At 71.7% G+C, this 46,198-nt stretch carries 38 protein-coding genes; 15 read left to right on the top strand and 23 right to left on the bottom strand.

The features are described 5' to 3' along the window. Positions 1 to 465 precede the first annotated feature (465 nt). Positions 466 to 3,855: an AfsR/SARP family transcriptional regulator gene (locus ACWDSL_RS25140; RefSeq protein WP_450488979.1), complete on the top strand. Its 3,390-nt coding sequence runs from the start codon at positions 466 to 468 to the stop codon at positions 3,853 to 3,855. Positions 3,856 to 3,907: 52 nt separating this feature from the next. Here the strand turns inward: ACWDSL_RS25140 and ACWDSL_RS25135 are convergent, their stop codons facing one another. The 5 genes from ACWDSL_RS25135 to ACWDSL_RS25115 all read right to left on the bottom strand — a co-directional run bounded on the left by ACWDSL_RS25135 (position 3,908) and on the right by ACWDSL_RS25115 (position 9,353). Beyond that, positions 3,908 to 4,801, bottom strand: a complete 894-nt coding sequence (locus ACWDSL_RS25135; RefSeq protein WP_450488977.1) for a siderophore-interacting protein — start codon at positions 4,799 to 4,801, stop codon at positions 3,908 to 3,910. 167 nt (positions 4,802 to 4,968) lie between these two features. After that, on the bottom strand, positions 4,969 to 5,601 hold the full coding sequence (locus tag ACWDSL_RS25130; RefSeq protein ID WP_450488975.1) for a TetR/AcrR family transcriptional regulator: 633 nt from the start codon (positions 5,599 to 5,601) through the stop codon (positions 4,969 to 4,971). 10 nt (positions 5,602 to 5,611) lie between these two features. After that, the gene (locus ACWDSL_RS25125; RefSeq protein WP_450488973.1) at positions 5,612 to 7,771 is read right to left on the bottom strand and encodes a xanthine dehydrogenase family protein molybdopterin-binding subunit; all 2,160 of its coding nucleotides are present in this window, start codon (positions 7,769 to 7,771) and stop codon (positions 5,612 to 5,614) included. Continuing rightward, positions 7,768 to 8,769: an FAD binding domain-containing protein gene (locus ACWDSL_RS25120; protein WP_450488971.1), complete on the bottom strand. Its 1,002-nt coding sequence runs from the start codon at positions 8,767 to 8,769 to the stop codon at positions 7,768 to 7,770. Before ACWDSL_RS25120 ends, ACWDSL_RS25125 begins: the two co-directional genes overlap by 4 nt. Beyond that, positions 8,766 to 9,353: a (2Fe-2S)-binding protein gene (locus tag ACWDSL_RS25115; RefSeq protein ID WP_450488969.1), complete on the bottom strand. Its 588-nt coding sequence runs from the start codon at positions 9,351 to 9,353 to the stop codon at positions 8,766 to 8,768. Before ACWDSL_RS25115 ends, ACWDSL_RS25120 begins: the two co-directional genes overlap by 4 nt. Before the next feature lie 76 nt (positions 9,354 to 9,429). On the opposite strand from ACWDSL_RS25115, the gene ACWDSL_RS25110 reads away from it, so the two are divergent. Next, positions 9,430 to 10,608 carry an XdhC family protein gene (locus ACWDSL_RS25110; protein ID WP_450488983.1) on the top strand — a complete coding sequence of 393 codons (1,179 nt, stop codon included), beginning with the start codon at positions 9,430 to 9,432 and terminating at the stop codon, positions 10,606 to 10,608. Between the two features lie 101 nt (positions 10,609 to 10,709). Beyond that, positions 10,710 to 12,191: an MFS transporter gene (locus tag ACWDSL_RS25105; protein WP_450488967.1), complete on the top strand. Its 1,482-nt coding sequence runs from the start codon at positions 10,710 to 10,712 to the stop codon at positions 12,189 to 12,191. Positions 12,192 to 12,264: 73 nt separating this feature from the next. On the opposite strand, the gene ACWDSL_RS25100 is transcribed toward ACWDSL_RS25105, so the two are convergent. Further along, positions 12,265 to 13,188: a geranyl diphosphate 2-C-methyltransferase gene (locus ACWDSL_RS25100; RefSeq protein WP_450488965.1), complete on the bottom strand. Its 924-nt coding sequence runs from the start codon at positions 13,186 to 13,188 to the stop codon at positions 12,265 to 12,267. 5 nt (positions 13,189 to 13,193) lie between these two features. Then, positions 13,194 to 14,384, bottom strand: coding sequence for a family 2 encapsulin nanocompartment cargo protein terpene cyclase (locus tag ACWDSL_RS25095; RefSeq protein WP_450488963.1), 1,191 nt, complete (start codon positions 14,382 to 14,384; stop codon positions 13,194 to 13,196). Between the two features lie 330 nt (positions 14,385 to 14,714). Between ACWDSL_RS25095 and ACWDSL_RS25090 the strand changes: the two genes are divergently transcribed. After that, positions 14,715 to 16,748 (top strand): NAD-binding protein, encoded by a 2,034-nt coding sequence (locus ACWDSL_RS25090; protein ID WP_450488961.1) that lies wholly within the window; start codon positions 14,715 to 14,717, stop codon positions 16,746 to 16,748. 319 nt (positions 16,749 to 17,067) lie between these two features. Here ACWDSL_RS25090 and ACWDSL_RS25085 read toward each other — a convergent pair whose 3' ends face one another. Together ACWDSL_RS25085 and ACWDSL_RS25080 are read right to left on the bottom strand one after the other, a co-directional pair. Next, positions 17,068 to 17,334, bottom strand: a complete 267-nt coding sequence (locus ACWDSL_RS25085) for a hypothetical protein (protein ID WP_450488959.1) — start codon at positions 17,332 to 17,334, stop codon at positions 17,068 to 17,070. A gap of 92 nt (positions 17,335 to 17,426) precedes the next feature. Beyond that, the gene (locus ACWDSL_RS25080) at positions 17,427 to 17,936 is read right to left on the bottom strand and encodes a hypothetical protein (protein ID WP_450488957.1); all 510 of its coding nucleotides are present in this window, start codon (positions 17,934 to 17,936) and stop codon (positions 17,427 to 17,429) included. Between the two features lie 210 nt (positions 17,937 to 18,146). Here ACWDSL_RS25080 and ACWDSL_RS25075 point away from each other — a divergent pair, with 210 nt between their 5' ends. From ACWDSL_RS25075 to ACWDSL_RS25040, 8 genes are all read left to right on the top strand, one after another. Further along, entirely contained in the window at positions 18,147 to 19,244 is a 1,098-nt protein-coding gene (locus ACWDSL_RS25075; protein WP_450488955.1) for a LacI family DNA-binding transcriptional regulator, read from the top strand. Positions 19,245 to 19,345: 101 nt separating this feature from the next. Further along, complete coding sequence (locus ACWDSL_RS25070) at positions 19,346 to 20,704, top strand: ABC transporter substrate-binding protein (RefSeq protein WP_450488953.1); 1,359 nt, start codon at positions 19,346 to 19,348, stop codon at positions 20,702 to 20,704. A gap of 109 nt (positions 20,705 to 20,813) precedes the next feature. After that, positions 20,814 to 21,764 (top strand): carbohydrate ABC transporter permease, encoded by a 951-nt coding sequence (locus tag ACWDSL_RS25065; RefSeq protein ID WP_450488951.1) that lies wholly within the window; start codon positions 20,814 to 20,816, stop codon positions 21,762 to 21,764. Continuing rightward, on the top strand, positions 21,761 to 22,684 hold the full coding sequence (locus ACWDSL_RS25060) for a carbohydrate ABC transporter permease (RefSeq protein ID WP_450488949.1): 924 nt from the start codon (positions 21,761 to 21,763) through the stop codon (positions 22,682 to 22,684). The genes ACWDSL_RS25065 and ACWDSL_RS25060 overlap by 4 nt, the downstream gene beginning before the upstream one ends. Positions 22,685 to 22,719: 35 nt before the next feature. Then, on the top strand, positions 22,720 to 23,700 hold the full coding sequence (locus ACWDSL_RS25055; protein ID WP_450488981.1) for a hydroxyacid dehydrogenase: 981 nt from the start codon (positions 22,720 to 22,722) through the stop codon (positions 23,698 to 23,700). A gap of 162 nt (positions 23,701 to 23,862) precedes the next feature. Beyond that, a complete protein-coding gene (locus ACWDSL_RS25050; protein WP_450488947.1) occupies positions 23,863 to 25,857 on the top strand; it encodes a DUF2264 domain-containing protein in 1,995 nt (664 codons plus the stop codon). After that, positions 25,854 to 26,660, top strand: a complete 807-nt coding sequence (locus tag ACWDSL_RS25045) for a sugar phosphate isomerase/epimerase family protein (protein WP_450488945.1) — start codon at positions 25,854 to 25,856, stop codon at positions 26,658 to 26,660. The genes ACWDSL_RS25050 and ACWDSL_RS25045 overlap by 4 nt, the downstream gene beginning before the upstream one ends. Positions 26,661 to 26,784: 124 nt before the next feature. Beyond that, positions 26,785 to 28,749: an amino acid transporter gene (locus ACWDSL_RS25040; RefSeq protein ID WP_450488943.1), complete on the top strand. Its 1,965-nt coding sequence runs from the start codon at positions 26,785 to 26,787 to the stop codon at positions 28,747 to 28,749. Positions 28,750 to 28,770: 21 nt separating this feature from the next. Here ACWDSL_RS25040 and ACWDSL_RS25035 read toward each other — a convergent pair whose 3' ends face one another. Beyond that, positions 28,771 to 29,274 carry a metallophosphoesterase family protein gene (locus ACWDSL_RS25035; RefSeq protein ID WP_450488941.1) on the bottom strand — a complete coding sequence of 168 codons (504 nt, stop codon included), beginning with the start codon at positions 29,272 to 29,274 and terminating at the stop codon, positions 28,771 to 28,773. 116 nt (positions 29,275 to 29,390) lie between these two features. Between ACWDSL_RS25035 and ACWDSL_RS25030 the strand changes: the two genes are divergently transcribed. Further along, positions 29,391 to 29,936: a tyrosine-type recombinase/integrase gene (locus ACWDSL_RS25030; RefSeq protein ID WP_450488939.1), complete on the top strand. Its 546-nt coding sequence runs from the start codon at positions 29,391 to 29,393 to the stop codon at positions 29,934 to 29,936. Between the two features lie 55 nt (positions 29,937 to 29,991). On the opposite strand, the gene ACWDSL_RS25025 is transcribed toward ACWDSL_RS25030, so the two are convergent. The 13 genes from ACWDSL_RS25025 to ACWDSL_RS24965 all read right to left on the bottom strand — a co-directional run bounded on the left by ACWDSL_RS25025 (position 29,992) and on the right by ACWDSL_RS24965 (position 41,931). Continuing rightward, positions 29,992 to 31,008, bottom strand: coding sequence for an NADase-type glycan-binding domain-containing protein (locus tag ACWDSL_RS25025; protein ID WP_450488937.1), 1,017 nt, complete (start codon positions 31,006 to 31,008; stop codon positions 29,992 to 29,994). After that, a complete protein-coding gene (locus tag ACWDSL_RS25020) occupies positions 31,005 to 31,565 on the bottom strand; it encodes a phage tail protein (RefSeq protein ID WP_450488935.1) in 561 nt (186 codons plus the stop codon). The genes ACWDSL_RS25025 and ACWDSL_RS25020 overlap by 4 nt, the downstream gene beginning before the upstream one ends. Further along, entirely contained in the window at positions 31,566 to 33,536 is a 1,971-nt protein-coding gene (locus ACWDSL_RS25015; protein ID WP_450488933.1) for a putative baseplate assembly protein, read from the bottom strand. After that, positions 33,533 to 33,940 (bottom strand): GPW/gp25 family protein, encoded by a 408-nt coding sequence (locus tag ACWDSL_RS25010; RefSeq protein WP_450488931.1) that lies wholly within the window; start codon positions 33,938 to 33,940, stop codon positions 33,533 to 33,535. The genes ACWDSL_RS25015 and ACWDSL_RS25010 overlap by 4 nt, the downstream gene beginning before the upstream one ends. 6 nt (positions 33,941 to 33,946) lie before the next feature. Then, the gene (locus ACWDSL_RS25005; RefSeq protein WP_089508235.1) at positions 33,947 to 34,222 is read right to left on the bottom strand and encodes a PAAR domain-containing protein; all 276 of its coding nucleotides are present in this window, start codon (positions 34,220 to 34,222) and stop codon (positions 33,947 to 33,949) included. Positions 34,223 to 34,288: 66 nt separating this feature from the next. Continuing rightward, on the bottom strand, positions 34,289 to 36,253 hold the full coding sequence (locus ACWDSL_RS25000) for a VgrG-related protein (protein ID WP_450488929.1): 1,965 nt from the start codon (positions 36,251 to 36,253) through the stop codon (positions 34,289 to 34,291). A 7-nt stretch (positions 36,254 to 36,260) separates the two neighbouring features. Further along, entirely contained in the window at positions 36,261 to 37,079 is an 819-nt protein-coding gene (locus tag ACWDSL_RS24995; RefSeq protein WP_450488927.1) for a CIS tube protein, read from the bottom strand. Next, positions 37,076 to 37,513: a phage tail protein gene (locus ACWDSL_RS24990; RefSeq protein WP_450488925.1), complete on the bottom strand. Its 438-nt coding sequence runs from the start codon at positions 37,511 to 37,513 to the stop codon at positions 37,076 to 37,078. The genes ACWDSL_RS24995 and ACWDSL_RS24990 overlap by 4 nt, the downstream gene beginning before the upstream one ends. A 40-nt stretch (positions 37,514 to 37,553) precedes the next feature. Beyond that, a complete protein-coding gene (locus ACWDSL_RS24985; protein ID WP_450488923.1) occupies positions 37,554 to 39,266 on the bottom strand; it encodes a hypothetical protein in 1,713 nt (570 codons plus the stop codon). Positions 39,267 to 39,272: 6 nt separating this feature from the next. Then, positions 39,273 to 39,416 carry a DUF6760 family protein gene (locus tag ACWDSL_RS24980; RefSeq protein ID WP_089508240.1) on the bottom strand — a complete coding sequence of 48 codons (144 nt, stop codon included), beginning with the start codon at positions 39,414 to 39,416 and terminating at the stop codon, positions 39,273 to 39,275. Beyond that, complete coding sequence (locus ACWDSL_RS24975; protein ID WP_450488921.1) at positions 39,413 to 39,877, bottom strand: hypothetical protein; 465 nt, start codon at positions 39,875 to 39,877, stop codon at positions 39,413 to 39,415. Before ACWDSL_RS24975 ends, ACWDSL_RS24980 begins: the two co-directional genes overlap by 4 nt. Then, positions 39,877 to 40,320 carry a phage tail protein gene (locus ACWDSL_RS24970; RefSeq protein WP_014181557.1) on the bottom strand — a complete coding sequence of 148 codons (444 nt, stop codon included), beginning with the start codon at positions 40,318 to 40,320 and terminating at the stop codon, positions 39,877 to 39,879. The genes ACWDSL_RS24975 and ACWDSL_RS24970 overlap by 1 nt, the downstream gene beginning before the upstream one ends. 48 nt (positions 40,321 to 40,368) lie before the next feature. After that, on the bottom strand, positions 40,369 to 41,931 hold the full coding sequence (locus ACWDSL_RS24965; RefSeq protein ID WP_450488918.1) for a phage tail sheath family protein: 1,563 nt from the start codon (positions 41,929 to 41,931) through the stop codon (positions 40,369 to 40,371). Between the two features lie 246 nt (positions 41,932 to 42,177). Between ACWDSL_RS24965 and ACWDSL_RS24960 the strand changes: the two genes are divergently transcribed. Further along, positions 42,178 to 45,489, top strand: a complete 3,312-nt coding sequence (locus ACWDSL_RS24960; RefSeq protein ID WP_450488916.1) for a phage tail protein — start codon at positions 42,178 to 42,180, stop codon at positions 45,487 to 45,489. Positions 45,490 to 45,491: 2 nt separating this feature from the next. Further along, on the top strand, positions 45,492 to 45,878 hold the full coding sequence (locus tag ACWDSL_RS24955) for a hypothetical protein (RefSeq protein WP_450488915.1): 387 nt from the start codon (positions 45,492 to 45,494) through the stop codon (positions 45,876 to 45,878). The last annotated feature ends 320 nt before the right edge of the window (positions 45,879 to 46,198 follow it).

Here is a 46,198-nt window from a genome sequence, read left to right as displayed (position 1 = left end):
GCGGTACCCGCCGGGGTGGTCAGGTTCGGTTCGGTACGGGTGGTGAGAAGGAAGTCCGCGGCGCCGGCCTTGGCGCCCTGGATGAACTTCTCGAGTGCCCGGGTGCTGGTGGGGGCAGGGGTGGTGAGGGGGCGTGTGGCGGGGGTGCGGTGGCCGGTGTGTGCGGGGCCCGGGCCAGGGGTCGGGGGCCCGGGGTCGTCGCCTCGTGGCCCGCGCGCTGCGGGCGGGGCGCCGTGCGTCTGGACGGCGGGGCTGGCGCCCCCGGGGCGTGGGGCCGTCGGCGCTCCCCCGGGCGCCGGTGGTCGGGCCCCGGAAGGGCGGGCGGTGCCCGGCGTCCTGCGGTAGGCATCTTGCCGGGGCCGGCATGTGGTGGCCGGGCACGGTGGGCAGGGGCAGGGGCAGGGGCAGGGGCAGGGGGCACGGCGCGGGGGACGGCCCCGGCGGCGGTGCGGGGACAATGGGCGGGTGAGCTACCGCTACCGCGTCCTCGGCGCCACCCAGGCCGTCCGTCCGGACGGCACCGAGGTGCCGCTCGGCGGCGCCCGGCTGCGTGCGCTGCTGGGCGCGCTGGCCGTAGGCGGCGGCCGTCCGGCGTCCATTGGGCAGCTGGCCGCCCAGGTCTGGGGCGAGGACGAAGCGCCGCCCGCCGACGAAGTGGCGGCGGTGCAGGCGCTGGTGGGGCGGTTGCGCCGGGCGCTGGGCAAGGAGGCGGTGGCCTCGGTGCCAGGAGGCTACCGCCTGGTGGCCGAGCCGGACGACATCGATCTGTTCCGCTTCGAGCGGCTGGCGGCGGAGGGCTCCGCCGCGATCGGCGCGGGCGACCCGCGCCTCGCCGCCGCGCTGCTCGACGAGGCGCTGACGCTGTGGCGCGGCCCGCTGCTCGCGGATCTGCCGGGCGCCGCGAGCGGAGCGTCCCCCGCCTCGCGCGGCGGCCCCGCCGCCGTACGCGCCGAACGCCGCCACGCCCAAGCGCGCCGTGACCGCCTGGCGGCCGAGGTGGCGCTGGGCCGGGCAGAGGGCGCCCTGGCGGAACTGGCGGCGCTGGCGGACCAGGAGCCACTGGACGAACCGCTGCAGGCGCTGTGGATCCGCGCACTGCGCGCCACCGGCCGCCGTGCCGAGGCCCTGCAGGCGTACGAGGAAGTCCGCCTCCGGCTCGCCGATCGCCTCGGCGCGGATCCGAGCGGCGAACTGCGCGCCCTGCACGCCGAACTCCTGGCCGAGGACGCGCCCCCGTCGCCTCCGGAAGGTTCGGCGTGGCCTGCCGGGAGCGGCGCCCCTGAGCTTGACGGGCGCCCCGGGCGCGGCAGGCAACACGGGCCGGGGAACCTGCGGCCCCGGCTCACCACCTTTGTCGGGCGCGAGACTGAACTGAGCGGCCTGGTCGACGAGTTGCGCTCCCGGCGGCTGGTCACCCTGATGGGCCCCGGCGGTGTCGGGAAGACCCGGCTGGCCCTGGAGGCCGCCGAGGCGGCGGACGGGGCGTGGCCGGGCGGGGTGTGGGTGGCCGAGCTGGCGCCCGTACGGGGCGGGGAGGCCGTGGCGGAGGCGGTGCTGACCGCCCTCGGGGCGCGCGATACGGCGCTGGGCGGGTCCGGTGCCCGGGAGCTTCGGGCGGCCGAGGGAGCCGCGCTCGGCCCCCTCGCCGAGCTGCTGGAACACTGCGCCCGGCGCCGGATGCTGCTCGTCCTGGACAACTGCGAGCATGTGGTCGGCGCCGCGGCCGAGCTGGTCCAGGCTCTGCTCACCGACTGCCCCGACGTGACCGTACTGGCCACCAGCCGGGAGCCGCTGGGCATGCCGGGCGAGTGGGTACGGCCCGTCGAGCCGCTGCCGCCCGAGGTGGCGCTGCGGCTGTTCGCCGAGCGCGGCGCCGCCGTACGCCCCGGGTTCGGTACGGAGGACGACCGGCCGGCGTGTGAGGAGATCTGCCGTCGGCTCGACGGCCTGCCGCTGGCCATCGAGCTGGCCGCGGCCCGGCTACGGGCGCTGACCCCGCGCCAGATCGCCGACCGCCTGGACAGCCGCTTCCGGCTGCTGACCGGCGGCCACCGGACCGCACTGCCCCGGCAGCGGACGCTGCGGGCGGTGGTGGACTGGTCCTGGGACCTGCTGGACGAGGGTGAGCGGACCGTGCTCCGGCGGCTGGCCGTCTTCGCGGGCGGCTGCGCGCTGGAGGAGGCCGAGGCCGTCTGCGCCGAGCCCACCCGCGCCGGGGGCGCCACCCCCGCTACCCTCGACATCCTGAGTTCTCTTGTCGACAAGTCGCTCGTGCTCGCCGTCCCCGAGGGCCCGGACGGAATGCGTTACCGGCTGCTGGAGACCGTCACCGAGTACGCCGCGCAGCGGCTGGCCGAGTCAGGGGAGCGGGAGGCCGTCGAGCGGCGGCATCTCACCGTCTACCGCGAACTGGTCCGCACCGGCGACCCCCTGCTGCGCGGCCCGGAGCAGGCGCGGTGGCTCGAGCGGTTCGAGGCGGAGCACGACAACGTACGGGCCGCGCTGCGGCGCGCCGTGGAGCTGGGGGAGGAGCAGGAGGGGCTGTGCCTGGCGCTGTCCATGAGCTGGTTCTGGCAGCTGCGCAACCACTACGGGGACGCCCGCGCGTGGGCGTCCGCCGTTGCCGCGCTCGGCCCCGACCCGTTCCTCGCGCCCGTACGGCCCGCCGTGCCGCTGCCCGACCCCTGCACCGCCCAGGCGCCGCCCTGGTCCGAGGAGCAGCTGTGGGAGGCCAGGCGCGGGGTGCGGCTGATGGTCTTCGCGAGCGGCGGAGGGGGCGCCGCCCCGGCGGACGGGGAGGGTGCCCAGGAGTATCTGCGCGGGATCGTCGACGCGTACCGGCCGGGGTTGCCGCAGACCTGCCGCCAGCCGGGCTTCCTCTGGTTCTCCGCCAGGCTGCTCACCGGTCAGTCGGCGAGCCTCGGCGAGACCTTGGACGACGCGGTGCGGGACTGCCGGGAGTTCGGATACGTCTGGGAGCTCGGCCTCGTCCTGCTGCTCCGGGCGAGGCTGCGGTACGGCCACCCGGGCGGCCCGGAGCGATCGGAGGGCGACGCCGACCAGGCGCTGGCCCAGTTCGAGCGGGCCGGCGATCCGTGGGGGATCGCGGAGTCGCTGTCCGTACGTGGCGAGGCGTACGAGTGGCGGGGCCGGTACGAGGAGGCCGCCGCCGACTTCGCGCGGGCCATCGGGATCGCCGCGCGGGGCGGCGCCAAGACCCAGGTCCCGGCGCTCAAGGCCAGGCTGGCGTCCGTACGTCTTGAGACCGCCCGGGACGCGGGGGAGGAGGCCGAGGCCGAGCGGGTGCTGCGGCAGGCGGTGGTGGAGTCGGGCCAGTACGCGGGGGAGGCCCTGGACACGGCGCGGCTGATCCTGGTCCAGCGCCTCGGCCGCACGGGCCGTACCTCCGCCGCGCGGGATCAGCTCGACCAGCTGGAGCAGGCTTTTCCGGCCGCCACCCCGGCGTTTCTCACCGGCATGGTGGCGGGCCTGCACGGCTGGCTGGACTGTCTGGACGGCGCGTACGAGCACGCCCAGGGGCACCTCCGGCGGGCCGTGCGCTCCCTGGAGACCATGGCGTATCTGGTCGCGCCACATCTGGTCGCCGAGCAGTTCATCAGCGCCGCCTGGGCGAAGGCGCACCTGGGCGCGGCGGAGGACGGGGCGCGGCTGCTGGGCGCGTACGACCGCGGGCCCGTGATGGAGGGCTTCTGCTTCCGCTCCTTCTCGGCCGCGGCCGAGGTACGGCAGCGGGCCGAGACGGAGCTGCGCCGGGCGCTGGACGCGACGGCGTACGAGCGGGCCTACGCCGAGGGCGGCGGCCTCCCGGTGGAGGAGGCCGCCACGCTCGTGTGATCGAGCCCAGCCCCGAGTCTGAGCCCGAATCTGAAGGATCTGCCCCGGGGCGTCAGCCGTTCGGCTCCGACTGTGCGTCCGCCAGCCGCTCCCGCGCCTCGGCCAGGTCCTCCTCCGTCGGGGCGTCGTCCTGGGTGAGCTTGAGCCGCCAGTAGCCGGTGAAGTCGACCGACCGCCGGTCGATGCCGCGCTCGTCGAGCAGATGCCGGCGCAGGCTCCGTACCGCTCCCGCCTCACCGGCCAGCCACGCGAACACCGAGCCTGGCGGGAAGTCGGCCGAGCGCACCGCGTCGAGCAGCAGCCCGCGGGATCCGGCGGGGCGTCCGCCGCGGTGCAGCCAGTGCACCTCCAGCTCCACCTCGGCCGCGGTCGTGAAGCGCTGTTCCTCCGCCGCGTCGGCCACCTCGATGTACGCCACCGCGCGGGCGCCCTCGGGCAGCGCCTCGATCAGCGTGCTCATCGCGGGCAGCGCGGACTCGTCACCGGCCAGCAGCGTCCAGTCGGCCGCGCCGAGCGGCACGGGGCGGGCGAAGGCCGCCGACGGGCCGAACATGCCTAGGGTGTCGCCGGCACTGGCCGTCCGCGCCCAGCGCGTCGCCGGGCCCTCCTCCTCACCCTCGTCTCCGTGCAGGACGAAGTCGATGTCCAGCGCTCGGCGCCGCGGGTGGTACGCCCGGATGGTGTAGCTGCGCATCCACGGCCGCTCGTCCTCGGGGATCGCCTGGTATGCCTGGTACCAGCGCATCACATCGCCGTCCGCGCCGGGCTCCGGGAGGCGGGGCGCCGACTGGCTGGCCCTGGGGAAGTACAACTTGACCTGCTGATCGGGCGCGTCGCAGACGAAGTCGGCGAGGTCGTCCCCGCCGAAGGTCACGCGCGCCATGCGCGGGGTGATCCGCTGGACCTCGGTGACCTGGATGAACCGGACCGGCAACGACTGCTGCACCGCATCTCCTGAAGGCTGTAGGGCTGACGGCTGTAGGGCCTTTACCAGGGCGGCACACCCGGTGCGCCGCCCATGCCCTCGACCGTCCCAGCCGCTCCCTACAACCGGTCTACAGCTCGTCTACAGACCCCCGCAGACCCCCGTAACGCCCGTCCCCGTAACCCCCGTCATGAAGGGGCCGTGTCCGGGAGCCCGTACCCGTCCACCAGCGCGCGCCCCGCCCGCGTGGCGCGGGCGGCCACCTCCGCCGCCACCGCACCGGGGTCGCCGAACATCCCGTCCAGCAGCAGGGCGACATAGCCGCGCGCCATCACCGAGAGCGCTTCGAGCAGTTCGACCGCGGTTTTCGCCCCCTGCCCCGGCGGCACCACCTCGAACGCGCTCGGCAGCAGCAGGTCGATGAACTCCCGGGTGCTGTTGCGCAGTTCCGGGTGATGGGCGCGCAGACCGGGGGCGAAGAGCAGCTCGAAGGCGCCCCGGTGGACGGCGGCGGCGCGCACATAGCTGCCGGCGACCATGGCCAGGCGCTCATGGGGCGAGGAGGCCGTGGCCATGGCTTGGAGATGGATGGCCCGCAGCCGGTGCGACACCTCCAGGGCGGCGGCCGCCAACAGCGCGTCGCGGTCGGCGAAGTGGCGGTAGGGCGCCCCGGGGCTCACCCGGGTGCGGCGCGCGGCCTCCGCCACCGAGAAGCCGCGCACCCCTACCTCGTCTACGATCTCCAGCGTCGCCCGGACCAGCGCGGCGGCCAAGTCGCCGTGGTGGTAGGCGCCGCGTTCCCTGCCCCCGCTGCGTGCCATCCGGCTGACCTTATCGGATATCCGTTCGGTTTTCTCCGGCCCCGTCGCGCATGGCCAGGTCACGCATCGCCCGCAGGGCCTCGCGCGATCGCTCGATACGGATCGGCAGATCACGCACCCGCACCCCGGTGGCGTGGTGGAAGGCGTTCGCGATCGCGGCGGCCGAGCCCACGATGCCCAGCTCGCCGATGCCCTTGCCACCGACCGGGTTGAGCCGGCTGTCGCGCTCGTCCAGCCAGTGCACCTCCAGCTTCGGCACATCGGCGTTGGCGGCGATGTGGTAGCCCGCGAAGTCGTGGTTGGCGAAGTCGCCGAACGCCGGGTCCACCTCGCCGACCTCCAGCAGCGCCATGGAGAGCCCCATCGTCATCGCCCCCAGGAACTGCGAGCGGGCCGTCGTGGGGCTGAGGATCCGCCCGGCCGCGAACACCCCCAGCATCCGGTCGACGCGGATCTCCCCGGTGTCCGCGTCCACCCGCACCTGGGCGAACTGCGCGCCGAAGGTGTGGCGCGAGAGGTCCGCCCGCTCCTGGAGGTCCTCGGTGGTGTCGGCCATCACCTCCAGGCCCCCGTTTGGGACGACACCCGCGTAGCCGCGCATCTCCTCCACCAGCGCGCGGCACGCCTTGTGGACGGCCCAGCCCCACGACGACGTGCCCATCGAGCCGCCCGCGAACGGCGCCACGCCCAGCGAGGCCCGGCCGATCTCCAGCCGCAGCCGCGTCAGGGACACCCCGAGCGCGTCCGCCGCCACCTGCGTGAGCGCGGTGCGCGCCCCCGTGCCGATGTCGACCGCGCCGATCCGGACCACAAAGGTGCCGTCCGGCTCGGCGCGCGCGGTGGCCGTGGAGGGCGCGGTGTAGTCGGGGTGGTGCGAGGCGGCCATGCCGGTGCCGACCAGCCAGCGCCCCTCCCGGCGGACCCCCGGCGCCGGATCGCGCCGCTCCCAGCCGAACCGCTCGGCGCCCTCGCGCAGACACTCGACCAGGCTGCGGCTGCTGAACGGCTTGCCGGTGCCCGGGTCCAGCTCCGGTTCGTTGCGGATGCGCAGCTCGATCGGGTCCATGCCCAGCTCGACGGCCAGCTCGTCGATGGCCGACTCCAGCGCGAACATGCCCGGGGTGTGGCCGGGCGCCCGGAACCAGGCGGGCGTCATGATGTCCAGCGGCGCCACCTTCACGGTGGTGCGGACATCCGGCGCCGCGTACATCATCCGCGTCGAGGACACCGTCTGGTCGGCGAACTCCAGCATCCTCGACCGCGGCTGCACCGACTCGTGGTCGATCGCGGTCAGCCGGCCGTCCCGCTCGGCCCCGAGCCGGATCCGCTGGATCGTCGGCGCCCGGTGGGGGACCAGCGCGAACATCTGCTGCCGGGTCAGCGCGATCTTCACCGGCCGCCGTACGACCTGGGCGGCCAGCACCGCCAGAACGGCCGGCGAGCGCGGAATGCCCTTGGACCCGAAGCCGCCGCCGACGTGTTCGGTGACCACCTCCACCACGTCCAGGTCGAGCCCGAACAGCGCGGCCATCAACTGCGCGGCGTAGCGCGGGCCCTGGTTGGAGTCGTGCAGGGTCAGCCGGCCCTCCTGCCAGGAGGCGATGGTGGCATGCGGCTCCATCGGGCTCGGATGCTCCACCGGGGTGGTGTACGTGGCGTCGGTGCGCACCGGGGCGGCCGCCAGGGCGCGCTCCACATCGCCGCGCTCCTGGAACCCGGGTTCGCCGTCGGTCACCCGCTCGGGGACGTACGCCGCCTCGTCGTCCGCGCGCAGCACCACATCGTGCGGCTCGGGCGCATAGCTCAGCCGCACCGCCGCCGCGGCCTCGCGCGCGGACTCCAGGGAGGTGGCCACCACCGCCGCCACGATCTGGCCGTGGTAGGCGACCTCGGGGGACTGGAGCACGAACAGGTCGGCGCTGACCTCCGCGTCCGCGTTCAGCCGCGGGGCGCTGCCGGAGTCGAGGACCGTCAGCACGCCCGGCAGCGCGAGGGCCGCGGACGCGTCCACCTCCGTCACCCGGCCGCGGGCGATCGTCGACTGCACCGGCCAGACATAGGTGATGTCCGGGGTCGGGAACTCATACGAGTACAGCGCCTCCCCGGTGACCTTCTGGGGGCCGTCCACCCGGGTCAGCGGGGCGCCGATCGTCTGCTCGACGGTGGTCATGCGCGGTCCTTCCTCGCCACCAGGTCGCGGATGGCCGCGACGATCAGATCAATGGTCAGGTCGACCTTGAACGCGTTGTCCGGCAGCGGGCGGGCGGCCGCCAGCTCCGCCCGCGCCGCCTCGCGCAGCGTCTCCACATCCGGGCGCCGCCCCCGCAGCAGCTCCTCCGCCGCCCTGGCCCGCCACGGGCGCGGCGCCACACCGCCGAGCGCTACCGCTACGTCCGCGAGCCGGCCCGCCTCGTCCACACTCACCGCCGCGCCGACGCTGACCAGCGCGAAGGCGTAACTGCGGCGGTCGCGCACCTTGCGGTAGACCATCGCCGCGCCCGGCGGCGGCGCCGGCAGCTCCACGGCGGTGATCAGATCGCCGTGCTCCAGCACGGTCTCCCGCTGCGGCGTGTCGCCGGGCAGCACGTACAGCTCCTCCACCGGGACGGTGCGCACGGCGCCGTCCGTCGAGCGCAGCCGCACCACCGCGTCCAGCGCGACCAGCGCGACCGCCATATCGGACGGGTGGCTTGCCACGCAGTGGTCGGAGGTGCCCAGGATCGCGAGGTCGCGGTGCGCGCCCTCGATCGCGGGACAGCCCGAGCCCGGCTCGCGCTTGTTGCAGGGCTTGGTCACGTCCTGGAAGTAGCCGCAGCGGGTGCGCTGCAGCAGATTCCCCGCCACCGTGGCGACCGTGCGCAGTTGCCCCGACGCGCCCGCCAGCAGGGACTGCGACAGCAGCGGGAAGCGCTCCCGTACGCCCGGGTCGCCGGCCAGCTCGCCGTTGCGCACCGCGGCGCCGATCAGCGCCGAGCCGTCGGCGCGGTGCTCGATCCGGTCGTGGTCCAGCCGGGAGACGTCCACGACCAGGCCGGGCCCGGCGACGCCGAGCTTCATCAGGTCCACCAGATTGGTGCCGCCGCCCAGATACACGGCGTCGGGCCGCTCCGCCACCAGCGCGGCCGCCTCGGCGGGGTCGGCGGCGCGTACGTACGCGAACTCCCTCATCGCGCGCCCCCCTCGGCGCCCGCCGCCTCCAGGACCGCTTCCACGATGCCGCCGTACGCGCCGCAGCGGCACAGATTGCCGCTCATCCGCTCGCGGACCTCCTCGTGGTCCAGCGCGCCGACGCCCGCGGTGGCGGTGGTGGCGGTGGCGATGGCGGTGGCGGCGATGTCTTCGGTCACCTGGCTCGGCCAGCCGCGCCGGGCCTCGTCGAGCGCCCCGATGGCCGAGCAGATCTGACCGGGGGTGCAGTAGCCGCACTGCAGCCCGTCGTGGTTGAGGAAGGCGCGCTGCACCGGGTGCAGCTCCGCGCCGTCCGTAAGGTCCGCCACCCCTTCGATCGAGACGATCTCCCGCCCCTCGGCAGCCACCGCGAACATCAGGCAGCTGTTCACCCGCTCGCCGTCCATCAGGACGGTGCAGGCGCCGCACTGCCCGTGGTCACAGCCCTTCTTCGTACCGGTCAGGCCCAGCCGCTCGCGCAGCACATCGAGCAGGGTGGTCCGGTTGTCCACGGTCAGGGCGTGTGCGGCGCCGTTGATGCGCAAGGTGATATCGCTACTTGGAGACGAATGTGAGAGGGTCATACATCCAATGTATCAATCTCTTACATGAGTTGAGGGTATTTCAGACATGCCAGAGGCGGAGATGCCGCGTGTCGCGATGCCGGGCCCTGGGGGATGGGCCGCCGGGACCCCGGGTGGCGAGGCGCCGAGGGTGGTCGAGGAGGCGTACCGGTGGTGGCGGGCGGGCGAGCCCTTCGCCCGCGCCACCGTCGTGGACACCTGGCGCTCCTCACCCCTGCCGCCGGGCACGAGCATGCTGGTCGGGCCGGACGGCTCCGCCGTCGGCAGCGTCTCGGGCGGCTGTGTCGAGGGCGCGGTCTATGAACTGGCCCAGGAGGTCATCGCCTCGGGCACACCGGTGCTCCAGCGCTACGGGGTGAGCGACGACGACGCCTTCGCGGTCGGGCTGACCTGCGGCGGAGTCATCGACATCCACGTGGAGCGGATCGACCCCACCGGATTTCCCGAGTACGGCGAGGTGGCCGAGGCGATCCGGGCCGGGACGCCGGTGGCCGAGGTGAGCTGCGTGGCTGTCGACGGCCCCGACCCCGAGGGCAGGCTGGGCCGCCGCCTGGTGGTCCGGCCCGACGGCACCACCGGGTCGCTCGGCTCCGAGCGGCTGGACGCGGCGGCCGCCCAGGCCGCGCGCGGCATGCTGGCCGGCGGGCGCACCGGCACCCTGCGCCACGGCTACGACGGCCGGCGCCTCGGCCAGGAGCTCACCCTGTTCGTATCCGCCCACGCCGCACCGCCCAGGCTGCTGGTCTTCGGCGCCGTCGACTTCGCCGCGGCACTGGCCCGTATCGGCGGCTTCCTCGGCTACCGCGTCACCGTCTGCGACGCCCGCCCCGTCTTCGCCACCCGGCGCCGCTTCCCCGAGGCGCACGAGGTCGTGACCGACTGGCCGCACCGCTATCTGCGGGCCGCGGCGGAGGCGGGCCGGCTGGACGAGCGGACCGCGGTCTGCGTCCTCACCCATGACCCCAAGTTCGATGTGCCCCTGCTCGAGGTCGCGCTGCGCCTCCCGCTCGGCTACATCGGCGCCATGGGCTCCCGCCGCACCCACGAGGACCGGCTGCGCCGGTTGCGCGAGCGCGGCCTCGGCGAGGCCCGGCTGGCCCGGCTGGCCTCGCCGATCGGCCTCGACCTGGGCGCCCGTACGCCCGAGGAGACCGCGGTCAGCATCGCCGCCGAGATCGTCGCCGACCGCTGGGGCGGCAGCGGCACCCGCCTGACCTCGCGTACCGGATCCATCCATTCCGCGGCCGATGGCTGACATCCGGCGGCCGGTGGCTGAGACGGCCGTACGGAGCGGGGCGGGCCGGGGCCACAATGGGTCCGTTTCCGGAGATGGATGTAAGGGGAATCGAGTCAGCCGTGGAGACCGCGAGAAACACCGAGGAGGAGACCGGCCCGGCACAGGACGGCCGACCCGCCGGGGCGGGCGGGGACCAGCCGAGCGGGGACGGGCCTGACGGGGACGAGCCGGGCGGGAAGGGGGCGGTCGGCGACGCACCGGCAGGGGACGGGCCGGCAGCGGACGGGCCGGCAGGGGACGGGCCGGCAGGGGACGGGCCAGCGGCGGACGGGTCGGCCGGTAGGGGGTGGCGGCGGTGGGTCATGGATATGCGGCCCCTGCGGCACCGTCCGTTCCGCCGCCTGTGGGCGTCCACCTCCATCACCACGATCGGCAGCCAGCTCACCGCGGTGGCCGTGCCCAAGCAGATCTACGACCTCACCGGCTCCTCGGCCTGGGTCGGCTACGCGAGCTTCGCGGGGCTGCTGCCGCTGGTGGTCTTCGCGCTGTGGGGCGGCGCGGTCGCCGACCGGGTGGACCGGCGGACCCTGATGCTGGTCACGGGGGTCGGCATCGCCGTCATCTCGGTGCTGTTCTGGGCGCAGTCTGCCGCCGGGATCCACTCGGTGGCGCTGCTGATGGTGCTGCTCGCCGTCCAGCAGGGCCTGTTCGGCATCAACTTCCCCGCCCGTAGCGCCTCGATAGCCCGGCTCGTCCCCGCCGAGGAGCTGCCCGCCGCGGGCGCCCTGCAGTCCACCGTCGCGCAGACCGGCATGGTGCTGGGGCCGCTGCTGGCGGGGGCGCTGATCCCGCTCATCGGCCTGTCCACGCTGTATCTGATCGACGCCGTCGCGCTGTGCTTCACCCTGTGGGCCGTATGGCGGCTGCCCGCGCTGCCCCCGCTGGACACGGGCGACGAGGCCGACGACGGGAAGGCGCGCGGCAGGCGGCGGGCCGGCGGGCGGGAGGTGGCAGACGGGTTCCGTTACATCGTGGCGCAGCGGGTGCTGCTGCTGTCCTTCCTCGCGGACATCGTCGCGATGGTCTTCGGCATGCCGCGGGCCCTGTTCCCACAGCTGGCGTCGGGCACCTACGCGCCCTGGGGCGAGGGGTTCGCACTCGGGCTGCTGTTCGCCGCGATACCCATCGGGGCGGTGGCCGGCGGGCTGCTGTCGGGGACCTTCTCCCGGGCCCGCCACCACGGGCTGATGGTCAGCGCCGCCGTGGTGGTCTGGGGGCTGGCCATCACCGGGTTCGGGCTGAGCGGCGGACTGTGGTGGGCGGCGGCCTTCCTGGCCGTGGCGGGGGTCGCCGACATGGTCTCCATGGTCTTCCGCGGGGCGATCCTCCAGTCGGCCGCCACCGACGATATGCGCGGCCGGATGCAGGGCATCTTCACGGTCGTGGTGGCCGGCGGGCCGCGCCTGGCCGACCTGCTGCACGGCACGGCCGGCTCGCTGTTCGGCCCCCGGGTGGCGGTGACCGCGGGCGGTCTGCTGGTCGTCGTCATCATGCTCGCCCTGACCGCCGCCGTTCCTTCCTTCCGGCGCTACACCGCCTGAGGACACGCCCCGGCCGGGCCCGTCAGGGACGGGCCCGGCCCTTTCCGTCGGCAGGCGGCTGGTCGGCAGGCGGTCAGATACGGTCGGCCGCGATCAGGAAGTACTGGAAGGAGCCGTCCTTGTAGGAGTTGATGAACGCCTCCTCAATGCCTGTGACCAGTGAGGACGTGGCCCGTAGCACCCAGTAGGGCAGGGTCGCGGGAGTGAGGTCGACGACGGCCTGCGGTACGAGCCGGTTGTCGGCCATGGCGCGCAGATACTCCCGGCGGGAGTGGATGTTGCACTCGAAGTGCGCGTTGATCTGGGAGACCCACTTCGAGGGCTGGCCGTAACGCGGGTTCCAGCAGCCGGTGATGGTCACGTAGCGGCCGCCGACCGCGAGGATGCGGGAGTGCTCGGCGAAGAGGTCGTGCAGGTCGACGTACATGCTCGACTCGTTGTTCCACGAGGCCGCGGCCTGCCCGGTCTCGAAGGGCGTACCGAGCATATTGCAGACACGGGCGTGGACGTGGTCCTCGATGCCGAGTTCGCGGGCGCGCTGGTTGGCGAAGTCGGCCTGCTTGGCCGAGAGCGTGACGCCCTCGACCTTGCATCCGAAGCGCTGGTGGGCCATGACCATCGAGCCGCCGCGGCCGCATCCGGCGTCCACGAGCGTGTCGTCGCGGTCAATGGGGCCGAGGTGGTCCAGGAGGAGTTCGGCCTGCGCCGACTCCAGGCGGTGGAGCTCGGCGATCAGCCTCTTCTCGTATTCGCCGGTGCCGCCGCCGGCGTCGCCGAGGGCGGCGTGGTCGACGCTTCCGATGCCGTAGTGGTGGTGGTAAAGGCCGTCGACATCGCCGAGCCGCAGGTTCACGGGCCTGGCCTCGTGGTCCCAGTAGCGGGCGATGTCCCCCTGGTAGGGCGTCGCCGGGGCGGGGATGAACACGGAGGTTTCGGCAGAGGTGTCGGCAGGGGTGGCGACGGTGGTGAGATCGGCGCTGGTCACGGATGGATCCATTCTTCTTACCAGAAATCGGGCAGGGTGTAGCGATAGGTGTTGGTCTGGTGCCAGTAGTGGTTGCCGTCGACCCATACGGCCACGCCCCGCACAAAGCGCTGCACGCTGGGGACGGGGCAGGTGGCGGCCAGGGCCGCGGCCTCGGCCTCGAAGTCGTGCATGAGCTCGTTGTGGACCTCGACCGCCTTCAGATAGCCCTCGCGGTCGGAGACGCCCTCACGTTCGGCGATCACCACGGGCAGGTTCAGATGCCGGCCGGGGCTCGCGAGTTCCTTGGTGTACGAGTACAGGTCGTTCACGATGGTGGTGGCGTTCCCGGCGAGCGCGATGACCCGCTGCATGGCGGGCTGGGCGTGCAGGTCCGCGGGGAGTTCGTAGCCGCCGACGGTGTCGGTGATGGTGGGGCAGGGGCGGAAGTTGTTGAACTGGCGCATCGCCAGGTACTCCCACACCTCGGGGACGTGGTCCGTCTGGGCCCAGGCGGCCTCGGCGAGGTACCCCATGTGCAGCCGGGCCATGTCGTGCCGGAACCGGTCGGCCTGGGAGGGGCTGGCCGCTTGGAGGAAGTACTCCATGGCGGAGCGGTACGCGCGTCGGGGCGCGTCCGAATGAAGCGACTCCGCCCACCGCGGTTGGTACTCCTCGGTCGTGTGCAGGGGGTCGAGGGCGGTGTGCGCCAGCAGTAGGCGTCCGCCGAGGCCGATGGGCGAACCTCCGTGGTCCTCGCAGTAGCAGTCGTCCACCGCGTTCTCGGCGACCATCAGGCGCGTGGCGAGCATCAGATGGTCGACGGTGGGGGCGTCCGGATGGCAGGCGACCATGTAGCGCCCCACGGAGAAGCCGTCGAACTGGTCCTCCCAGTCCTCGGGGTACAGATCGACCTCGTCCAACGCCCACGTCTTGATCCTGCGGCTGACCTCCTCCACCCGCACGGGGTCGGGCTCCGCCACCGGGTGGTGGTAGAGGCCCGGGACCGGGTTGCCCTCCGCCGGGGTTGCCGGCGGCTTCAGCGGTGTCGGCGGCGGCGGTGGTTCCTCGCGCCGGGCCAGGTGCAGGCTCGCCGTGCCCAGGCCACTGGGGCCGCGCAGGATCCGCTCCAGGACGGTGCTCGGTGCCTTGAAGTGGTCAGCAGCCGTACCCGGACCGGACTGCCGAGACGGCTCCGGCTGTGTTTCCGGGCTGGTGTCAACAGTCATCGGGCGGACTCTCCTTCGTAAGGACGGTGGCCGACATGCGTGCGCGTCACCGGGGGACGCGTCACCGGAAAAGCGGAAAGGAGGGGGCAAACATCAGGGAATCCGTCCAGATCCCGGGGAACAGTAACGGCCGGTGCGTCCAGCGGGCCGTCAGAAGCCGTCGTTATTAACTCGATGCGATGATCTGACACCGCAGAATGTTTGCCCGGGAAGCCGACGGTATTCGGACACGGCCGCGGGTACCGTGATGATCAACAGACGGCCGTGGCCATGCCAACCCCGTGCGAGCCCGTCCGGAACCGCCGAGCGGCCCAGGAGGCTCTACCCAGCATGCCCACCCTGCCTCAGCAGCCGTCGGCGGATCCGCCCGGCCCGCACATGGTCGTCTGCGGCGACGACGCGCTCGCCCACCGCCTCGCCGCCGAACTCAAGGACGTCTACCTGGAGCGGGTGACCGTCGTCATCCCCGCCACGCCCTCCGCCTGGGAGCCACGGCCGGCGCGGACCGCGGTGCCCGGGGCCGGGCGCGGCCGGGCGCGGGCCGCGGCGCTCTTCGGGCGGATGACGGCGGCCGTGGGCCGCCCGTCGCTGGCCCCGCCGGAGCCCGCCGCCGCGCCTTCGGGTGCGGGCATACGGGTCCTGGAGGCGGTCGAGCCGGACGACGAGGTGCTGACCGAGGCCGGGGTGGAACGGGCCGCCGCGCTCGCGCTGGTCTACGACGACGACGAGACCAACATCCACGCCGCGCTGCGCGCCCGCCGCCTCAACCCCCGGCTGCGGCTGGTGATCCGGCTCTACAACCGCAAGCTCGGCGAGCATCTGCGGGAACTGCTCGACCAGGCCGCGGCGGTCGCCGACCCGGGCCTGGACGCGACGGAGCCGGATGCCTCGACCACCGTCCTGTCGGACGCCGACACCGCCGCGCCCGCGCTCGCGGCCACCGCCGTCGCGGGCACCAGCAAGGTGATCCAGGCCGACGGGGTGCTGCTGCGGGCCACCATCCGCACCCCGCGCGGCCGCGACGCCATCGCCGACCCCGGTCTTGCCACCCTCGCCCTGCTCTCCTCGACCACCAACGACCCAGCGGGCCAGGAGGGTTCGGACAGCAGCGGGGCCGAAGGGCCGCGCATGCTGCCCGACGACCAGACCGCGGCCGCCGCGACCGGGCGCCGTACGGTGGTGCTTGAGGCCGTCTCGCACACCGGATCCGCGCTGCCGCGGCGCCGGCTCGGCGGCCGGGGCGTGCCGCTCGGCTCGCTGTTCTCCCGCCGGCTGCGGCGGACCGTCCTGGGGTTCGCCGCGGCGCTGCTGGCCCTCGCCGTCGCGTCCTGGCAGATCACCGGCGAACACCCGCTGCGCGCCGCCTATCTGACGCTGCTTGACATCCTCGGCACCGGCGACCCCGCGCTCGGCCAGCCGCTCGCCCGGCAGATTCTGCAACTGCTGTCCGGACTGGTCGGCCTGATGCTGCTGCCCGTCCTGGTGGCCGCCACACTGGAAGGGCTCGGCACCTTCCGGACCGCGTCCGCCCTGCGCCGGCCGCCGCGCGGGCTGTCCGGCCATGTCGTACTGCTCGGCCTCGGCAAGGTCGGCACCCGAGTGCTGGCCCGGCTGCGGGAGCTGGACATCCCCGTGGTGTGCGTCGAGGAGGACCCCCAGGCGCGTGGCATTCCGCTGGCCCGCCGGCTGCGGGTGCCCACCATCATCGGGGACGTCACGGAGGAGGGCGTGCTGGAGGCCGCCAAGATCGACCGGGCACACGCACTGCTCGCGGTCACCAGCTCGGACACCACCAATCTGGAGGCCGCGCTGTACGCCCGCTCGCTCGAGCCCGGCCTGCGGGTGGCCATGCGGCTGTACGACGACCGCTTCGCCAGAGCCGTCTACCGCACCCTGCGGGCCGCGCACCCACAGGCGCTGACCCGCAGCCGGAGCGTGTCCACGCTGGCGGCCCCGGCCTTCGCGGGCGCCATGATGGGACGTCAGATCCTCGGCGCGGTCCCCGTCGAGCGGCGGGTGCTGCTCTTCGCCGCGGTGCCGGCCGCCGGCCACCCACAACTGGAGGGCCGCACCGTCGCGCAGGCGTTCCGGCCGGGCGCCTGGCGGGTGGTCGCCCTGGACACCGCGGACGCCGGTGGCCGGCTCCGCGATCTGGCCGTGGCGCCCCCTGCCGACGGCAGCGGGCGGCAGCGGGGCCTGGTGTGGGACCTCCCGCCGGACTACGTCCTGCGGCCCCAGGACCGTGTGGTGCTGGCCGCGACCCGCCAGGGCCTGGGTGAACTCCTCGGTCGCGGACCGGTGTCCGGCCGTACGGACGGCCGTACGGATCCCGCCGCGCGCCCCGCCTCCCCGGGCCCGGCCTGAAACAGGGTCCATGGGGGCTCTGGTTCAGGGTGCCTCTGGGGTCAGGACGGGCCTGCCCAGTCCAGCGTGGGGGCGAGAGACCCCTCCAGGGAAGCACCGTGCGCGCCGCGAGCGCCCGCTGCTCCGGGTCCGCCGCCTCGAACGCCCCGCTGCGCTCGGCGAGTTCACCGTAGGTGATGGTGCGGCCGAATCCGACCGTCTGCTGGAGCGTACGCAGCACGGACTGCTGCGCCCCGGACGTCAGCGCCCAGTCGAGCGGCAGGTCCAACTCCCGCCGCCGCCCGGCGAAGTAATCGGCGAAGCGGGCCCCCTTCCCCGCTCAGTCTCGGGGCGCTTCAACGCGCGGGCTTCCCTCGTCGCTGCTCGCTCCTTCGTCACTGCGCGGCTCCTCAGTCCAGCCCGCGCAGCGCCCCGAGACACGCTCACCGGCCACCGCCGCCGCTCTGCGGTCGCCGGATGCCTCGGATATCAGCGGCCCCGCCGGCAACCCGGCCGCGCCCTGCGGGGTGTAGGCCGCCGCGGCCACGCCCCGGTCGGTCACGCCCACCCGCATCCGCCCGGTGGGAAGCGGCGTCTCCACAGTCACCCACATCACGCTCACCCGGCGACCCTACTGGGCACCACCGACACCCGGCCCGGGTGTCGTACGGGCCGGACGCCGTACGCGAGCGGTCGCCGTCAGGCGCCTCGCAGCTGGTTGTGGTCGCCGGTGCCGTTGACGGAGGACGGCGGGCGGGTGGGGCGCTCCAGGATGCCCCGGGCGTCGCTCGGGATCGCCTCGGGAGCCGGGCCGGGCGGTGCGCCCGTGGCCTCGGCCGCACCCTGGTAGGGCTGGGCGGAGCCGTTGATCTTCTCGATCGCCTGCCGCGCCTGCTCACCGGGGGAGCGGGCCGTCAGGGGCGCGGCCGGGGCCGGGGCGGGTGCGGGGAGCTGCTGGCCGCGGTCGTGGGCCGGCTTGGCGTGGGAAGCGTGAGTGGTGTGCGTGGCGTGGACGGCGGAGGTCGGCCGGCCGCGCAGCCGGTGGCTGACGGCCTCGTCGAGGCTCACCGGGCGTTGCAGCTGGGCGGCCAGCCGGCCGGCCTCCTGGCCGAGCCTGGCGATGTCCTCCCAGGACAGATGGAGCACGAGGCGGAGTTCCGCGTCCCCGCCCGGGAGAGCTTGTACGGGAGGGGTGGCCGGCTCGTTCACGATCGGTTCTCCAAGCGTCGGGCAGCTGTTGGGCCGCTGTCGGGTCGGCGTCGTGCGCCGTGCACCGTGCACCGGCGCACGAAGGGTGGTACGTGGCCCGGCTTCTGCCCGTTCAATACCTCCTTGAACGCATCGTTCTTTTTCCTAGGTGTGATCGAATGATCGCTACTATGGCCGGGTTCTGGGAAAACCGATCACGGACGGTGGGGTATGCGGGAACCGGCGCGGGGCAGGCAGGCGCGGATCGTGGGCATCGTGGAGGCCCGCGGGCTGGCGAAGATCACCGATCTGGCCGATGAGCTGGGGGTCTCCGTCGTCACGGTGCGCCGGGACATCGAGGATCTGGCGCGCCGCGGGGAGGTGCGCCGCGGCCACGGGGTGGCGCGTTCGCTGCGGCCGCTGCCCGAGCCGGGCGGGGGCACCGGCGACGCGATCGGCATGGTCGTCCCCGAGCGCAACACCTATCTGACGGAGGCCGTGCAGGGGGCGCGGGAAGCCGCCGAACAGGCCGGTCTGCGGCTCGCGCTGCACATCGCCGCCGACGAGCCGGGCGCGGGCCGCCGCGCGGTCCGCCAGGCGCTGGACGCCGGGGTGCGCGGTCTGCTGCTCGCGCCGCGCTGGCGTACGGCGGCGGAGGCGGTGGCGGACCACGCGTGGCTGTCGGCCCTGGATGTGCCGGTGGTGCTGGTGGAGCGCCGCCCCGAGCGGGGCAGCGCCATCTACGGCCTCGACTCGGTCCGCGCCGACCATGGGCACGGGGTGCATCTGGCCCTGGACCATCTGCTCTCCCTCGGCCACCGGCGGATCGTGCTGGCGGCGCGCGACGACAGCCCCACCGCACGGGTGATCCGCGCCGAGTTCGCCGCTCAGACCGCGGCCCGCGAGATCGCCGAGGGGTGCCGTACGATCCTCAGCTCGCGCACCGCGGGGCCTGATCCGAGCGTCGCCGACGCGCGGGCCGCCGATCTGGCACACGCGCTGCGCGAGACCGGGGCGACGGCGGCGCTGATCCACAGCGACATGGACGCGCTGGTGCTCCTGCAGCGGCTCCAGGAGGCCGGTATCGAGGTGCCGCGGGACTGCGCGGTGGTGGCGTACAACGACGTGGTCGCCGACATGGGGCATATCGCGCTGACCGCGGTGGCCCCGCCGAAGGCGGAGATCGGGCGCGCCGCGCTGGATGTGCTGCGCCGTCAGTTCGACGCGGCGCGCGAGGGTCGGCGGCCCGGTGCCACCCGTCATCTGGAGCTGCTGCCGGCCCTTGTGGTCCGTGAGTCCACGGCGCCCGCGGCGGCCCGCCAGTTCTGATCGTTTGACCGCTTTAGTTTCTTCTGTTCGATGTATTGACGTCTTTTCAGTCAAGCGATCAGGATTCCCCGTGACTCCACCGTTGAATCAGGGGAGGGTCCATGCCTGGCCATAGACGCCCAGGACGCCTGGCAACCCGACGCCGGGCCACGGCCGGAACGACGGCACTGCTCACTCTGCTCGCCCTCGTACTGGCGGGCAGCGCGGGCTGTTCATCAAGTAGCGGTTCCGGCACCGTCGGTGACGGTCCCGTGCGCCTCACCTTCTGGTCGGCGCTGCGCGGCAGCCAGGAGGTCGTCGACGAGTTCAACCGCACCCACACCAAGATCAAGGTCGATTTCCAGCAGGTTCCCTCGGGGGAGCAGGGCGGCTGGGCCAAGCTCAGCAACGCCGCGCGCGCGGGCAATTCCCCCGATGTGGCCACCATCGAATACCCGCAGCTGCCCAGTTTCACCATCGACGGCGTGCCCCGGGACATCACCAAGCTGTTGCCCGACTCGGTACGCAGCAAGATCCTGCCGCAGGCGCTTGACCTCACCACCTTCGAAGGCCGCACCTACGCCGTACCGGTGGACATCGAGCCGATGGTCTTCCTGTACCGCAAGGACATCTTCACCAAGAACCACATCCCGGTGCCCAAGACCTGGGCGGAGTTCGAGAGTTCGGCCCGCAAGCTCAAGAAGGCCGAGCCGCGGTCCCGTATCGCCAGCCTCTTCACCACCGGCGGCACGCTCTACATGGCCGCGTACGCCTGGCAGGCCGGGGCCCAGTGGTACGACACCGCCGATGACACCTGGCGCATCAACATGGACGACGCCCCCACCCGCAAGGTCGCGCGGTACTGGCAGCGGCTGATGGACCAGGACCTGGTACGCGTGGAGCCCGGGTCCAGCCAGCAGTGGCGGGCCCACCTGCGCAGCGGGGAGACCGTCGGCTATCTGGCGGGCGCCTGGGCCGCGGGTTCCATGATGGCGTCCACCCCCGACGGCAAGGGCAAATGGGCCATCGCGCCGGTTCCACAGTGGGACCCGGCCAAGCCGAAGGTGGCGACCCAGGGCGGCTCGACCTTCATGGTCACCAAGGACAGTAACCATCCCAAGGAGGCCATGGAGTTCATCTCCTGGATGGTCACCAGCCCCGACGCCTTGCGCGCCAAGCTTGCCAGCGGTGTCAGCAGCGCCTTCCCGGTCGTGCCGGAGCTGGTCCCGGTCGCCCGCAAGGAGATGGACACCAGCTACTACTCAGGCCAGGACATCTTCGGCCTCTTCCAGCAGCAGGCCGAGCTGATCTCCCCGACCTGGAAGTGGGGGCCGCGGATGGTCTCGACCACCACCTCGGGCGATGACGGGCTCGCGAAGGCCGGTGTCGGCAGCGGCGACATCCTGAAGGCCCTGCGCGACGCCCAGAACAAGACGATGCCCGATCTGAAGAGCCTCGGCCTGTCGGTCACCACCGGCTGAGCCCGCCGCCCCGCCCCCCGCCGCCCCGTTGTCTCACCTCTGGGCTGCTTTTCCCACCCCTGAGCCGCACCTCACCCTGCCTGAGCCGAGGTAACCCGTGAGCACAGTCATGTCCTCGAAACGGAAGGCACCGCCATCGGCGGCCGCCGCCGACCCGCCCCGCAGAACCGGACGACGCCAGCAGCGGATCGCCGCCACCGTGCTGCTGACCCCCTTCACGGCACTGCTCATCTCCGTGTTCCTGATCCCCGTCGGCTATGCCATCTACCTCAGCCTCTTCTCCGAGGACCACGAGGGCCTCGGCTTCGGCGGTGGGCGCACTGTCTTCACCGGGCTGCGCAGCTATCTGTCGGTGCTGCAGGACCCGAGCTTCCTCTCCGGGTTCGGCACCATCGCCCTCTACTGCGTGATCTTCGTACCCCTCGTGGTCATCAGCTCGCTCGCGCTCGCCCTGCTGCTCGACTCGGGCCTCATCCGGCTGCGGCGGACCGCGCAGATGCTGGTCTATCTGCCGCACGCCGTCCCCGGCATCATCGCGGCCGTCGTCTGGCTGTACCTCTACACCCCGGGGCTCAGCCCGGTCATAAAACTCTTCGCCCAGGCCGACATCACCATCGACTTCCTCGGTCTGCACACCGTGCTGCCGTCGATCGTCAACATCGCCCTGTGGAGCGGACTCGGCTACAACATGATCATCTTCTATGCCGCGCTCCAGGCGCTGCCGCGTGAGGTGATCGAGGCGGCGACCATCGACGGCGCCGGGGGCATCCGAACCGCGCTCCAGGTCAAGGTGCCCATCGTGCGCGGCTCCGTCGTCCTGGTGTGCATGTTCTCCCTGATCGGTGCGCTCCAGCTGTTCACCGAACCCATGCTGATGAACCAGGCCACCCCGATGGTCAACTCCCGTTTCACCCCCAACATGTACATCTACGACGCGGCCTTCCGCCGCAACAACTACGGACTCGCCTCCGCGGCCTCCGTGATCCTCCTGATCGTCACCTGCGTGCTGTCGTACGCCGTGACGCGCTGGTCGGGCCGCCGGGAACGGAGAGAGGGATGACCACGACCACACCCACCACCGCAGCCACCGCCGTGAACGCCGCCGGCGGACCGCCGGCCAGACCGCTCGGCAAGCCCTTCGGCCGCTCCAAGCTGACCAGCCGCGGTATCGCCAACGCGGTGGTCCTGATCGCCGCCCTCTACACCATGCTGCCCGCGCTGTGGCTGGTGCTGGCGTCCACCAAGAACGCCGACGCCCTCTTCGGCAGCGACATCTTCTCCCTCGGCGACTTCTCCTTCGCGCGCAACCTCTCCGACCTGTTCTCCATGGACGGCGGGCTCTACGGCGAGTGGTACGTCAACAGCCTGCTGTACGCGGTCGTCGGCGCCCTGGTCGGCTCGCTCATCAGCGTCTCCGCGGGCTACGCCTTCGACAAGTACGAGTTCCGGCACAAGGAGAAGCTGTTCGGCCTCGTCCTCACCGGTGTCATGGTGCCGCCGACCGTACTGGCCCTCCCGCTCTATCTGGTGGCCTCCAACGTCGGCATGGTCAACACCTTCTGGGCGGTCTTCGTCCCGGTCCTCTTCAACCCCTTCGGCGTCTATCTCGCCCGCCTGCTCAGCAGCGGTTATGTGCCGAACGAGGTGCTGGAGGCGTCCCGGATGGACGGCGCGGGCGAGCTCACGACCTACTTCCGGGTCAGCCTGAGGATGCTCGGCCCCGGCTTCGTCACCGTCTTCCTCTTCCAGCTCACCGCCATCTGGAACAATTTCTTCCTCCCCATGGTGATGCTGTCCGACCAGCACCTGTATCCGCTCAGCCTCGGCCTCTACACCTGGAACAGCGCCGCGACCGTCTCGCCCGAGTACTACCCCCTGGTCGTCATCGGCTCGCTGCTCGCCGTCGTACCGCTGATCGCGGCCTTCGTACTGCTCCAGCGCTACTGGAAGTCCGGCCTCACCGCAGGGAGCGTCAAGTGATCCCACCGCACCCCCGTCCGCGCGCCGTCCTCGCCATGGCCTCCAGGACCGCGCAACAGGTGCTCGACGCCGAGGCGCTGGCCCGGCTGGCCCGGCTGACCGATCTCGACCCGGGGCTCGTCCTCGACGACTTCACCACGCCGGCCGCCCAGCACGCCCTCGCCACCGCCGAGCTCCTGGTCACCGGATGGGGCTGCCCGCCCGTCGACCGCCGGGCGCTTACCGCCGCCCCCCGGCTGCGCGCCATCGTGCACACCGCCGGGACCGTGCGCCACCACATCACCGACGCCTGCTGGGAGCGCGGCATCGCGGTCTCCTCGGCCGCCGCGGCCAACGCCGTACCCGTCGCCGAGTACACCCTCGCCATGATCCTCCTCGCCAACAAACGCGTCCTGGACATCGCCCGCGACTACCGTGCCGAACGCCGCCGGATCGACTGGACCGAGCGATACCCCGGCGCGGGCAACTACCGCCGGACCGTCGGCATCCTCAGCGCCTCCGCCATCGGCCGGCGCGTCATCGAACTGCTGCGCCCGCACGACCTCGACGTGCTGCTGTACGACCCGTACGTCACGGCCGAAGAGGCCCGCGAGCTGGGCGCCCGGCTCGTCCCGCCGGCGGACCTGTTCGCTGCCTGCGACGTGGTCAGCGTGCACACCCCGCTGCTGCCCCAGACCCGCGGCCTGGTCAGCCGCGAGCTGCTGGCGGCCATGCCCACCGGCGGCACGCTGATCAACACCGCCCGCGCCCCGATCGTGGACCAGACCGCGCTGACCGACGAGGTGCGGGCCGGACGGCTGTACGCGGTGCTGGACGTCACCGAACCGGAGGTGCTGCCCGCCGACTCGCCACTGCACGTCTGCGACCACGTGCTGATCACACCGCATATCGCCGGGTCGAAGGGCGGTGAGCTCAGACGCCTCGCCGACCTGGCGATCGGCGAGGTCGAGGCGTACGCCCAGGGGCGGCCGTTCGCCCATCCGGTACGCCCGGAGGTCCTGGACCGCTCGGCGTGACGCGCGAGGCGCGTGACGCGTGACCCGTGAGGCGTGACGCGCGAGGCCGGACACCTGACGCCGGACACCTGACGCCGGGCACCTGTCGTCGGACACCTGAAACGCCTGAGGCCGGACACCGGGCCATCCAGCACAGACGCGAGTAGGAGACCCATCCCCGCCATGCCCACCTCCACCCTCTCCAGCACCCCCACCGCGCCGCTCCCCTTCCCGTTCCCCGCCGACGACCGCGCGCTCAGCCCGTACACCGGGCTGACCCGCGCCCACTGGGAGGCCGCCGCCGACGGGATGCTGCGCGCCGCCCTGCGGTACGCCACCCCCGGCCACGGCCTGATCGACCTGCCAGGACCGCCGTCGAAATCCGGAGTGCGCTCCGACGGCCTCGAAGGATTCGCCCGCACCTTCCTGCTCGCCGCCCTGCGCGTCGCGGGCGCAGGCGGAGCCGACCCGCACAGCTTTCTGCCCCGCTACACCGCGGGCATCGAGCGCGGCACCCTCACCCCCGGCCGGGACGACGCCGAGTCCTGGCCGCTGATCGGCCATCACGGCATCCAGGGCCAGCCGATGGTGGAGTCCGCGTCCGTGGCGCTGGCCCTGCGCATGACCGCGCCATGGACCTGGAAGCGGCTGCCCGCCGCCGCCCGGGACCGTACCGAGGAATGGCTGCGCGGCGCGCTGCGGCACACCCCCGCGCCCAACAACTGGTACCTCTTCCCGCTGACCGTCGCTGGCTTCCTGGAGTCGGTCGGGCGCGGCGACGCCGAGACCGCCCGGGCCATCGAGCGCGGCCTCGACCTGCTGGAGGGCTGGTACCGCGGCCAGGGCTGGTACACCGACGGCGACGGGCGGGCCTTCGACCACTACAACGGCTGGGCCCTGCACATGTATCCGCTGCTGCACGCCCACCTCGCCGCCGACCACGCGCTGCTCGACCACCTCGGCCCGCGGCTGCGCGAGTTCCTGGAGGGGTTCTCGCTGCTCTTCGACGCCGACGGCGCCCCCATCCACCACGGCCGCTCCCTCACGTACCGCTTCGCCGCCGGCGCCGCCGTCGCGCTCGGCGCCCTCACCGACCACACCCCGCTGGCCCCGGGCGCCACCCGGCGCCTGCTCAGCGGGGCGCTGCGGCACTTCCTCGACCGTGGCGCGCTCACCGGGGACGGCGTGCTGAGCCTGGGCTGGTACGGGCCCCATGAGGCCACGCTGCAGCGCTACTCGGGACCGGGCTCCCCCTACTGGGCGTCCAAGGGGTTCATCGCCCTGCTGCTCCCGCCCGACCACCCGGTGTGGACCGCCACGGAGGAACCGGCCCCGTCCCAGGGCCGGGACCGGGCGCTGGCGCTGTCCGCGCCCGGCTTCCTGGTGCAGACCACCGGCCGCGACGGGCTGGTGCGGCTGCACAACCACGGCAGTTTCAAGCTACGCCCCTGGGACGCGGAGCGGCCTCCCGGCGACCCGCTGTACGCCCGCCTCGCCTACTCCACCCGCACCGGCCCGACGAGCGCCGCCAACACCCCCGACAACCACATCGGCCTCGAACTGCGCGGGCTGCGCAGCTTCCGGATCCGGATCACCCCGCTGGCCGCGGGCCCCGACTGGCTGGCCTCCTCGCATATCCCCGTCTTCCCCGACGGCGGCCCCGTGCTGCCCGCCGCGCGCATCGACAGCCTGACCCTGGTCCGCGGCCCGCTGGAGCTGCGGGTGCACCGTACGGTGAACGTCCCCGCGGGTACGGCGGTCCACCACAGCGGCTGGGCCGTCGCCGTCCCGCCGGACACCGCCGCCGAACAGGCGGACGGGGCCGGCCCGGCGGGGGAGACCTGCGTGGCGGGGGCCGAGGTCACCGGCCGGCTGCTGCCGCTGCACGGCTGGCAGAGCTCCACGGTGCGCAGGGCCCCGCAGGGCACCGCGTACGGGCCCTGGGCCCTGGTCCCCGAACTCACCGGCACCGTCGGCGAGGAGGCGTCCGGCACCGTCTTCGTCGCGCTCGCCTCGCTCACCGGCGACCCCGACGCTCCGCCCCTGGCCGGGCTCGCCACGGCCGAGGTGAGCGGAACCACCGTCACGGTCCGCTGGGCGGACGGGAGCGGCACCGTGGTGGACTTCGGCGGCGGCCCGGACGGGGACGCGCCGCGGGTGACGGAGCGGACCGCATGACCGGCGCCCCCGCGGCCGCCACCCGCCTGGGCATCTGCTCCGTCACCTTCCGCCAGCTGGACCCGGACCAGGTGATCGCCGCCGTGGCCGGGGCGGGCCTGGAGTGCGTGGAGTGGGGCGCGGACCGCCATGTGCCCGCCGGGGACGAGCGGGCCGCCCGCCGGGTGCGCGAGGCCACCGAGGAGGCGGGCCTCGCGGTCGCGTCGTACGGCTCGTACTACCGCGCCGGGGTCGGCGAACCGAAGGAGTTCGACGCGGTCCTGCGCTCGGCGGTGCTGCTCGGCGCGGCGCGGATACGGATCTGGGCGGGGACCACCGGCACCCGCGAGACCCCGCCCGAGCGGCGCCGGCAGATCGTCGAGGACACCCGGCGCGCCGCCGCGCTCGCGGCCGACGCCGGGGTGGCGCTCGCGTACGAATTCCACCGGAACACCCTCACCGACGGCGCCGACCACGCGCTCGGGCTGCTCGACGAGGTGGGCATGGACAGCATGGACAGGGTTGACAGCTACTGGCAGCCACCCGTCGATCTGCCCGACGCCGAGGCGCTGTCCGGCCTCGACGCGCTGCTCGACCGGGTGGCCGCGGTGCACGCCTTCTCCTGGTGGCCCGGCACCACCCGGCTGCCGCTGTCGGCCCGCGAGGAGATGTGGCGCGCCGCCTTCGAGCGGCTGCGCGCCCACCGGGCCGCGCAGGCAGGCGTATCAGGGCCGCTGGACGTACTGCTGGAGTTCGTGCCCGGGGACGACGAGGGGATCCTGCCGAGGGAGGCGGCGACGCTGCGGGCCCTTGTGGGTGGGTGAGCCTGCGGGGTGCCCCCGGCCGGGCACGGTGTGCCATGACCGGCTCCGACCCGACCGTTGCGTACGCTGACCTGGCCGTCTGACAAGCGGCCGGTTCGACCCAACGGTTCGACAGGAGTACGTCATGGCCAGCTCCGCCCGTGCGGGCCCCGGCGCCGAGGGAGGGAAGCCGGGGCGCCTGCGCACCTGGATGCTCGAGGGCCTGGCCGATATGGCCAGGCAGCAGCCCGGTCCGTACGCCGAGCTGCAACACCCGGGGCGGCCCTGGTGGAAGGTCATGTGTCTGACCGGTGTGGACTACTTCTCCACCCTGGGCTATCAGCCGGGCATCGCCGCCCTGGCGGCGGGCGCGCTCTCCCCGGTGGCCACGCTGGTGCTCGTACTGGTCACCGTCGCGGGCGCGCTGCCGGTGTACCGGCGGGTGGCCGAGGAGAGCCCGCACGGCCAGGGGTCGATCGCGATGCTGGAGCGGCTGCTGTCGTTCTGGCAGGGCAAGCTGTTCGTCCTGGTCCTGCTGGGGTTCGCGGCGACCGACTTCCTGATCACCATCACCCTCTCGGCGGCGGACGCCACCGCCCACCTGATCGAGAACCCCAACGTCGGCGGCGCCCTGCGCGGCCACGAGGTGGCCGTCACGCTGGTGCTGATCGCCCTGCTCGGGGCCGTGTTCCTCAAGGGCTTCACGGAGGCCATCGGCATCGCGGTGGTGCTGGTCGGCATCTATCTGACGCTGAATCTGGTCGTCGTGGTGGTGGGCCTGCAACGTGTGATCGTCGAACCGCATGTGGTCTCGGACTGGACCACGGCGCTGACCACCGAACACGGCAACCCGCTGCTGATGATCGGGATCGCGCTGCTCGTCTTCCCCAAGCTGGCGCTGGGCCTGTCCGGCTTCGAGACCGGTGTGGCCGTCATGCCGCATGTCGAAGGGGACCCCGGCGACACCGAGGAGCGCCCGGTCGGGCGAGTCCACGGGACCAAGAAGCTGCTGACCACGGCCGCGCTGATCATGAGCGTCTTCCTGATCGCCACCAGCTTCATCACCACCCTGCTGATCCCGCACCGGGAGTTCGAGCCCGGCGGGGCCGCCAACGGCCGCGCCCTCGCCTATCTGGCCCATGAACACCTGGGCAACGGCTTCGGCAGCGTCTACGACGTCTCCACCATCGTCATCCTCTGGTTCGCGGGCGCCTCGGCCATGGCCGGGCTGCTCAACCTGATGCCCCGCTATCTGCCGCGGTACGGCATGGCGCCGCACTGGGCACGCGCGGTGCGGCCCATGGTGCTGGTCTTCACCCTCATCGCGTTCCTGGTGACCTGGATCTTCGACGCCAATGTCGATGCCCAGGGCGGCGCGTACGCCACCGGGGTGCTGGTGCTCATCGCCTCCGCCTCCATCGCCGTCACCATCGCCGCGCGCAAGGCCGGACAGCGCCGTTGGACCGCGGTCTTCGCCACCATCGCGGCGGTCTTCGTGTACACCACGGCGGCGAACGTCGTGGAGCGGCCGGACGGTGTGAAGATCGGCGCCTGCTTCATCGCCGGCATCATCGGGCTGTCCCTGATGTCCCGGGTCGCCCGCGCCTTCGAACTGCGTGTCACCCAGGTGGACCTGGACCCGATGGCCGACCGGTTCGTCCGCGACATCGCCCACCGCACCATCCGCTTCATCGCGAACGAGCCGGACCGCCGCGACGTGGCCGAGTACCGCGACAAGCTCCGCCAGATCCGGTACGACAACGACCTGCCGCCCGAGGAAGACCTGATCTTCGTCGAGGTCACGGTCTCGGACCCGTCGGAGTTCGAGACGGAGTTGCATGTGTGCGGGGAGGTGCTGCACGGCCGCTACCGCGTGCTGACGCTGGTCAGCTCCTCCATTCCCAACGCGCTCGCCGGGATGCTGCTGCACGTACGGGATGTGACGGACCAGCGGCCGCATATCTACTTCGAGTGGACCGAGGGCAACCCCCTCGCCAACTTCCTGCGGTTCTTCCTCTTCGGGCAGGGGGAGGTCGCGCCCGTCACCCGCGAGGTGCTGCGCGAGGCCGAGCCGGACCGCGCCCGGCGCCCGCATGTGCACGTGGGCTGAGCGGCCACGGGTCCGCGCGTATCAGTGGCGGGGCGGCAGCCGGTGCAACTCCACATCGGTCAGCCGCCCCGCCGACACCTCGGCTGTCATATAGGTGCAGTGGGGCTGACGGCGCCGGTCGGTCGGGGAGCCGGGGTTCAGCAGCCGCAACCGCTCGTCGGCCATCGAGTCCCACGGGATGTGGCTGTGGCCGAACACCAGCACATCCAACTCGGGGAAGCGCGCGGCGCAGCGTGCTTCCCGCCCCCGCGCCACCCCGGTCTCGTGTACGACCCCGAAGCGCACGCCGCCCAGCTCCGCGTACGCCACTTCCGGTAGCCGCGCCCGCAGCGGCGGGCCGTCGTTGTTGCCGTACACCCCGATCAGCCGCCGGGAGCGGGCCTCGAGCAGATCGAGGGTGGCGGTGTCGACCCAGTCCCCGGCGTGGATCACCACGTCGGCGCGCGCCACCTGCGTCAGCAGCTCCTCGGGGAGTTGCTTGGCGCGCAGCGGGACATGGGTGTCGGACATCAGCAGCAACCGCATCCGGCGACCGTACCGCGCGGGCCCGCCGTGGAATGCCCGCGATCGGGAGCGGGAAGGAGAGTCGCATGAAATAGTGTGCCAAGCGGACCGGATCGGGTCCGGAGAGGCGGACGGTGATGGCGGGGAACGGAGCGGACAGCCGGTATCCGCGGCCGGTGGTGTCGGACGCCGAGGCGGAGTGGGTGTGGCGGCTGTTGTCGGTGCAGGCGATGGAGCAGGGCACCCGGCCGGAGACGGTGCGGCTGGCCGTGGTGGTCGGTCTTGCCCGGGCCACCGGCGCCCGGTACGGGGACCTGCTGCGCTGCACCACCGACGCGCTGGACCTGGACGCGGGCTCGGTGACCATCGAGCACGGCAAGCACCGCGTCCCGCGCCGGCACGGCCTGGATCCGGGCACGGTCATGGTGGTGCGGCGGTGGCTGCGGGTGCGTCAGGAGCTGTGCGCGGAGCTGGAGGGGACGGTGCCGAGGGCGTTGCTGCTGACGGTGCACCACACCCATGACAACGGGATCACCGTCGCCGCCGGGCTGCCCATCACCCGCCAGGGCCTGGTGCTCTCCTGGCGCCGCTTCGTCCACCGTACGAACGCGACCTACGCCGCCCGGCGCCCCCCGCTGCCCACCCGTTTCGAACAGCTGCGCCGCGTCTGGTCCACGGGCTGAGCCGCAGGCGTACGCTGCCGCGGGCGCCGGGCCGTCGCGCGCCGAGCGTCACCTGTCACTGTCGGCCGAAGAACTCCACCTCGGCGATGGCCACCCGGCGGTCGGACCGGACCCCGTACGCGCCGCCGACCGTCAGCCGCACCCGAGTGACCTCCGTCCCTGTGACGTCGAAGGTCTGCTGGCCGGGCTTGTCGTTCAGCTTCAGGGTCTTGGTGCTGCGCTTCCCCTCGGAGGAGACCAGCGTGACGGTGAGCTCCGAGGGCCGCGCCTGGGTCAGGAACTCTGCCTCCTTCGCCGAGCTCCCGGAGGTGATCAGCAGCTTCCGCAGCCGCACCGGCTGGTCGAAGTCGGCCTCCAGATACTGGCCGTCGGCGGGGCCGCCGGTGGCGGGCGCCCAGTACTTGTTGTTGTAGCCGTCGAAGGCCGCATGGGCCGTATGCCCGGGTGCCTGGCTGGAGCCGCGGAACTGATCGGCGTGCAGCGGTTTGGGATCGCTGGTCCGGTCCTGGGTGAAGGTGAACAGCTCGGAGAGCTGCCCGCGGCCGAACCAGGCCGCCGCGGCCAGCACGAGCAGCACGACCGGCAGCATCAGCCGGGGCCGCGGCCGGTTCCTGAGCCGCGGCCGGTCCCCGGCCGTCAGCGGGCGCTCGGCCCCGCGCCGGAAGATCCGCCGCCACCAGGGCAGCGGGCGGTTCGCGGCGGGCGGGGACGCGGGTGCGGACGCGGACGTGACGTCGAGCAGCGCGCCGCAGCGCACACACAGCCTGCGGTCGTACGGGGTCTCCGCCCGGCACCGTGGGCAGGGGCGGCCCGGCCGGCGCGGTGCGACATCCGGGCGGGGCGGCACCGGAGGCGTGGCGGGCGTGGCCGGAGCGGCCGGAGCGGCCGGGGACTCCGGACGGTGGTGGTCCGGGCTCGCGTCGGGCGGGCCGTCCAGCGGGTCGCCGGGGCGCCGAGGGGCAGTGGTCGGCTCCGTCGTCGCCCCCTCCCGCTCCCACTCCAAGAACGCCTGGCACGAGGCACAGAACTGCGCCCCCGCCGCATTGCGATGTCCGCACTCGGGGCAGGTCATGTCGGCCCCGCCTCCTCCGTCGCGGCCACGATCTCCACCCGGTACGGAACGTGCGCCGGAACCTCCGCCGCGACCAGCTTCTCCACCCGCGTCCGGTCGAACCGCTCCGGATCGGGCACCCGCAGCCGTACCAGCACCCACGGCCGGGCCGAACCGGGCAGCGCCGCCCCGGGCTCGGAGGACCACGACGTACCGCCGCTCTCGCTGATCTCCGGCTCGATACCGGTCTCCACCCGGACCGCCGCCGCCAGCCCCTGCCGGGTGCCCCGCTGACGGTGGCGGGTCACGGCGGTGGCCACCACCGCCCGCCGCTGATTGACCGGGCGGTCCTGGTCCACCTCCACCGCCACCCACTGCGCCAGCCAGGCCAGCAAGTCCTCGGGGGCGGTGCGCGGATGCAGATGCGCGGGCAGGTTGTCGAGCGTGAGCAGCACCGGCGCCAGCACCTCGTCCAGAGCGCTCAGGAAGCGTTCGAGGAATTCCTCGCCGTGGTAGACCGCCGGGAGCTGGTGGAGCAGGGGGTGGGCGGTGGGCAGCCCGGGAAGTAGTCCGCGCACTCAGGCCTCCCGCACCCGGAGCTGGTGCTCATAGCTGAACACCAGCGCGTGTCCATCGAGTTCGATCTTGTTGGTCGCCTCGCCCCGCTGCCCCGTCACGGGGTCCGCCGGGAACAGCCGTACGTCCTCGACCAGATCCACCCCGGGCACCTGCTGGAGCACCGCGAACACCTCACCGGAGTGCACCGGCCGTCCGAACGGCCAGCCCTGCCCGTCCGGGCCGCCGGTGAGCGGGTTGAAGTAGCCGTACAGCGCGGTCAGGGCGGCGTCGCGCAGCCGTTCGGCGGCCGTCCCGCGGCTCGGCGATACGGTGGCGACCACCGTGACGCCCTGGTAGTAGGGCGGTTCGACGGACAGCCGGGCCCCGATCGGGCGCCGCTCCTCCAGATGGTCGGCCAGCCTGGCCAAGGTGGCCTGCGGCGGGATCAGGTCCTCGAACCGGATCCGGCCCTGCTCGTCGTCGCCACCCGCGGGCACCACCAGCAGCCGCACCCCGCCCGCCTGTGCCCCGTTCCCGCTCTCGGTCCGGTTTTCACCTGCCGGTATGCAGGCCACCCGGGCGGCGTCCGGCGCGAACTCGCGGGCAAGTTGCTCGTAGTCGTGCGGCACCACGGCCCGGTGCAGGGTGCGCAGCGTCATCGGCCCGCGCACCCGGGCGTCCTCGACGGTCTCGCCGTCCACCCCGCCCAGCGCCGGACGCCGGTTCTCCACCCGCGCCACGTACGGCAGTGAGCTGCGCAGCACCCGCAGCGCGCCGCGCGACACATTGCCGCGCCGCCCGCCGCCGGTGCGGTAGGCGCGTACCCGTACCGGACACCCCTTCGGCGGCACCGCGCCGAACAGCCGCAGGGTGCCATCGGCCTCCCGGACCGCCGGGCCGAAGTCCACCTGGCCGGAGTTGGGGTCCACGGTGATATGCCGGTCGTACGGGGTGGAGTGCGCGAAACTGTCCACGCGGGTCCACTCCAGCCAGCCGGGGCCCTCCGCCACCTCGACCACGAACGGCTCCTCGCCCGCCACCACCGGCACCCTGGCGACCTGGAAACTCTGCCCCGGCACCCCCTCGGACAGCCCGAGGACTTCCTCCACGACCTTCTCGGAGTGTTCGGCTTCCACCGTGCCGCCGATGGTGAACGCGCCGGCCTGACGTACCGTCGGGGACGCCACGTAGGTGGGCTGGTCCGGTGCGGCCTGCAGCAGCCGGCAGCGCAGCCAGCCCGCGGACTGCCGTACCAGCACCGAGCCGGTGTGGGTGGCGGGCATATGCAGGATGACCTCTCCCGCCTTGTTGAACCCGCCGGTGTCGTCCTTCTCCACCTCGCACGCCACCCAGGCGTTGCCGTCCCAGGCCTCCCACAGCAGCGGCGGGCGGCGCGGGTCGACGCCCACCCCGTCCACCCGGCAGTCGAGACGCAGCACCACCGCGCAGCCGGGCACCGGATTGGACAGCCCGATGTACAGGCTGTCCCCTGGGGCGGGGGTCGGGCCGAAGCACGGTACGTCACGGCCGAGCGCCAGCTCCTCCGAGCGGTCGGCGGCGTTGCCGGAGGCCGGCCAGGTGGCGAGGTGGGTCAGCGCGCACGGCAGCACCGAAAGGTCCCGGCTGGTGGTGAAGACCACCGCCTCCTCGGTTTCGGTGCGCACCGTGGCGATCTCCGTACCGGCCCTGACGCGCACCGGCTCCGGCTGCGGGGCGGAGAGCCAGAAGGTGGCGTCGGTGTGCGCGGCGGTCGGCGGGTACAGCCGCACGCCGATCAGGTCGAGGAAGGCGAGGTAGTTCTTGTCCGGCACCCGGTTCAGCCGGTAGACGAGCTGGTCGACCATGGTGGCGAACGCCTCGATCAGGGTGACCCCGGGATCGGAGACGTTGTGGTCGGTCCACTCCGGGCAGCGCTGCTGCACCAGCCGCTTGGCCTCGTCCACGAGGCCCTGGAAGCGCCGGTCGTCCAGGTTGGGGCTGGGGAGTGTCATCCGCCGTCCTCACTGTGCGGGATCACGTAGAACGGGAACACGAGGTTGCGGGGGTCGTTGGCGCCGCGCACCGCGTAGCTGATGTCGATGTACAGCACCCCCTGGTCCGCCTCGTCGAACCGGACGGCGACCTCCGCCACTTCGATGCGTGGCTCCCACCGCTCCAGGGCCAGCCGCACCTCGTAGGCCAGCTGCCCGGCCGTACCGGCGTCGGCGGGCGCGAACACGTAGTCGCCCAGGGCGCAGCCGAACTCCGGACGCATCGGCCGCTCACCGGGGGAGGTGGCGAGGATCAGCCGGATCGACTCCTCGAGCTCGCGCTCGTCCCGGACCAGCGCGATGCTGCCGGTGGCGTCCGTACGGGGCGGGAACGCCCAGCCCGCGCCGATGAACTGCTGGCCCATGCCCGCTCACCCGCCGATCTGTACGCTCGGGCACCCGGCGGTGATGGGGGAGCCGCAGCCCGCCGTATCGCCCACACGGGCCGCGGGCTGCCCGCCGATCAGGACGGTGGCGCTGCCGGGCGGCGCGATCTGGGACTGCGGATGGGCGGCGGGCGCGCTGCACTGGTGCGGGGTGCCCACGGTGGCCGCGGGCCGGCCGCCGATGAGCACGGTGGGCTCGCCGGGCGGGCCGACCACGCCGGGGTGACCGGTGGGATCGCCGACGCGTGCGGCTGCTGGCATCTGTGGTGCCCCCTGACTGTCCTCGTCTGTTCCTGTGTGCGGTGTCCGGTTGCTTTGCTGAGTCGGTCAGTTGATCCGTACCAGGGGCGCGTTGACGGAGAGGGAGTTGCCGCCCTTGATCTCGGTACGGTTGGTGCTGCCCACCGCCACCTGGCCGCCCTGCACCTCCACCGTGCCGCCGGTGGACAGCTTCACCTGGCCGTTGCCGCCGTCCACCGCCACTCCGTTGCGGGCCGTCAGCTTCACCGAGTCGCCGCCCAGTTCGAGCGGGCCCTTGCCGGCCTCCAGCGTCACCCCGCTGCCCGCCTTGATGGAGACCTGCTCCTTGGCCTCGATCTCGACCTTGCCGTCGCTGTGCACCACGATGGTGGTGCCCTGGCGGTCGAGATTGATCTTGAGTTTTCCGTCGCCGGTGACCAGCCGTACCCCCTGCGGGCCGTTCGCGGCGTCGAGCAGTTCCAGCTTGTTGCCGCCGCGCGAGCCGAAGGCGCGTTTGTTCACCGCCCCGCTGGTGGGGTCGACGGCCTCCGCGTCCTGGTCCTGTCCGTTCCCCTGACCCTGGCCCTGGCCCTGGCCCTGGCCCTGGCCCTGTGCCTGGCCGGGGCCGAGACCTTGCGGCTGGCCCTGGCCTCCCTGCCCCCCTTGCCCCGGCTTGTCCTTGCCGTTGTACAGACCGGCGAGCACATACGGCCGGTCCAGATGCCCCTGCTCGAACCCGACCAGCACCTCGTCGCCCACCTCGGGGATGAACGCCTCGCCGCCCGCCGTCCCGCCCGCCTGTGCGGTCCGCGCCCAGTCACTGGCGTATTCGTCCGACAGCCAGGGGAAACGCACCTTGACCCGGCCAAGACCCTCCGGGTCCTTGGTGTCGGTGACCGTGCCGTTGGCCAGTCCCGAACACCGGGCACTGGTGTCCGTACCCCCGCCGGAGCCGCCGCCCGTCAGCCCGAACAGCGAACGCTCCTGCTGCCCGGAGACCGTCACCCAGGTCTCGTAGCCGCGCACCGGGTCGAAGACATGCCGCGAGGAGGTGACCGTATAGCGGCCCTCGAAGGGTTTGCCGACCCCGGCCAGCGTGACCGCGCCGCCCGCCCGTACCTCCGGGTTGCCCCGGATCACCGCCTCCAGTTCGGCGAACGACCCCGCGATGCGCGCCGCCAGCGCCTTGGCCGCCTGGTCCACCTGGGCCTGGCTGCCGTACGGGGCGTCGGAGACCACAAAACTCGCCTCGCCGAAGGGCCGCGCCACTTCCGCCGCTGTCAGGCCCAGGTCCAGCGTCGCCGCCTTCCCTGCGTCGGCCCGCCCGACCAGCGGCTCTTTGGCCCGTACGTCCCAGCCCCGCACCTCCACCGCCGACACCTGCTCGGCGGCGGACACTCCGGCCCGGCAGCGCAGCAGATTGTCGCCCATCTCCAGCACCAGCGGCTCGCGGGCGGCGCGCGCCGACACATCCGGGGCGCCGCCCGCCTCGGTCGGCTTGGCGATGTGCAACTGGCCTTCCGTCACATACGCCTGCGCGCCCGCCTCCTCGGCCAGCGCGCGGATGAACTCCCAGTCGCTGATGTTCGGCTGCGCCACGTGTTCCAGCACCGGGCCCGCGACATCCATCTTCCCCGGGCGCAGCCCGGCCCGCCGGGCGACGCTGGTGCAGATGTCGGACAGTGTCATGTTCTGGTAGCTCCCGACCCGGCGGCCGCGGAAGAGACGGTGCGACTCGTCGAGGCCACGGACCACGGTGAAGGTGCCGGTGTCGTCGATCTCCACCTCCAGCGCGGTGACGTTTCCCGACAGCAGCGGGCGCGGCGACGGACCGCTGCCCGCCCCGGCCAGCAGCCGTACCTCGGTCCCGATGGTCAGCCCCGCCTGCTCCAGCAGCACCCGGCTGGGGTCGCGGAAGCGCAGCACGAACAGATCAGGCAGGGTACGGCTGTCGTCCACGTACCCCTCGACGAGCGTGTTGGCGAGCGCGGGCGGGAGTGGACGGCCGCCGAACTCCACGACCAGGGACTTCGCCACACTCTGATTGACCATGCCTAGTTCACCGTCCCCCGCCGTGGCCCTGGCCCTGGTCCTGGCCTTGGGCCGTGGTTTCAAGGCGCTCCAGCTCATCGAGGGCGGGGAGCAGCAGCTCACGGCCGTTGGCCAGGCGCATCGGATCGTCGATTCCGTTCGCCTCCGCGATCACCCGCCAGGCGGCCGGATCGCCGTACTCCCGCCAGGCCAGCAGCGGCAGCGTGTCACCGGCGCGCACCCGGTGCACCCGGCGGGCGTGCAGGGCGCCCGACGTCGGATTCTGCCCAGGGGTGTCCCCGGTGATCTCCTCCATCGTCACCTGGCACACCGCCCGGATCGGCACACCGGAGGTGGTGAACAGGGTGTACTTCGCCTGGACTTGGCTCACATAGCCGGGAAACCCGGTCAGCCCGCCCCAGTGGAACACCACCCACGGCGGCGAGGAGCGCTGCTGCTGCCGGGTCTCATTGGTCGGTACGCAGCAGGTGAACAGCTGCTCCACGGAGGTCACGACGCTGGTGTCGTGAGTGTCGCTCGCGTCGAAGAACATCTCGACCGTCAGCTTGCTGGGCTGCGGCCCCTGGTACTCCGGCGGCCCGGCGCTCTTCGCGCCCTTGGCGGGAGTGCGCTTCCACGCCGCGGCCTTGGTCAGGCTCAGCTCCTTGGGGTTGAACTGGAAGTCGATACGTCCGCAGGCGCCGCCCGGGGTCAGCCCGCCGCCGGGTGGCGGGGTGCGCAGCTCCAGATACGCGTGCTCCAGCTTGGGCCGCGCACCGCCGCCCCCCTTGGCACCTTTGGCCGCGGTGGCCCCGCCCGCCGCGCTGAACGCCACGGGTGAACTCATGACTCCAGCTCCATGACATAACCGTGGTGCGCGATCTCAATGGTCTCGATGGCCACCTTGGGGGACTCCGGATTGAACGAGGGCCCGGTCCAGCGCACCGGCACGACCTCCAGCAACCCCCACTGGGCCACCTTGCGGCCGTCGCCCGTACGCGCCTCGATATGCGCGGTCCTGCGGCGGATGCCGGTGGTCATGCTCGCGAACCACTTGGCCACCTTCTCGGTGTCGCGGGTCAGCGGCCGGGACAGCTTGATGTTGGGGTACTTCAGGCGGGTCGGCAGCTGCCAGAGATGGATGTTGTTGCCGCCCTCCTCGCGCTGTTCCAGCACCACTTCACAGCCCAGGCCCTCGCAGGTGTTGAACGAGCCGAGCTCGATACCGTCGACGGTGACGACGAAGCAGACGCTGACTGCCGGGTCATCGGTAACGGCCACGCCGTCTCCCTTCTCTCCGCACTTGTCAGTGCCTGACTTGTCAGTGCCTGGTGTTGATCAGAAAACCGGCTCGCTCGCGCTCCAGCCGCAGCTCCGCCTTGAGCAGTCGGCTCAGCGGCGCGTACAGCGCCCGGACCAGCTCGTCGTCGACCTTTGGCGGCCCGCCGCCCTTGCCGTCGCCGGTGGGGGCCGGAGGGGTGGCGGCTTCGGAGCCTTGTGGCGGTTCGGGGGTGGGTTCGGGTGCGGGTTCGGGCTCGGGTTCGGGGGGTGGGGGCTCGGTGTTCTCGGAGTCGCGCTGGACGGGCGGTGGGAGTGAGAAGACGGTAGAGGCGCCCGCAACCGATGGTGGCGGCGCGGGCGACGGTGGCGCAGAGGGCCTTGACGCCGGGGGCCCTGGTGACGGGGGCCGGAACACCACCGACCCATCGGCCATACGCTGCGCCACGCCCGCGGCGATGGCCACCGCCCCGGCGTCGACCAGCCGTCCGCCCGAGGACTTCGACGGCCCAGCCTGGGGCGGCGTAACACCTGGTACGGAGCGGGAGACCGACGGGGGCGCGGCCGCCGAAGCGACGGACCGCTGAGCCGAGGGCGTTCCTGAAACGCCAACGACCCTGCCCGCCGGGGGGTTGTCGTTCGGGTGGGACCACCGCACCGGTACGACTGGAGGCTCGGCAGCGGCGGACGGGGAACCTCCCGATGGGCCGTCGGCCGGGCCGTCGGCCGAGGGCGGCAGCACCCCAGAGAAGAGGGGCACCGACCGCTGTGCGACCAGAGGCACCACCGGCCCCGCGGCCGGTGCGGGCGGCACCTCCGCCACCGGAGTCCCGGTCGCCGAGGCCCGCTGGATCGGAACCGGCGGCCGATCCGCGACAGGCTGGGGCTGGCGCTGGCGCTGGAGATGGGGCGCGGCAGGTATCGGCACGGGTGACGCGGATGGTGTGGGTGGCGTGGGCGGCACCGGCCCGCTGTCGCCCGTACGGACCTCCAGCGGATCGTCGCCGAGCAGCGGCCTGGACACCTCGGCCTGTTCTGCCTCCGCCTCCGCCGCACCGCCGACGGCATCGTCGGAGTCGTCCAGCGGTACGGCGGCGCCGGTGCTCGCGGCGGGTGTGCGCTGCGCGGTGGGCGGCAGCCCGGCCAGCGGCTCGCCGAGACCGACGGTGTGCGGCCGGGGAGGCGTGGGCGCCGCGGAGCGCCGCTGGACGGCGGGCGGAGTGGTGTCCGTGTCCGGGATGGCCCGCTGTGAGGGCGCGACGGACAGGGCGGGCAGCTGACGTATCCCCATGGCCGGTGGCCGAGCGGAGATCAGCGGCTCCACGACGTCCGAGTCCGCGACCCGCTGCAAGGCCACGGTGCGGGTGCCGGACGGCTGCGCGTCGCCGCCACCGCCACCGCCGCTCCGGGGCAGGTCGAACACGCGACTCACCGTCGGCGTATCAGGCGCGCCGCTGACCGTACCGTCCGGCGTAACGAGCCCGTGCCCCAGGCCGGACGGTGCCTCGGGGCTGACCAGGTGGCCCAGCGGGGTCAGGAAGGACGAGTCCCGCCAGGTGTCCAGGGAGCCGCGGAACCCGCTGGGGTCGGTCACCAACTCCGGCTCGGCGACCGTACGCTGCAGGGCGGGCAGCTCCAGCCACCCGGGCGCGGCGGATGCGACCGGCGCGTCAGGCGCGTCAGGTGTAGGGGGCGCGGTCGGACCGGGCCGGGACCCACCGCGCCGAACCCCACTCCACCAGGACAGCAATCCCATCCGCCCTCACCGCTCACTCAGCCGGGCGATGTGGTTGACATACCGCAGTCGATCAGGGTGTTCGAGGTCGAGGATCTGGTCCAGGGGCCAGTGGAAGTGGTAGGCGAGGTACGCGACTTCCTCGTAGATCCGGTCGGTCGCGTACGTCACGATTCCCCCAGGCGACCACCGCCGGACAGGTCCACCGCGAAGTTCTCGTGGCAGGAGGGGCAGGTGACCGCGGCGCGGGTGTGTCCCTCGGCGTTGATCCTGCGGTAGAAGTCCTGGAGGAAGGCGAGATCGGAGGCGAACAGGTCCTCGACGACGCCCGGGTGGACATCGTCGATCGTGCCCAGGCGTGTGATCACGCGGGAGATGAGCACGACGGACAGATACGCGGAGTTCTCCCGGACCCGGTCGTCCCGCAGCGGAATCAGCTCGTCGCGGGCGGTCGCGAGCCGCATCACACCGCTGCGGTGCACGGTGCCGGACTCGTCGACGTACCCGCGCGGCAGCTCGAAGGCGAACTCGGTCCGCAGCGTCTCACGGCCTTCATCCCGGGTCGTACCGCTACCGGGCTCCTGGCCGGTGCCCTCCTCCTGCCGCGCGGACGGGGCGAACGCGCGCCGCATCAGTCGACTTCCACACTCTCGTAGGTGATCGACAGTTTTTCGGTGAGCACGGAGGTGTCCCCGGCCTTGAGCGTGCTGATCTCCAGCGACTTGGGCCAGGCGTTGATGAGCTTGTAGCGCTTGATCGGCATGCCCTCGTAGTCGTAGACGATGATCGAGCCATTGCGGCGGGCGCTGACCATCTTCCCGAACCGGGAATCCTTGATCCACTGCTCGAAGCTGTTGTCCTCGGTCAGCCCGCGGGTGACGGTGACCTCACCGGCCTTGGGCCGGCCCGGCAGCTTTTTGATGGCGTATTTTCCGTCCGCGGTGTTCTGCTTCAGCTCGATGACGTCCTGTTCCATCTTCAGACCACTGACCTCGGTGATCTGCCGGATGAGAACACTGTCGAATTCCAGTCCGAAGGAATGGCCGACGGAACTGTCAAATTCGGCGAGCGGCATAAGACCTCCTCAGGTCAGTCAGTCAGCCAGTCGTGGTTGGTCACTCGGTCACTCGTCGACCCCGCCGGTCCCGGCGGAGAGCTGGGCGAGCCGGAACACCACGAACTCCGCGGGCTTGACCGGGGCCACTCCCACCTCACAGATGACCTGCCCCGCGTCGATGCTCTCCGGCGGGTTGGTCTCGCGGTCACACTTCACATAGAAGGCCTCGTCCGGGGTCACCCCGAACAGCGCGCCCTTGCGCCACTCATTGACCAGGAACGCGGAGATCGTGCGCCGGACGCGGGCCCATAGGGCGTCGTCGTTCGGCTCGAACACCACCCACTGTGTCCCGGCGAGGATCGACTCCTCGAGGTAGTTGAAGAGCCGCCGCACATTGAGATAGCGCCAGGCCGGATCGTCGGCCAGCGTCCGCGCCCCCCACACCCGGATACCGCGGCCGGGGAAGGCCCGGATGCAGTTCAGGCCGATGGGATTGAGCAGATCGTGCTCGCCTTTGGTGATCTGGGTCTGCAACGCGACCGCCCCGCGCAGCACTTCGTTCGCCGGCGCCTTGTGCACCCCGCGCGAGTCGTCGTTACGGGCCCACACCCCGGCGACATGCCCGCTCGGCGGTACGAACGCATCGCGGCCGACCGCCGGGTCGAAGACCTTGATCCACGGGTAGTACAGGGTGGCGTACTTGGAGGCGAAGCCGGTCGTCTCCTCCCGCCAGGTCTTGATCTGCCGCGGGCTCAGACCGGGCGGGGGATCGAGGATCGCGATCCGGTCGCCCATCGCCTCGCAGTGCGTGATCAGCCCGCGCTGCGCCGAGATCACCGACTCCAGGTCCAGCAGCCCGCGCTGATAGGCGCTCATCAGATCCGGCGCGGCCACCATCGTGATCTCTTCGACCGCCTCCAGGCCGCCGAACCCGGTGCGCTGGTCGGGGTCGCCGACGTACGAGTCCGCCGACAGCGCGTCGGGCACGGCCGCCCCCGGCCCGGTGCCTTGCGCCCCCGCCAGGGTCACCGACTGCGCCTCGGGCCGCGCGGGCGCGGCGCCTTTGCCGGGCTCCTCCAGTCTGATCAGCTGGGACCGGGCCCTGACCTGGGTGGCCACGTTCTCCTTGCTGCGCTTGGTGGTCACGTTCGGATAGGTCTCCGCGACCGCCCCGTCCCGCTTGACCACCAGCGTGAAGACATCCTGCGGCGGGTCCTCCCCCTCGGGGTCGGCCACCTCGACGGTGATCTCCCCGGTGACGCCGGGGAGGGCTCGTACGGTGTAGGGCCCGAGCTGAGCGGTGGTCGCGCCGCCGATCTCCTGAGGCGCACTGGCTTTTCCGTGCTCCGCCTGATCTGCCTGACCGACTCCACCGATGCGTACGACGTAGCAGATGCCGCCGCCGTTGGCGAAGAAGCCGTAGACGGAGGAGGCGAGATAGGTCCCCTCGACGAAGTCACCGAAAACGCTCGTGAACTGGGTCCAGTTGGTGATGAGCGTCGGCTCGTTGAACGGCCCTTTCTGCGCGAACCCGATGAAGGCGGCGACGGAAGTGCCAACTCCTTCTATGGGCCGCGACCCGGATTCCACCTCTTCGACGTAGACACCCGGGGACAGGTATGACGGCATGCCACTCTCCTCGACCGGGGAAACGAAGCGATTCTTCCCGGGCAATGGATCAATGGGAAAGGGCTTTCGGCCGCCCCCGCGTACAGAGCCGAGTGCCCGAAGGGGCAGCAACGCTTCTTTCCCTATCGGGCAGAAAGCTCTGCCCCCACCTTTACCCCGCCGTCAGCGCTCCGGCGCCGGTGCGCCCAGCACCCTGACAGACATGCCGCGGACGCAGTGCCGGCCGACCGGTGACGGGGTGATCCGGTGAAGGGCGCGAAGGCCACAAAGCCTGCTGCGAAGGAAGACCGTGCGACCCCGACGCAGCGCACACCCGAAGCGGCGGCGCCCCCGGAACAAACACCCGGCCTGACCCCAAGCCACCTCCACCGCCTCCAGCGCATGGCGGGCAACGCGGCGGTGTCCCGCCTGGTGGCGCAGCGCTATACGGCCCCGGTGAAGCCCCCGCCGTCGCAGGCGCCTGGCTTCCGCAAGGTCCAGTCGGATGTCGCCGCGAAGAAGCAGAAGCTGTCGCAGCACAACCCGGCGGCGAACGAGTCCCAGTCCGCGCAGGACGCGGCGGTGGCCCCGCCGGACGACAAGGAGGCGCAGGGCAAGGCGGCCAACGCGGAGAAGATGAACGACGCGAAGCCGGGGGAGTTCAACAAGGCGGCGTTCATCGAGGCCGTCAACAAGGCGATCGCGGACCAGGCGCCGAAGAACCTGGACGAGGCGGACAAGTTCTCCGGCTCCGGCAAGGCCGAGAAGATCAAGGGCGAGGTCGACGGCAAGGTCACGGACGGCAAGAACGCGTCGTCGAAGGACATCGAGACCACCACCAAGGCCGCCCCGGACACCTCGCAGGCCAAGGAAAAAGAAGTCACCCCGATGAAGCCGGACCAGCCTCCGGCCAACCCGGGCGCGCCGAACGCCGCCGACGCGACGCCGCAGCAGCAGCCGCCCGAGGTCACGGACTTCTCCGAGGGCCCGAAGAAGACCGACCAGCAGATGGCGGACGCGGAGGTCACCGAGGAGCAGCTGGCCAAGAGCAACGAACCGGAGTTCACCGACGCCCTGGGGGAGAAGAAGAAGGCCGAGCAGCACTCCGCGCAGGCCCCGGCGCAGGCCCGGGGAGCGGAAAAGCAACAACTGACCACCGCCAAGTCGAACGCGGCCGCGGCCGGCACCCAGGCCATGGCCACCCTGACCGCCACCCGCGCGGGCGCGGGCAAGCAGGTCGACGGCGGCAAGGGCGAGACCAAGTCCAAAGACGAGCAGAAGCGGGAACAGGTAACCGCCAAGCTCCAGAAGGTCTTCGACGCCGCCCAGAAGGACGTCGAGGGCATCCTGTCCGGCCTGGACGGCAAGGTCGACAAGCAGTTCGAGGAGGGCGAGAAGAAGGCTCGGGACGCCTTCAACAAAGACCAGAAGCGCCGGATGAAGCAGTACAAGGACAAGCGCTATGGCGGCTTCTGGGGCCCGGCCAAGTGGGCCAAGGACAAGATCGCCGGCATGCCGGAGGAGGCCAACCAGCTCTTCCAGGAGTCCCGCAAGCTCTACGTCAACATGATGCAGGGCGTCATCTCGTCCATCGCCGACACCATCGGCACCGAACTCGGCAAGGCCAAGGCCCGTATCGCCCAGGGTCGCGCGGACATCAAGACCGAGGTCGACAAGCTCCCCGCCGATCTGAAGCAGTACGGCCAGGAGGCGGCCAAGGACTTCGCGGGCAAGTTCGACGACCTGGAATCCGAGGTCAACGACAAATCACAGCAACTGGTCCAGACCCTGGCCCAGAAGTACACCCAGGCCCTCAACGCCGTCGACGAGGAGATCAAAAAACTCCAGGAAGCGAACAAGGGCCTCGTCCAGAAGGCCGTTGACGCCGTCGTCGGCGTCATCAAGACCATCAAGGAGCTCAAGGACCTCCTGATGGGCATCCTGGCCAAGGCCGCCAGCGCCATCATGAAGATCATCAAGGACCCGATCGGCTTCCTGGGCAATCTGGTCCGCGCCGTCGGCGCCGGCCTTCAGCAGTTCATCTCCAACATCGGCACCCACCTCCAAACCGGCCTGGTCTCCTGGCTACTGGGCACCTCGGCCAAGGCGGGCATCGAGATCCCCTCAAAGTTCGACCTCAAGGGCATCATCCAACTCATCGCCTCGCTCCTAGGCCTGACCTGGGCCAACATCCGCGCCCGCATCACCCGCAAGGGCGTCCCCGACCAGGCCATGAGCGCGGCCGAACAGTCCGTCCCCGTAGCCAAGGCCCTCGCCACCGAAGGCCCAGCCGGCGCCGCAAAAGAAATCACCGCCGAGACCGGCGACCTCAAGTCCACCATCCTCGACGACCTGAAGTCCTACCTCATCCCCACCGTCATCATCGCCGGCATCACCTGGATCCTCTCCCTCCTCAACCCCGCCTCGGCCTTCGTCCGCGCGGTCAAGGGGATCATCGACATCGTCTCGTTCATCGTGAACCAGGGCGCCCAGATCGTCGAATTCGTCAACGCCGTCCTCGACGCGGTCATAGCCATCGCCAACGGCGGCTCCGCCGGCGTCCCGAAGATGGTCGAAACCGCCCTGGCCGCCAGCATCCCCCTTCTCATCGGTCTCCTGGCGTCCCTGTTGGGCATCGGCGGCCTGGCCAACAAAATCAAGCAGGTCTTCCAAAAAGTCTCCCGCCCGGTCAACCGAGCCATCGACAAGATCGCCGCCAAGATCGCCCAGATAGGAAAGAGGATCTGGGCCAAGCTCAAGGGGCAGGATAAGAAGGGTGATGAGGCGAAGAACGGTGATGGCAGGGACGGGCAACGCGACATCTTCACCGATGTCGTCCATGACGTCAAGAGCAGTCTCGGGAAATCTCCTTCTGCAGACAAGGCGGCCACTGTCGCAGAGAGTGCCTTCGGTCGTTACCAAAGCCACGGTCTCAAGCTTCTCCAGTTCGCTCCCAAGAAGGAGCGCCCGGGAGAGTTCGAGGTACTGATTCGGGCCTCCCCCCTACGCAGGGCACTTGTCTTCCGAGTCTCTGATCTCCAATTGAGCTTCCCGCGTACCGCCTGCATAGTGCATGTGACGGATCCCAGTGGCGAGCAGGAGAACCTCGGAAAGTTTCTCGTGCAGAGAAAAGCACCGGGCTCGGACGAGGGCGACACGAGCCATCACGCTGAACAGCACATGATCGGAATTCTGCGAAGCAGATATTTCACAGGTGATCGGACCAAGGGGAAGTACAAGCTTCAACTCTCACTGACTCGTCGGCCTTGCCAAGGCTGCGGCCCAGCTCTCGAGGAGTTCAAGAATGAACTGCAAGGCAAGGGGTATGATGTCGACTTCACGATCCGCATCGTGAGCTCGTACGCCGCAGAGGGGGAAGGCATAGCAATCAATGTGCTGAAGTCCCTTAATGACAAGGGGTTCGAGCTGGAGGTACTCGGCTTGGAGAAGATCGTCGCAGAGAAGTTGCTTGGTGATCCAAGGGAAAAGCTCTCGCCCAAGGATGAACAAATTCTGGCCGATGAAAAGAACCGAGTCGATGAGTACCTAGATAAAGCAGGTGCAAAGAAAGGTTCGTAGAGGTGTCGGACGACGAACTTCACAAGCAAAACGAGAGGCGTGTGCTGGAGCGGCTCAGGGAGGCTGGATGGGACATGGCCGAAGGGGCCAGCACTCTCGACTTGGCCTCCCTGTTCTACGACAATGGCCGTATGGTGGCCGAGGTTGAGCACCATTATGAGAGGCAGGAGTTGCTTCTCACGCTGACTTCGCCAGACGGCAGGCAGGTCACCGTGTACCCCGTCTACGGTGACTCCCTGGAAACCACTCTTGACGCCATCGTAGGCTTCCAGGACCGAGTTACCCCGGACAACTTCCAAGAGATGCTCGGTGAACTTGTTGCAGCCTGTCCCGAGGTCTACGTTCAGGAGGGAGAGGACGACGAGCCCCGCCTCTTGGCACGTGAATAGTCCACGCTGGCGTGCTCCATGGCGTTGTTGACCAGCTCGCGAGTAAATCTCAAAACTATGCTTTTTGAGATTCGCCGAAATGGCTGTGTGAACCGCCCCGGTTCAGTGGCCTGTGACGTTCCAGGGATCACTGGCTCGTGGCTGAGCAACGCCCCCGCCGGCTTGTGGCCAGAGGCCTTGATGGTCAGTCCCGACCGCGTGCCCGGGGCGGCGTCCGATGGCTCGGAGCCTAGTACTCCAGCAGGATTTCGCAGTCTGTCCTGCGGGTTTCACCGGGCGGCTGGAGTGTAGCGGGCTGTGGAGTGGTCAGGGGCGGTTTC

This window comes from Streptomyces sp. NPDC000941, from assembly GCF_053599555.1.
This window is presented reverse-complemented; position numbering and strand designations above follow the sequence as displayed.

Coding starts and splice junctions, on each gene's coding strand:
- ACWDSL_RS24965 (WP_450488918.1), bottom strand. CDS start 41,931: ATGCCGTCATACCTGTCCCCGGGTGTCTACGTCGAAGAGGTGGAATCC.
- ACWDSL_RS25075 (WP_450488955.1), top strand. CDS start 18,147: ATGCGGGAACCGGCGCGGGGCAGGCAGGCGCGGATCGTGGGCATCGTG.
- ACWDSL_RS25025 (WP_450488937.1), bottom strand. CDS start 31,008: ATGACCTGCCCCGAGTGCGGACATCGCAATGCGGCGGGGGCGCAGTTC.
- ACWDSL_RS24975 (WP_450488921.1), bottom strand. CDS start 39,877: ATGCGGCGCGCGTTCGCCCCGTCCGCGCGGCAGGAGGAGGGCACCGGC.
- ACWDSL_RS25055 (WP_450488981.1), top strand. CDS start 22,720: ATGGCCTCCAGGACCGCGCAACAGGTGCTCGACGCCGAGGCGCTGGCC.
- ACWDSL_RS25010 (WP_450488931.1), bottom strand. CDS start 33,940: ATGGGCCAGCAGTTCATCGGCGCGGGCTGGGCGTTCCCGCCCCGTACG.
- ACWDSL_RS25035 (WP_450488941.1), bottom strand. CDS start 29,274: ATGCGGTTGCTGCTGATGTCCGACACCCATGTCCCGCTGCGCGCCAAG.
- ACWDSL_RS25015 (WP_450488933.1), bottom strand. CDS start 33,536: ATGACACTCCCCAGCCCCAACCTGGACGACCGGCGCTTCCAGGGCCTC.
- ACWDSL_RS25005 (WP_089508235.1), bottom strand. CDS start 34,222: ATGCCAGCAGCCGCACGCGTCGGCGATCCCACCGGTCACCCCGGCGTG.
- ACWDSL_RS24995 (WP_450488927.1), bottom strand. CDS start 37,079: ATGAGTTCACCCGTGGCGTTCAGCGCGGCGGGCGGGGCCACCGCGGCC.
- ACWDSL_RS25100 (WP_450488965.1), bottom strand. CDS start 13,188: ATGGATCCATCCGTGACCAGCGCCGATCTCACCACCGTCGCCACCCCT.
- ACWDSL_RS25070 (WP_450488953.1), top strand. CDS start 19,346: ATGCCTGGCCATAGACGCCCAGGACGCCTGGCAACCCGACGCCGGGCC.
- ACWDSL_RS25125 (WP_450488973.1), bottom strand. CDS start 7,771: ATGACCACCGTCGAGCAGACGATCGGCGCCCCGCTGACCCGGGTGGAC.
- ACWDSL_RS25060 (WP_450488949.1), top strand. CDS start 21,761: ATGACCACGACCACACCCACCACCGCAGCCACCGCCGTGAACGCCGCC.
- ACWDSL_RS25130 (WP_450488975.1), bottom strand. CDS start 5,601: ATGGCACGCAGCGGGGGCAGGGAACGCGGCGCCTACCACCACGGCGAC.
- ACWDSL_RS24970 (WP_014181557.1), bottom strand. CDS start 40,320: ATGCCGCTCGCCGAATTTGACAGTTCCGTCGGCCATTCCTTCGGACTG.
- ACWDSL_RS24985 (WP_450488923.1), bottom strand. CDS start 39,266: ATGGGATTGCTGTCCTGGTGGAGTGGGGTTCGGCGCGGTGGGTCCCGG.
- ACWDSL_RS25115 (WP_450488969.1), bottom strand. CDS start 9,353: ATGACCCTCTCACATTCGTCTCCAAGTAGCGATATCACCTTGCGCATC.
- ACWDSL_RS25050 (WP_450488947.1), top strand. CDS start 23,863: ATGCCCACCTCCACCCTCTCCAGCACCCCCACCGCGCCGCTCCCCTTC.
- ACWDSL_RS25000 (WP_450488929.1), bottom strand. CDS start 36,253: ATGGTCAATCAGAGTGTGGCGAAGTCCCTGGTCGTGGAGTTCGGCGGC.
- ACWDSL_RS25045 (WP_450488945.1), top strand. CDS start 25,854: ATGACCGGCGCCCCCGCGGCCGCCACCCGCCTGGGCATCTGCTCCGTC.
- ACWDSL_RS25065 (WP_450488951.1), top strand. CDS start 20,814: ATGTCCTCGAAACGGAAGGCACCGCCATCGGCGGCCGCCGCCGACCCG.
- ACWDSL_RS25040 (WP_450488943.1), top strand. CDS start 26,785: ATGGCCAGCTCCGCCCGTGCGGGCCCCGGCGCCGAGGGAGGGAAGCCG.
- ACWDSL_RS25095 (WP_450488963.1), bottom strand. CDS start 14,384: ATGACTGTTGACACCAGCCCGGAAACACAGCCGGAGCCGTCTCGGCAG.
- ACWDSL_RS25120 (WP_450488971.1), bottom strand. CDS start 8,769: ATGAGGGAGTTCGCGTACGTACGCGCCGCCGACCCCGCCGAGGCGGCC.
- ACWDSL_RS25110 (WP_450488983.1), top strand. CDS start 9,430: ATGCCGGGCCCTGGGGGATGGGCCGCCGGGACCCCGGGTGGCGAGGCG.
- ACWDSL_RS25030 (WP_450488939.1), top strand. CDS start 29,391: ATGGCGGGGAACGGAGCGGACAGCCGGTATCCGCGGCCGGTGGTGTCG.
- ACWDSL_RS25090 (WP_450488961.1), top strand. CDS start 14,715: ATGCCCACCCTGCCTCAGCAGCCGTCGGCGGATCCGCCCGGCCCGCAC.